The organism is Micromonospora arida (assembly GCF_003857035.1).
In the GTDB taxonomy this organism is placed as follows: Bacteria; Actinomycetota; Actinomycetes; order Mycobacteriales; family Micromonosporaceae; genus Micromonospora; species Micromonospora arida.
Genome location: NZ_QGSY01000129.1, coordinates 1 through 45833 on the forward strand (window position 1 = coordinate 1; position 45833 = coordinate 45833).

General features: G+C 69.6%; 37 protein-coding genes, 2 tRNA genes and 2 pseudogenes. 20 read left to right on the plus strand and 21 right to left on the minus strand.

Going from position 1 to position 45833, the window contains the following annotated elements; all coding sequences use genetic code 11:
• From DLJ58_RS07160 to DLJ58_RS07180, 5 genes and pseudogenes are all read left to right on the plus strand, one after another.
• A pseudogene (locus DLJ58_RS07160) lies at positions 1–259 on the plus strand (tryptophan--tRNA ligase); the annotation flags it as partial.
• A gap of 103 nt (positions 260–362) precedes the next feature.
• Positions 363–1574 (plus strand): low temperature requirement protein A, encoded by a 1212-nt coding sequence (locus tag DLJ58_RS07165; protein WP_124854417.1) that lies wholly within the window; start codon positions 363–365, stop codon positions 1572–1574.
• Positions 1575–1704: 130 nt separating this feature from the next.
• Entirely contained in the window at positions 1705–2052 is a 348-nt protein-coding gene (locus DLJ58_RS07170) for a YciI family protein (RefSeq protein WP_124854449.1), read from the plus strand.
• Positions 2053–2054: 2 nt separating this feature from the next.
• On the plus strand, positions 2055–3311 hold the full coding sequence (locus tag DLJ58_RS07175) for an RNA polymerase sigma factor (protein ID WP_124854418.1): 1257 nt from the start codon (positions 2055–2057) through the stop codon (positions 3309–3311).
• 16 nt (positions 3312–3327) lie between these two features.
• Entirely contained in the window at positions 3328–3918 is a 591-nt protein-coding gene (locus DLJ58_RS07180) for an HAD family hydrolase (protein ID WP_124854419.1), read from the plus strand.
• A 4-nt stretch (positions 3919–3922) separates the two neighbouring features.
• On the opposite strand, the gene DLJ58_RS07185 is transcribed toward DLJ58_RS07180, so the two are convergent.
• Positions 3923–4894 (minus strand): quinone oxidoreductase family protein, encoded by a 972-nt coding sequence (locus tag DLJ58_RS07185; protein ID WP_208740913.1) that lies wholly within the window; start codon positions 4892–4894, stop codon positions 3923–3925.
• Between the two features lie 255 nt (positions 4895–5149).
• Here DLJ58_RS07185 and DLJ58_RS07190 point away from each other — a divergent pair, with 255 nt between their 5' ends.
• Positions 5150–5848, plus strand: a complete 699-nt coding sequence (locus DLJ58_RS07190) for a YoaK family protein (RefSeq protein ID WP_124854420.1) — start codon at positions 5150–5152, stop codon at positions 5846–5848.
• A 12-nt stretch (positions 5849–5860) separates the two neighbouring features.
• Here the strand turns inward: DLJ58_RS07190 and DLJ58_RS07195 are convergent, their stop codons facing one another.
• From DLJ58_RS07195 to DLJ58_RS07205, 3 genes are all read right to left on the minus strand, one after another.
• A complete protein-coding gene (locus DLJ58_RS07195; protein WP_124854421.1) occupies positions 5861–6928 on the minus strand; it encodes a WxL protein peptidoglycan domain-containing protein in 1068 nt (355 codons plus the stop codon).
• A gap of 89 nt (positions 6929–7017) precedes the next feature.
• On the minus strand, positions 7018–8997 hold the full coding sequence (locus DLJ58_RS07200; protein WP_124854422.1) for a purple acid phosphatase family protein: 1980 nt from the start codon (positions 8995–8997) through the stop codon (positions 7018–7020).
• A gap of 144 nt (positions 8998–9141) precedes the next feature.
• A complete protein-coding gene (locus DLJ58_RS07205; RefSeq protein WP_244218825.1) occupies positions 9142–10200 on the minus strand; it encodes a HupE/UreJ family protein in 1059 nt (352 codons plus the stop codon).
• Positions 10201–10540: 340 nt separating this feature from the next.
• Here DLJ58_RS07205 and DLJ58_RS07210 point away from each other — a divergent pair, with 340 nt between their 5' ends.
• Positions 10541–11203: a type 1 periplasmic-binding domain-containing protein gene (locus DLJ58_RS07210; RefSeq protein WP_124854424.1), complete on the plus strand. Its 663-nt coding sequence runs from the start codon at positions 10541–10543 to the stop codon at positions 11201–11203.
• Positions 11204–11273: 70 nt separating this feature from the next.
• Here DLJ58_RS07210 and DLJ58_RS07215 read toward each other — a convergent pair whose 3' ends face one another.
• Positions 11274–12953, minus strand: coding sequence for a glucuronyl esterase domain-containing protein (locus DLJ58_RS07215; protein WP_244218826.1), 1680 nt, complete (start codon positions 12951–12953; stop codon positions 11274–11276).
• A gap of 439 nt (positions 12954–13392) precedes the next feature.
• On the opposite strand from DLJ58_RS07215, the gene DLJ58_RS07220 reads away from it, so the two are divergent.
• Positions 13393–15006, plus strand: coding sequence for a COG1361 family protein (locus tag DLJ58_RS07220; RefSeq protein ID WP_124854426.1), 1614 nt, complete (start codon positions 13393–13395; stop codon positions 15004–15006).
• A 72-nt stretch (positions 15007–15078) separates the two neighbouring features.
• On the opposite strand, the gene DLJ58_RS07225 is transcribed toward DLJ58_RS07220, so the two are convergent.
• A complete protein-coding gene (locus DLJ58_RS07225) occupies positions 15079–15768 on the minus strand; it encodes an RICIN domain-containing protein (RefSeq protein WP_124854427.1) in 690 nt (229 codons plus the stop codon).
• Positions 15761–16261: a sigma-70 family RNA polymerase sigma factor gene (locus DLJ58_RS07230; protein WP_091396991.1), complete on the minus strand. Its 501-nt coding sequence runs from the start codon at positions 16259–16261 to the stop codon at positions 15761–15763. Before DLJ58_RS07230 ends, DLJ58_RS07225 begins: the two co-directional genes overlap by 8 nt.
• A gap of 181 nt (positions 16262–16442) precedes the next feature.
• Between DLJ58_RS07230 and DLJ58_RS07235 the strand changes: the two genes are divergently transcribed.
• The gene (locus DLJ58_RS07235; RefSeq protein ID WP_158629554.1) at positions 16443–19673 is read left to right on the plus strand and encodes a S8 family peptidase; all 3231 of its coding nucleotides are present in this window, start codon (positions 16443–16445) and stop codon (positions 19671–19673) included.
• A gap of 107 nt (positions 19674–19780) precedes the next feature.
• Here the strand turns inward: DLJ58_RS07235 and DLJ58_RS07240 are convergent, their stop codons facing one another.
• A complete protein-coding gene (locus DLJ58_RS07240) occupies positions 19781–20503 on the minus strand; it encodes an SDR family NAD(P)-dependent oxidoreductase (protein WP_244218827.1) in 723 nt (240 codons plus the stop codon).
• A 331-nt stretch (positions 20504–20834) separates the two neighbouring features.
• On the opposite strand from DLJ58_RS07240, the gene DLJ58_RS07245 reads away from it, so the two are divergent.
• Entirely contained in the window at positions 20835–22322 is a 1488-nt protein-coding gene (locus DLJ58_RS07245) for an MFS transporter (RefSeq protein ID WP_124854430.1), read from the plus strand.
• Between the two features lie 226 nt (positions 22323–22548).
• Complete coding sequence (locus DLJ58_RS07250) at positions 22549–23031, plus strand: class I SAM-dependent methyltransferase (protein WP_124854431.1); 483 nt, start codon at positions 22549–22551, stop codon at positions 23029–23031.
• Between the two features lie 93 nt (positions 23032–23124).
• On the opposite strand, the gene DLJ58_RS07255 is transcribed toward DLJ58_RS07250, so the two are convergent.
• The 4 genes from DLJ58_RS07255 to DLJ58_RS07270 form a co-directional block, all read right to left on the minus strand.
• Positions 23125–24663, minus strand: coding sequence for a non-reducing end alpha-L-arabinofuranosidase family hydrolase (locus DLJ58_RS07255; protein WP_124854432.1), 1539 nt, complete (start codon positions 24661–24663; stop codon positions 23125–23127).
• Between the two features lie 481 nt (positions 24664–25144).
• Positions 25145–26761, minus strand: coding sequence for a serine/threonine protein kinase (locus DLJ58_RS07260; RefSeq protein ID WP_124854433.1), 1617 nt, complete (start codon positions 26759–26761; stop codon positions 25145–25147).
• 249 nt (positions 26762–27010) lie between these two features.
• Positions 27011–28123, minus strand: a complete 1113-nt coding sequence (locus DLJ58_RS07265) for a ricin-type beta-trefoil lectin domain protein (protein ID WP_124854434.1) — start codon at positions 28121–28123, stop codon at positions 27011–27013.
• A 615-nt stretch (positions 28124–28738) separates the two neighbouring features.
• Entirely contained in the window at positions 28739–29302 is a 564-nt protein-coding gene (locus DLJ58_RS07270; RefSeq protein ID WP_124854435.1) for a TetR/AcrR family transcriptional regulator, read from the minus strand.
• Between the two features lie 131 nt (positions 29303–29433).
• Here DLJ58_RS07270 and DLJ58_RS07275 point away from each other — a divergent pair, with 131 nt between their 5' ends.
• Positions 29434–30159: an SDR family oxidoreductase gene (locus DLJ58_RS07275; RefSeq protein WP_124854436.1), complete on the plus strand. Its 726-nt coding sequence runs from the start codon at positions 29434–29436 to the stop codon at positions 30157–30159.
• A 58-nt stretch (positions 30160–30217) separates the two neighbouring features.
• Positions 30218–31282 carry an aldo/keto reductase gene (locus tag DLJ58_RS07280; protein ID WP_124854437.1) on the plus strand — a complete coding sequence of 355 codons (1065 nt, stop codon included), beginning with the start codon at positions 30218–30220 and terminating at the stop codon, positions 31280–31282.
• 119 nt (positions 31283–31401) lie between these two features.
• Here DLJ58_RS07280 and DLJ58_RS07285 read toward each other — a convergent pair whose 3' ends face one another.
• Positions 31402–31611 carry a hypothetical protein gene (locus DLJ58_RS07285; protein ID WP_124854438.1) on the minus strand — a complete coding sequence of 70 codons (210 nt, stop codon included), beginning with the start codon at positions 31609–31611 and terminating at the stop codon, positions 31402–31404.
• Here DLJ58_RS07285 and DLJ58_RS07290 point away from each other — a divergent pair.
• Positions 31604–32617: an SAM-dependent methyltransferase gene (locus DLJ58_RS07290; protein WP_244218828.1), complete on the plus strand. Its 1014-nt coding sequence runs from the start codon at positions 31604–31606 to the stop codon at positions 32615–32617. The genes DLJ58_RS07285 and DLJ58_RS07290 overlap by 8 nt on opposite strands.
• 562 nt (positions 32618–33179) lie before the next feature.
• On the opposite strand, the gene DLJ58_RS33780 is transcribed toward DLJ58_RS07290, so the two are convergent.
• Positions 33180–33455, minus strand: coding sequence for a hypothetical protein (locus DLJ58_RS33780; protein WP_158629555.1), 276 nt, complete (start codon positions 33453–33455; stop codon positions 33180–33182).
• 80 nt (positions 33456–33535) lie between these two features.
• On the opposite strand from DLJ58_RS33780, the gene DLJ58_RS07300 reads away from it, so the two are divergent.
• Complete coding sequence (locus DLJ58_RS07300) at positions 33536–34495, plus strand: DUF1963 domain-containing protein (protein WP_124854439.1); 960 nt, start codon at positions 33536–33538, stop codon at positions 34493–34495.
• A gap of 96 nt (positions 34496–34591) precedes the next feature.
• On the opposite strand, the pseudogene DLJ58_RS35110 reads toward DLJ58_RS07300, so the two are convergent.
• Both DLJ58_RS35110 and DLJ58_RS07310 read right to left on the minus strand, forming a co-directional pair.
• Positions 34592–34885, minus strand: a pseudogene (locus DLJ58_RS35110) (hypothetical protein); the annotation flags it as partial.
• Between the two features lie 114 nt (positions 34886–34999).
• Entirely contained in the window at positions 35000–35380 is a 381-nt protein-coding gene (locus DLJ58_RS07310; protein ID WP_124854441.1) for a winged helix-turn-helix transcriptional regulator, read from the minus strand.
• A gap of 83 nt (positions 35381–35463) precedes the next feature.
• On the opposite strand from DLJ58_RS07310, the gene DLJ58_RS07315 reads away from it, so the two are divergent.
• Positions 35464–36381: an NAD(P)-dependent oxidoreductase gene (locus tag DLJ58_RS07315; protein ID WP_244218829.1), complete on the plus strand. Its 918-nt coding sequence runs from the start codon at positions 35464–35466 to the stop codon at positions 36379–36381.
• 237 nt (positions 36382–36618) lie between these two features.
• Here DLJ58_RS07315 and DLJ58_RS07325 read toward each other — a convergent pair.
• Both DLJ58_RS07325 and DLJ58_RS07330 read right to left on the minus strand, forming a co-directional pair.
• A tRNA-Arg gene (locus tag DLJ58_RS07325) sits at positions 36619–36691 on the minus strand.
• 35 nt (positions 36692–36726) lie between these two features.
• A tRNA-Ser gene (locus tag DLJ58_RS07330) sits at positions 36727–36817 on the minus strand.
• A gap of 554 nt (positions 36818–37371) precedes the next feature.
• Between DLJ58_RS07330 and DLJ58_RS07335 the strand changes: the two genes are divergently transcribed.
• Positions 37372–38367, plus strand: a complete 996-nt coding sequence (locus DLJ58_RS07335) for a hypothetical protein (RefSeq protein ID WP_124854443.1) — start codon at positions 37372–37374, stop codon at positions 38365–38367.
• Positions 38368–38371: 4 nt separating this feature from the next.
• On the opposite strand, the gene DLJ58_RS07340 is transcribed toward DLJ58_RS07335, so the two are convergent.
• Positions 38372–39142, minus strand: coding sequence for a CPBP family intramembrane glutamic endopeptidase (locus DLJ58_RS07340; protein ID WP_124854444.1), 771 nt, complete (start codon positions 39140–39142; stop codon positions 38372–38374).
• A 144-nt stretch (positions 39143–39286) separates the two neighbouring features.
• Between DLJ58_RS07340 and DLJ58_RS07345 the strand changes: the two genes are divergently transcribed.
• Positions 39287–40402: a globin domain-containing protein gene (locus DLJ58_RS07345; RefSeq protein WP_124854445.1), complete on the plus strand. Its 1116-nt coding sequence runs from the start codon at positions 39287–39289 to the stop codon at positions 40400–40402.
• A 68-nt stretch (positions 40403–40470) separates the two neighbouring features.
• On the opposite strand, the gene DLJ58_RS07350 is transcribed toward DLJ58_RS07345, so the two are convergent.
• Positions 40471–42000, minus strand: coding sequence for a peptide deformylase (locus tag DLJ58_RS07350; protein WP_124854446.1), 1530 nt, complete (start codon positions 41998–42000; stop codon positions 40471–40473).
• A 327-nt stretch (positions 42001–42327) separates the two neighbouring features.
• Here DLJ58_RS07350 and DLJ58_RS07355 point away from each other — a divergent pair, with 327 nt between their 5' ends.
• Complete coding sequence (locus DLJ58_RS07355; RefSeq protein WP_124854447.1) at positions 42328–43104, plus strand: IucA/IucC family C-terminal-domain containing protein; 777 nt, start codon at positions 42328–42330, stop codon at positions 43102–43104.
• Between the two features lie 17 nt (positions 43105–43121).
• Here DLJ58_RS07355 and DLJ58_RS07360 read toward each other — a convergent pair whose 3' ends face one another.
• Entirely contained in the window at positions 43122–44957 is a 1836-nt protein-coding gene (locus DLJ58_RS07360; RefSeq protein WP_124854448.1) for a DUF6311 domain-containing protein, read from the minus strand.
• 212 nt (positions 44958–45169) lie between these two features.
• Here DLJ58_RS07360 and DLJ58_RS07365 point away from each other — a divergent pair.
• On the plus strand, positions 45170–45833 hold a 664-nt coding region (locus DLJ58_RS07365; RefSeq protein ID WP_148097981.1), incomplete at its 3' end, for a class I SAM-dependent methyltransferase.

The window sequence follows — 45833 nt, forward strand, 5'->3', positions numbered from 1 at the left end:
GGTGGGTGACGTGGAGGTCAAGGAACGGCTGATCGTCGCGCTGGAGGGGTTCCTGGCGCCGATCCGGCAGCGCCGGGCCGAGATCGAAGCCGACCGGGGCCTGGTCGACCGACTGATCGTCGAGGGTACGGAGCGGACCCGCCAGGAGGTACGCCAGACGGTGCTCGAGGTACGCCGGGCGATGGGGCTGACCGGCGCGTACCAGCAGGTGCGGCGGCGGGCTGAGCGGAGCCGGCGCCGGACGGACGCCTCGACCTGAGGCCGGGGCGTCCGGTAGGCGACGTGGCGCCGGGTCCGCTGAGACACCGTCGGGGTCTCAGCGGATTCGGACGTCAGCCAGTTCCAGGGCGCAGAATGCGAGGGTGAGGAGGATTCTCGACATTCGTCCGGTGCCGGCGGGGCTGACGCACCGGACCACGATGTTCGAGATCTTCTTCGACCTGGTCTTCGTCTTCGCGCTCACCCGGGTCATCACGTTCATGGCGGGGTCCCCGAGCGCGCTCACCCTGGCCCAGGGGCTACTCCTCCTGCTCCTGCTGCTGTACTCCTGGTCGCCGTACATCTGGGTGGGAAACCTGGTCCGGCCGGACGTCGGCCTGGTCCGCGCGGTCACCCTGGTCGCGATGGCGGCGATCTTCGTGGCCGCGCTGGTGTTGCCGGACGCCTGGCAGCAGAGTCCGGAACTGTTCGACGCGCCGCTGACTCTCGCCCTGGCCTACGTGGTCGGCCGGGCCGTGCAGCTCGTGATCCTGTTCTGGGCGAGCGCGACGAACCCGCCACTGCGCTCGACGCTGCGGTTCTTCACAGTGCCGGTGGTGCTGGGCTGGGTGCCGCTGATCATCGGTGCCCTGCTCGGCGGTGCGGCCCAGACGGCACTCTGGACGGTCGCGTTTCTGCTGAACATCGGCGGCGCCCGGATCGCGTCCACCTTCCGGCCGTGGCAACTGCGCAGCGTGGACCACTTCAGCGAGCGGTTCGGCCTGGTGCTCATCATCGCGCTGGGTGAGTCCCTGATCTCTGCTGGCGCAGGCCCGAGGGCGATGGCGCCGGTCGGCTCCGCCCTACTGGCCGCCCTGCTCGGCCTCACCAGCACGGTCTGCCTGTGGTGGCTCTACTTCGATCGGCTGGCGTCCGCCGCCCGGGAGGCGGTCAGCGCCGTGCCGGGTGAGCGACGGGCCCGCGTCGCCGGTGACGCGTACGGCCTCGGGCACTCCACGCTGATCATCGGCGCCATCTACGTCGCGCTCGGCATCGAGGAGGTGATCGCCCAGCTCACCGAGGAGTCGGCGCACCCCGGCCGGCTGGGCTGGGAGGCCGCGGTCGCGCTCTACGGCGGTGCCGCCCTCTACCTGCTCAGCAGGTTGGTCTTCCGCCGGCTCACCGTTGGCGCGGTGTACCCGCCGCAGGTCGTCGCCGCGCTGCTGCCGCTGGCCATGCTGCCGATCGGCCGATCTCTGCCGCCACTGACGGCGCTCACCCTGCTGACCGCTCTCCTGATCGGGGTGACCTGGTTCGAGCGACGGTTGGACCGACGCGACGAACGACCCGAGGTGGCACAGCCGGACCCTTCCTGAGCACCGCCGCACCCCCGGTGCAGCCCGGCCACGAAAAACCTGACGCGCGGGTGTCGATAACAGCAGCCCGCGTTCGTCGTCATGCTGTACGGCGACACGCCGCACTGAGAGGAGCCGAAACGTGAAGTACATGCTGCTGTTCATGAGCCCCATGGTTGACGGGGAGGTCGTCGACAACGGGTGCAGCTTCGAGGACTGGATCCGCTACGACCGGGAGATGAAGGACGCCGGGGTCTGGGTCTCCGGGCACCCCTTGCAGGACCTGACCACCTGCACCACGGTGCAGGTCGGCCCGGACGACGAGCGCACGATCACCGACGGACCGTTCGCCGAGACCCGCGAGCTGCTCGGCGGGTACGACGTCATCGACGTGCCGGACCTCGACGCCGCGCTGGACTGGGCGGCCCGCAGCCCCGGGGCCATCGGCACCGGATCGGTTCAGGTCCGTCCGATCTTCGAGATCGACGCGCAGGTCTGAGCATGAAGGGCGAGGGGGCAGCCGTCGGGTCGTCGGTGGAGGCGGTGTTCCGAGAGGAACGCGGCCGACTGCTCGCCTCGCTCGTGCGCCGCTTCGGCGACCTCGACCTGGCCGAGGAGGTGACTTCCGAGGCCATCGAGGCGGCGCTGAGGCACTGGCCGACCGACGGCGTCCCGAGCCGGCCGGGCGCCTGGCTGCTCACCACGGCTCGGCGTCGGGCCGTGGACCGGCTGCGTCGGGACCGGGTGCTGGCGACCCGGCTCGCCGTCCTGCAAGCGGAGGCAGAGCGGGCCGATCACGCGCCGCCCGCCGACGCGGATCGCGACCTGCCCGACGACCGGTTGGCGCTCTTCTTCACCTGCGCGCATCCGGCGCTGGCCGCGCAGGATCGCGGCGCGCTCACCCTGCGGTTCCTGGCCGGCCTCACGACCACCGAGGTCGCGCGGGCCTTCCTGGTGCCGCCCGCCACCATGGCCCAACGACTCGTCCGCGCCAAACGCAAGATCCGCGACGCACGCATCCCGTTCCGGGTGCCCGGCCCCGACGAGTTGCCCGGTCGTCTGCCCACGGTGCTCCAGGCCGTCTACTCGGTCTTCACCGAGGGGTACGCCGCCAGCTCCGGCCCGGATCTGCAACGGATCGACCTGGCCGAGGAGGCCATCCGGCTGGGCCGGATCCTGCGTCGGCTGCTGCCGGCCGAGCGGGAGGTCGCCGGGCTGCTCGGCCTGATGCTGCTGGTCCACGCCCGACGGGACGCGCGTACCGGGCCGGACGGCGCCATGATCCTTCTCGACGACCAGGACCGTGGACGCTGGGACCGTCAGATGATCGAGGAGGGGCGCGGCCTGGTGGTGGTCGCGCTGACCGGCCCAGCGCCCGGCCCGTACGGCGTGCAGGCCGCCATCGCCGCGCTGCACGACGAGGCCGCGGACGTGGCCAGCACCGACTGGCCGCAGGTGGTGGCGCTCTACGACGTGCTGCTCGGTCTGGTGCCCTCACCGATCGTGGCGCTCAACCGGGCCGCCGCGGTCGCCATGCGGGACGGGCCGGCGGCGGGGCTCGCGCTGCTGGACGAGTTGGCCGACGATCCTCGGCTGCGCGGCCACCACCCCTACCCGGCGGCGCGGGCCGACCTGCTGCACCGGCTCGGCCGGTACGACGAGGCCGCGACCGCGTACCGCAGCGCGTTGACGCTGGTCGGCACCGAACCGGAGCGCGCGTACCTGCTCGGCCAGCTGAGAGCCGTCACGAACGAGTGAGCTGTACCCTTCCCGGGTGAGTCTGCCTCTGCCTCCCGGGCCGTTCGCCGCGTACCTGTTCGACTGCGACGGCACCATCGTCGACTCGATGCCGCTGCACTACCTGGCCTGGCAGCGGGCCCTCGAGGAGTGGGGCTGCGAGTTCCCCGAGCACCTCTTCTACGCCTGGGGTGGGCGGCCCACCGCCGACATCATCGTCGCGCTCAACGAGCAGCAGGGTCTGGCCATGCCGGTGGCGGCCGTCGTCGAGCGCCGGGAGAGCTACTACCAGGAGTTGCTGCCGCAGCTCGCCGCCGTGCCCGAGGTGCTGGCGCACATCCACGACGCGCACCGGCGGGTCCCGTTCGCCGTCGTCTCCGGCAGCACCCGCGCGTCGGTCACCGCCTCCCTGGAGGTGCTCGGCCTGCTGGACCGGTTCGACGTGCTGGTCTGCGCCGACGACTACACCCGGTCCAAGCCCGACCCGGAGGCGTTCCTGCTCGCGGCGGAGCAGCTCGGCGTACCCCCGGAGTCCTGCCTGGTGTTCGAGGACACCGACCTGGGCATCCAGGCCGCGACGGCGGCCGGCATGGCTTCGGTACGCGTGCCGCAGCAGCGCACGCCCTGACGTCTCAGGCGACCGTGAGCAGGAGCTTGCCGGCGTAGGACGTCTGTAGGCGCTGGTGCGCGTCCCGCACCTTGCCCAGCGGGAACTTCTCCGCGACGTGCACCACGAACGGCCCGGCCTCGATGAGTTCGTTGAGGCGCTGCAACTGTCGAGGGCTCGATTCGCCGTCGTACGGGCGGACCATGACACCCGGCCGCTCCTGCGGCTCCGGCCGCACCCCGTGGGCGAACGCGACAACCCCGCCGTCGGCCAGCGCCTCGGTGAGCCGGTCCAGCGTCGCGCCGCCGGCCATCGCCAGGATGGCGTTCACCCCACCCGGCGCCGCGTCTCGGATCCGGGCCAGCACGTCGGTCATGTCACCGTGGCCGTCGAGGGACACGTCGGCGCCGAGCCGGCTCACCAGCGCGACGCCGTCCACCCCGGATGCCACGGCGATCACGTTCAGCCCCTGCCGCTTCGCCAACTGCACGGCCAGGTGGCCCTGACCGCCGCTCGCACCGAAGATCAGCAACCAGGCACCGGCCGACAGGCTGACGGTGTCGAGCCCGGCCAGCGCGGTCAGCGCGTCGGTGGGCATGGCGCCGGCGTGCTCGGCGGGCACACCATCGGGCACCTTCGCCGCGTACTCCGCCTTGACCACCGCGTACTCGGCGTAGAGACCGCCCTTCGGCCGCGTGGTGGCGGAGACGTAGACCAGGTCACCCACAGCCAGGCCGGTCACCTTGCTGCCGGCCGCGACGATGGTTCCGGCGCCGTCGGAGCCGGGCACGATCGGGAGCGTCGATCCCTCCGGCACCAGCATCCCCTGCCGCTCGTACGCGTCCCACACCCCGACACCGGCGCTCAAGACCTTGATCAGCACCTCGTCGTCGGCGACCTTTGGGATCGGCAGCTTTCGCAGGGTGATCACCTCCGGCCCGCCGAACTCGTCGAAGGCCGCGGCCTGCATCCGCTCTGGCACATCCCCGTCAACCATGTGGATTCCCTCTCCGTGCCGGCGTCACCGTCGCAGCATGCCGGCTAGGGAACGGGCGTGGCCCGGAGCCGAGCGGCGTTCACCCACAAGGGCGAACACCCGCGCTCGGTGGGCCTGGCCGGGCGTAGCCGGGGCAGGCACGGGAATGTCCGCGTACCGCGCCGGGCGCGAGCGCGGGTGCGTTCGACGTGCGCGGGTGCGTTCGACGTGAAGGAGCGGGCGCGTCGCGCCGGCCGCAGGACCGATGGAGGGGGCATGGTGCACGCTCCGTCGACGCGGGCCACGGCCTGGCTCCTGGTGGCACTGACCACGGCCTCCGGTTGCCTCGACGTGATCTGTCTGACCAAGCTCGACGGCTACTTCGCCAGCGTGATCACCGGCAACCTGGTGCAATTCGGCCACGCGCTCGCCACGGCCGACACCCGCTCGCTCGCGGGGGCGGTGGTGGCGGTTGGCGGGTACGCGGTGGGCGTGGCCGCTGCCACGGTGCCGTTGCGCCACACCCCGCCGGGTTGGAACCGCGGTACCGCCCTGGTGACGTCAGCCGAGGCGGTGCTGCTGCTCGGCTTCACAGTGGGCTGGTCTGCCTGCTCGGCACGTCCCGGGTACGGCTTCGGGCTCGTGCTGCTGGCGATGGCGGCCGTGTCGAGCGGCATCCAGAGCGTGATCACCGTGGCGGCCGGCGTACGGGGTGCGTCGACCACCTACCTGACCGGCTCGCTGACCGAGTTGGTCCGGCGTCGCGTCGTCGACCCGCACCGGTTCGCCGACGTGGGTGGCGTCGGCCGGCTGGCGGGGCTGGTGGTCGGCGCGGCGCTCGGCACGGTGGTGCTGCGTACGGCCCCGACCTGGGCATCCGTGCCGGCGGCGGTGCTGGTGATCGCCGTGATCGCGTTCGCGATCGGTCTGACCCTGCGGGCGAGAACCGCCGCCGGCCGAAGCCAGCCGAGTTGACCGGAGCCGCGATCAGGAGGTCTGCGGCTCCGGGCCACGAAGCGCCTGCTCGACGGCGTCGCGGACGCGGGCGTCCTCACGCGCTTTGCTCTGCACCCGGCTGCGGCGTCGGTAGAGAAACGCCCCGACGAGCACGGCGATCAGCACGACGAGCGCCAGCACCAGCGTCCAGGGCAGGGCCCAGCCGTGCGCGGTGACCTGGACCGGCTTGAGCGAGGTGGTGGAACCCGAGGCGTCGGTGAGCAGGGGTGTCAGGGTCGCGGTCGCGGCCAGCGAGATGGCGGGAGCCACCCCGTGTACGGGCACCGTCACGTCCCAGCTCTCACCCGGAAGCAGCTCCGGCGGCGCGGCGACATCCTCGGCCCGCACCCGCAGCAGGCCGAACGGGCCCGAGACGGTCACCGCCTGCTTACCGGACAGGGCCGCGTTGCCGACGTTGTGGACCTTGTAGGTGATGGTGGCGTCACCCTTGCTGAACGGGTTGGTCGGTCCGGCGTACGTGACGTGGAGGTTCTCGATCGCGAGGTTCGGCTTCAGCTCGCCGCCCACCCGCAACTTGATCCGGATACCGAGGCGCCGGTCGACGTTGATCCCCTCAGCCTGGTCGGCCTGGGTCAGCGTGGTGAGGATGCCACCGACGTAGTCCCCGGGCGTGGCGTTCTCCGGAACGCTGACCTTGAAGGGGACCTGGGCGGTCTTTCCGGGCTGGATGACGACGCTGCCGGCGTTCGGCTTCACCCAGGCGCCGATCGCGATCGACTTCTTGTCCTTGGTGAGCAGGTCGAGCTGGCCGGCGTCGGTGGTGAAGCCGTCGGCCGCGTACACGGAGAGGGTCAGCGGCGCCGGGCCGCGGTTGGCCACGACCATGGCGTCCTCGACGGCACCGCCCGGATTGACGTTGTAGCTGTAGCTGGACCGGGCCTCGCCGTAGTCGTTGGAGGCCGTCCGGACCGTCCAGGCGACGTTACCGTCCGCCGCCAGGGCGGGACCGGCGCCGACACCGACGGCCGCGACGACGGCGAGCAGGGACAGTGCTGTCGTACGGAGGCGTGTCTTCCAGCGCGTTACGGGCGGGTACATGTCAGTTCCTTGAGGTGATCTTGGGAGGGGTGCAATGGGTGGCGGGGTAGGCCCCGAAGGTGCCTACCCCGCCGAATGGAACAGTTCGGTCAGCTGCTCAGTGCGGTGATCGTGAGGGTGGTGCGGTAGCTGCCCTTCGCGATGCTGTCCGGGATCTTCAGATCCAGGTCAGCGCCGAGCTTGGCGCCGCCACGCGGGTGACCCTGCGCGGCCGCGGCGAGCGCGCTGGAGACCGAGAGGCCCTTGCCCTGGTCGTCGAGCGACGACAGGACCGCGGCACCGGCCTCGGCACCCGCGCCGGCGTCGAGCACGTACGGGTTCCAGCCGAGGTAGGAGCCGGAGAACTTCTTGTCGGCGTCGGAGAAGTCGCCGACGTTGGCCGAGATCGACCACGGGGCGAGTGACCGGCGGCTGTCCGACACGAGGATCGGGTTGATCTTGCCGTTGGCCTGGAAGTAGGTGCCGTTGCGCTCCTGCGCGGTGCCCAGGTCGACCAGACCGTTGTAGCCGTCGATCGTCCAGCCGAACTCGCCCGGGGCCGGGTTCGGCACGTTGACCTGGATGGCCTGACCGTCACCGTGGAACGGGTGCACCGTCACGTTGTCGACGATCGAGCCGACCGGCTGGCCCTCCGGGGTGTTGACGCAGGAGAGGCCGGCCTCGACCGACGCGTTCGGTGCCGCGCAGGTACCGCTGCGCACATTCGCCAGGACCAGCTTGTCGCCGCGCACCTGCACCTTGACGTAGCTGCGGACGTGCTCCTGGTTCTGCACCGAGTTGTACCAGTACTTGTTCGGGTCCAGCGGGTCCGGGCCGTTGCCCTTGATGCCGGTGCCGGTGGCGTCCGGCTTCTTGATGTCGTAGTACTTCGAGCCGGAAGCCGAGTTGGCGGTCACGTAGATGACGCCCCCCGGGCCGGGGAAGACATCGGCGGCACCCGGCTTCTCGGCCGGGTTCTCCTTCTGGCCGTTCTTGATGGAGTAGCTGCGCGAGTAGCTGTGGTCGTGACCCTGGAGCACCATGTCGATGCCGAGGTTCGAGAAGGCCGTGGTGAAGTCTTCCCGGCGCTGCTTGTTGTCGGTGTCGGTCGCGTGGCTGGCCGGCGAGTAGATGGAGTGGTGGTAGACCAGCACCTTCCACTTGGCCTCGGAGCCGTGCTTGTTCACCACGTCGGTGATGTACGAGACGTGCGCGGCGTCGCCGGCGTTGCTGCCGTCGGTCGGCAGCTTGTAGCTGTTGCTGTTGATGTCGATGAACAGCACGTCCTTGTAGACGAACCAGTAGTCGCCACCGGACTTGGTGCCCGCCGGGTTCCCGTTGTCGTAGTACGGGGCCGTGCGGTCGGTGTTCGGGGTGAAGTGGTGCTGCTCGTAGGACTTGCCGCCGACGTCGTGGTTACCGATGGTGGCGACCACGGGGTACTGACGCAGCTGGTCGGGGGCCATGAACGAGGTCCACTGACCCTCGTCGTTGGCGGACTCGACGTGGTCGCCGCCGGAGACCAGCAGTTCCGCGTTCGGGTTGGCCGCGGTGGCGACCTTCAGGGTGTCCTCCCAGCCGGCCTGGTCCTTCAGCCGGTCGCCGGAGGAGCCGATCTGCGGGTCACCGAAGAACAGGAAGTCGTAGTCGCCCTCGAAGTCCTGCGTCTTGAAGGCGTACGTCGGGGACCAGCTGCCCTCGGTACCGACCCGGTACGAGTACGCCGTCTTCTCACGCAGGTTGCTGATCGTGGCGTGCCGGTTGAACCCGGTGGTGGAGGTGTTCGCCGCGCCGACGGCGTCGAAGCTGACCGCGCCGGCCGGGAACTCGCCGTTGACGATCTCGGCGGTCGGGGCGAGCTGGATCTTCTGCGCGGTGTCGGCGGAGGAGTACCAGGTCACGATGCGCTGGGTCTCGTTGGCGCCGACGCCGAGGATCACGCTGCTGATCGTGGTGGACTCGGCCGCGCTCGCGGTGGCCATCAGGCCACTGCCGAGGGCCGCGCCCAGACCGAGGAACCCGGCTGCGACCCCGGCGACCAGGCGCCGCCGCACGAGCGCGGAGGCCCGTGTCGAGGTGCTCAATGTCATCGACATTGTTCCCTTTTCAAATAGAGAAATGGATTGTGCCTTCACCCGACGCTGGGGAAGCAATTCCACGCTTTCGCCGCCCGATGAACCGGCCATGAACGTGATCTTGCGAAAGACTGCACTTCACGAACTACTTAGCCCTACTCATGATCCAGAAATGCGCTGCACAAACCAGATCAACCCCATAAGGGACACTGCTGCGGAAACAGCCCCGGTAGCCCAGAGGCCGGCTTTCGGCGCACGACGGCGCAGCACGAACAGCAGCGGGAAGACGACAGCGATAATCGTCAACTGAACGGCCTCGATGCCGACGTTGAACACCAGCAGTGACCACAGCAGGGTCCACGACCACGCCGCGTCGATGCCCAGCGCGCCCGCGAAGCCGAGGCCGTGCACGAGGCCGAAGCAGAACACCACGCCGAGGCGGGCCCAGCCGGCCCGATCCAGGCTGAAGTGGCCGCGCCCGGCCGTCTCCAGGTCGGCCGCGTGCTCACCACGCCGCCAGATCCCCCACAGGTGCCAACCGGCGACGACGGCGATCGACAACGCGATGATCGGCTCCACGATCACCCCCGGCACCTCGACCAGGCCGAGCGCGGCGAGCATGAACGTCACCGAGTGCGCCAGGGTGAAGCTGGTGGCCGCGAGCACGATCTCCCGGAGCCGCCGAGACCCGGCGATGAGCGCCAGCAGGAACAGGATGTGGTCGATCCCGGTCAGCAGATGCTCGGCGCCCAGGAGGAAGAACTCGCCGAACCGCTCGTACCAGGCCTGCGCGGTAGAGAAGGACGGGTTGGCGGCGTCGAGCGCCGCGCTGCCCGAACGGCCGTCGATCTCGTAGGTGACGATCGTCTTCGTGCCCTTGACGTAGCCCTCGCCATCCGGGAAGAGGCCGCTGCGCACCACGTGCTCGTCGACCCGCTCCGGGCAGGTCCAGTCGAGCAGCAGGTCCGCGTACGGCACGCCCTCGCGCTCGCCGATCATCGCGTCACCCACCGGGGTCGGCCGGCAGTCCGCACCCCCGGAACTCACCGAGAACCGGTCGGAGACGTACCCGAGAACCGCGGACGCGTGACCCTTCAGGGCGGCGGCCTGGGCGGCGGTGTCGCCCGCCTCGAACGCGGCGGTTCCCGCCCGGAAGAGCGGGTCGTCGTCGCCGGCATCCGCGGCGGACACGACGAGGAGGTCGTATTCGAGCTCCACCTCGGTTCGAATGTGACCCTCATCTCCCGCCGCAATTTTCGCGTACACAGTCGACGAGAAACCGTGCGCAGACGCCGGTTCGGCTCCCACAAACGGAATCACTGCTGCGGCGAACCCGACAGCGGCGACGATAACGGTACGGCGGATGCGGCCTGACATTCGACTCCCTCGGTTGGCCAGTGCACGTTGCATGCCGTGGGTGAACACCAACCCGCGCACCGACGAACCGCCGGAGAACAACTTCCCCGAACGACCGCCCACCGATTAACGGTGACCGGAACTGAGATAGGAATACGAAGAAGTACGCGCACTTTCCGCCACCACCCGGAGGACGATCACCTTGCGCCCCCCGCTTCGGGCCGTTGCCATGCTGGCCGCGACCGCCGCGCTGGTCACCGCCTGCAACTCCAGCAACGACTGGTCCGAGCCACGTCCCGCGCCCAGCGCCATCGGCACTCTCGGCCCCGGCTTCGTCGACCCCTCCACGAAGCCCGCGCCGGAGGCGACCATCACCCCGCAGCCCGGCTCGTGGGCCGACGTCCACCCGCCGAAGGACTACCGGGTCGTCCTGTTGACCAGCGGTACGGACAACCCGACCAGGGCCCTCGTGACGGCGGTGAAGGAGTGGGCCGACGACGAGCACGTCGACCTGAGGACGATCGTCGTCGGCAACGCGCACGACACCGTTCCCAGCATCGCCAAGGCGATGGAGATGGGCCCGGACCTCATCGTCAGCGCGGGCAACGACCTCATCGACGGGCTCGCGCTGGTCACCCCGAACCATCTGGACGAGAAGTTCCTCGTGGTCGGCGCGGAACTCGCCGAGCCCACCCACAACGTCACGGCGGTCGACTGGGACGGCGCGTCGTTCCGTGGCGAGGGGCTCGGGATGTCCTCGACGTACGACCCGAACTCGTTCACCGCGGACCGGTGCGCGGCGGCCGTCCGGGCGGGCGTGGCCGCCGTCCTCAACGACCTGACCGGGATCGTGGTCTGGCTCTGACGCTCGGGCTCCGCCGCGCGGCCGCGCGACCCGGCGCGGAGGCTGTGCACCTCCGCGCCGGGCCTGCGGGTCACCCGGCGGAACAGGTGGGGGTCATCCCCGCACCGGTGCCACTGCCCTGGTAACCGAACTCGGTCGACTGCCCGGCCGCGATGGCGCCGTTGTAGGCGACATTGGTGAACTGAACGGTCCCGGTGCTGCCGCTCCGGTTGGCGCTCCAGATGCTGGTGATGCTGGCACCCGACGGCAGGGTCATGGTGACCGTCCAACCGTTGACCGGCGCGGTGCCAGCGCTCACCCGCACCGTGGCGACGAAACCGCCCGTCCACTGGTTGACCGACACCGTCGCCACACAGCCACCACCGGTCGGGGGCGGGGTGGTCGGAGGCGGCGTGGTCGGCGGCGGCGTGGTCGGAGGCGGCGTGGTCGGAGGCGGCGTGGTCGGAGGCGGCGTGGTCGGAGGCGGCGTGGTCGGGCCGTCAGCCAGGACCGGGGTCGGCCAGTCCCGCCAGTCGGCCAACCGGCCGAGCGCCCTACTGGAAATCCGGATCACGCCCGGCTCGTTGCCCGTCTTCAGCAGGAACTTGCGGATGTTGTTCTGCAACGGGGTACGCCACTCGGGGCGGTTGGCGCAGTGGCTGCCGTCCTGCACGTCGGACCAGTAGGTGATGTTGTCGCCGGCGCCGAGCGCCTTGTAGACCTCGGCGCCGCCCAGGGCCGCGACACTCGCCGACCGGGGCCCGAGGTTGGCGATGTGCGGGTTGTCCATGATGAACAGTCCGCGCGGTGCCACCATGGCGACCATCTCGTGGGTGTCCACCGGGAGCCGGTTCGGGCTGCCGGTGAAGGACCCGAACGCGTCACCCAGCCAGGGTTGCTCTCCGTACGCGCTGCTCAGGCTCTGCGCGCCCTCACCCGGGATGCCCCGGAAGATGGGGACGCCCGCGCTGCCCGATTCGATCGGCATGGTCAGGGCGATGCGCTGGTCGAACACACCGACCGCGAAGGCGCCCTTGCCGTAACGGGAGCAGCCGGTGACGCCCATCGCGTCCGCCTTGAGGGTCCTGCCGTCGGACTGCTCGATGACGTCGATGATCCGACTGACGCCCCACCCCCAGGCGGCGAGCAGTCCGGTGCTGCTCGATGAGCCGTAGATGCTGTAGAACGCGCCCTGCTTGTTGTTCCGGGGAGTGCCCTCGCGGCCGACTGCCAGTGGGTCGTAACTGATCACGGCAGCGCCGGCGGCCTTGATGGTGGCCGTGTCAGCGCCGAACCCGCCGACGACCACGACGGCCGGGAACGGACCGGTGCCGCTCGGCAGCTCGACCCGCGCCGAGAAGCTGGTGCTCCTGCCGTTGTGTGTCACGTTGACGGTGACGGTGCTGCTGGACACCGTTCCGGTGACCGTCGCGGGCTTGGCGGGCTTGTCGCCGAAGACGAACTTCTCGGCAAGCTCCTTGATCTCCGCCCGCCGGCAGCGCCAGTCGGACTTCGCGGTGATGGTCGTCCCGTTCAGCTTCTTGAAGGGATCGGGAAGCTTGGCGTTGGTGGGCAGCGAGCCCAGGTCAGGCAGACCGGACACGGCGCAGTCGGCACCCTCGTCCTCCACTGCCGCGGCCAGCGTGCCCACGGCGGCTTGAGCGTTCGTCGTTCGTGTCACTGCCGATACCGATCCGGCGACCGTGAGCGCTGCCAGCGCCAGCACGACGACCAGGAACCGGGTTCTGGGACGGCCCGAGGGGATGGTCACCAGAGGTCTCCTTCCGAGGTGGTGGTTACAGGAAGGGACGAAGCGAGATCGATGATCACGATTGCCAGCCACGTCAAGCCTGAGGCGACTCATTGGAGGGTGTCAATGTTTTTCCGAAAGTTTCGGCCCCGAGGATATGGGCCCTCCCGCGCCTGCAGGACGAATCGCGGACAGCGAAAGCCAGGGGGTACCGTCGGCGGCCCAGCCAGGCTGGCCAAACCACCGATGCCGATGTTCAGCCCCAGCAGATGTCGTGTCGGAAACATTTCGACGTCCACCGATCTGGCACGGCGGCCAGCGGTCCGGCGCGCCGAGACCTGGGGCCTGACCAGGGCGATCCGACGCCCGTTACCGGGGGCGCCGGGCCACGTGGATCGGGACGGAATTTCTGATGATCAACAGTTAGAGTGCGGCCAACACCCCCCTCAACGGAGATGACGTGAACCGCACACCGTCGAAATTCTCGCGCCTCGCCGCGGCGACAGCGCTGCTGGCAACGGCCACCATCTTCAGCGCCCCACACGCGGCGGCTGCCGCCGAGGCGCTGCCCGAGCTGTTCGTCTCGTTCCACAATGAACCCGTTGCTGAGATCGACAACAACGGCAGCACCGTCGGCATGTACGTCTACAACTACGGCGAGGCCCCGGCGACGGCGGTGACGGTCACCCTGGACCTGAGCAAGGTCTCCGACGCGGTCACCGCGTCCGTGCCGGATCACAGCGACTGCAAGCTCGCCGACACCAAGGTCACCTGCAACGTCGGAGCGCTCAACGCCGGCCAGGTCGAGTCCGTCTACCCCCTGACGCTGACCAGCCGCCAAGGTGCCGCCCCCGGCGACGCCGGCTCGGTCACCGTCACCATCGACGGCGCCGAAGACGACATGGCACCGGGCAACGACACCACCTCGTTCCCGGTCACGGTGCTCCCGTCCGGCCCCGATCTGGTCGCCGCCGCACAGGACCTGAACGACAAGAAGACGCCGGTCGGCCCGGGTGACACCGTCCCGCTGTATGCGGGCGTCGGCAACGAGGGCGACACCGCCGCCGAGAACTTCACCGTACGGGTCGGTGTTCCCACCGGCGCCACGTTCGCCGAGCGGTACAGCGACTGCACCTACACCGACTACTACCCGGACGACATCGGCAAGCCTTACGTGTACGGGCCCAGCGAGGTCACCTGCGCGGTCCCGACGAGCCTCGCACCCGGCGACGGTCTGCTCTTCTACGACGACGAGACCGGGACGTCGCTCTTCAACATCAACTTTGGCCGCAACCTGGACGGCCCGAGTGAGAACTACGGTTTGGTGAATGTCGCCCTCGCCGGGCAGGAGCGCTCGGCCAAGGGCAGCACCCGCACCAAGGGCACCGGGCCGTCGTTCGCCGAGGCTGTTCGCAAGCTCGCCGCGAAGGGCGCGAAGGGTGACCTCGCGCGGCAGCGCGCGGCGCAGGGCGAGCTCGACGAGTCCGACAACTACGCGTTGTTCGGCTTCTGGACCAAGCCGAACACCCTCGACATCTCGGTGACCGCGCCAGCGGTCAAGGGTGCCGCCGGTCAGACGGTCGACGTCGTCTACGAGGTCGTCAACAACGGTCCCTCCGACGGTGGCGGCCCGTCAGTGATCATCACGGCGCCGACCGGAACGGTCCTGCTGCCCAACGTGTGGTGCTGGCCCGACGTCCCCGAGCAAGAATCGGCCAAGCTCCAGTGCAACTTCGAGAGCGAGTTCCCGTCCACGGCATCCGGTTGGGGCCGCATCAGGTCTTCCGTCCAGGTGAAGATCAAGTCCACTCCGGGCACCGATGGCACGATCGTGGCCCGCAGCGTCACCGCGGCGTCCGAGTCAAAGCCGGAGAACAACACCGCCCGGATCGTCATCACCAGCGGCACTGCCGGCGGCGGTGACGACGAGGGCGGATCGGGTGGCGGCCTGCCCATCACCGGCGCACCGGCCGCCATGCTCGCCAGCGGCGGTGCGGCAGTGCTCGTGCTCGGCGCCGCGCTGCTCGTGCTGTTCCGCCGTCGCCGCGTGGTGTTGCAGATCCCGCGCGACTGATTCAGCAACAGGTAACAGCGGGGGTGGGCCGACGCTGGCCCACCCCCGCTGTGTTTCCGGTGTCGAGGCCGCTCACCTCGGCCCGCGGTCCAGGAACTCGTACGTGGTGGTCAGGCCTTCGGGCAGGTCGGGGACCAGGGCGTTGGTGCCGTCGACCACCTGGACGTAACGCTTGCCCTGGAAGATCGAGTAGCTGCCGTCAGGCACCTGATCGATCCGGAAGAGCTGCGTCGAGGCGGCGGCATCACACGCCCGGCCGCGTACGCTGCCCGGCGCGGCGTCGTGCACGACGGCCATGCAGATCGCGTCGGCACTCGACGCCAGGACGATCCGGTACCTGCCGCCCTCGGGGCGCAGCACCCACAGCGCCCGATCGTCGATGCCCTGTTCGGTGGTGGCCCGCACCTGATCGCCGTCGCGGTCGATCGCCAAGGTGGCCCCGCGCATGCCGGGCAGCACGATCTGGACCTGCCGCCGGCCGCCGAGGATCTCCTGCGGTCCCGCCGAGGCGGTCGCGGACGGGACCACTGGCGGTGCGACCTGGGTGGCCGGTCCGACACCGGGCGTCTCGACGTCGTTCCGCACCTGCACCAGGGCTGTGCCAGCGGCGAGGGCCACCACGGCCAGCCCCGCTACGCCGACGGCCGTCCGACGCCGCCGACGCCGGTCGCTGCGGTGCCGCAACGTCTGCGCTCCGGGCAGTGTGGTGACTCGCCGGACCTCGTCCACGATCGCGGTGAGATCGTCGCGCGGATCAGCCATGGGAGGTCTCCTCCTGGTGCGCATCGGTCAGCAACCCGGCCATCGCTCGCCGACCACGGGCGAGGTACGTCTTCACGGTTCCGACGGGTGCCTGCATCTCGGCTGCCACCTCCGCGACGCTGAGGTCGTTGAGATGGTGCAGCACAACCGCCCGCCGCTCGTTGGCGCTCAAGCGTTGCAGCGCCTGCAACAGCGCGACGTGGTCCTCGTTCAGTCCGGGCACGCCCTGGTCGACCGCGGCCCGGCGGTGCGCGCGTACCCGGTTGAACGCCTTGCGCCAGCTGCTCACCGCGATCCGGGAGGCCACCCGGCGGACCCACGCCTCCGGACTGTCCGTCTCCCGCACCGTCGCCCATCGCTGCCAGGCCCGCATGAACGCCTCGGCGACGGCGTCCTCCGCCTCGGCGCGGTTGCCGGTGAGCGCGTACACGTGACCCACGACCCGACCCGCACAGGCCGCGTAGAGGGCATCGAACTCTTCGGCGTCACGCATCCGACCGGTGCCCTCCCATGCCTCGTCCCCTGGTCACCGCCGCATGGAACTCGCCCGGGTGGACCGGTCGCGTCGGCGCGGGGCGCGATTGTGGTCTCCGTCACACCGCAGTGATCAACCTGACGACCTGGTCAGGCGTCATCGTGCCGACCCGGGAGACGCCCGTGGCGGAGAGGACGATGTGCGACGACGGCAACGACGCGCCCTGACAGCCGGCGTACTCGCGACCGCGCTGGTTGCGGCGGGCCTGATCGCCCAACCGGCGAACGCGCAGGAGAAGCCGACGGCCACGGCCCCCGGCACCCACGGAACCTTCACCCTGATCACCGGGGACCGGGTTTCGCTGGACGCGGCGGGGCGCCCACAGATCCAGCGCGGGCCGGGTCGGGCCGGCATGCGGTTCGTGAGCAGCCGGGAGGACGGTCACCAGTACGTCATCCCGGTGGACGCGATGCCGCTGGTGCGGGACGGGCGGCTGGATCGCCGCCTGTTCGACCTCAGCACGCTCGGCGAGTTCGGCTACGACGACCGGGCGGCCGAGTTGCCGCTGCTGGTCGCGTACCCCGAGAGCATGGCGGCGCGGGCACGGACCGCGACCACCGGGGGTGCCGGGCGGGTGCGGGCCGACCTCCCGGCCGCGCACGCGCTCGCGGTCCGGACGGACCGGGACGACCGGGTGACCCTCTGGACGTCGCTCACCCGAGGTACGTCGTCCGCGCGCACCCTCACCGCGGGCGTCACCCACATCTGGCTGGACGGCAAGCGCACGGTCTCCCTCGATCGCAGCGTGCCGCAGATCGGTGCCCCGGCGGCCTGGCAGGCCGGTTTCGACGGCACCGGCGTCACCGTCGGCGTGCTGGACACCGGGATCGACGCCGGCCACCCCGACTTCGCCGGCCACCTCGCCGAGGTCCGGGACTTCACCGGCGGCAACGACCCCGGCGACTCGGTCGGCCACGGCACCCACGTGGCATCGACGATCGTCGGTAGCGGCGCCGCCTCCGGCGGCAGGTACCGCGGGGTGGCACCGGGGGCGAAGCTGCTCGTCGGCAAGGTCTGCGCCACCACCGAATGCCAGGACTCGGACATCATCACCGGCATGCAGTGGCTCGCGCCGCAGACCCGGGTGGTCAACCTGAGCGTGGGCGGCGACGACGCACCCGGCCTCGACCCGCTGGAGACCGCGGTCCAGGAGCTGAGCCACCGGTACGGCACCCTCTTCGTGGTCGCGGCCGGCAACGAGGGGAAACCGAAGTCGGTCTCCTCGCCGGCCTCCGCCGACGACGCTCTCGCCGTCGCCGCCGTGGACGCCGACGACCAGCGGGCCTACTTCTCCAGCCGGGGCCCGCGCATCGGCGACAACCACATCAAGCCCGAGATCAGCGCGCCGGGCGTCGACATCGTGGCCGCCGCCCCCGGCGGCGACTACGCCACCATGTCGGGTACGTCGATGGCGACCCCGCACGTGGCCGGCACCGCCGCGATTCTCGCTGGGCAACACCCGGACTGGACCGGCCCGCAGCTCAAGGCCGCCCTGATGGACTCGGCCAAGCCGACCGGCGAGGACACCATCTACGAGCAGGGCGCGGGCCGGGTGGACATCGCCCGCGCTGTCTCCCAGCCGGTCGCCACCGACATCGCCGCCATCGACTTTCCGGTGCAGCGCTGGCCGCACGCTGACGACAGCCCGATCACCCAGGTCGTCGGCTACCGCAACACGGGCACCGCGCCGGTCACCCTGACACTGGCCATCGCTCCGGCTCCGGCGGGCATGCTCACCGTCAGCCCGACCACGCTAGTGGTGCCGGCCGGTGGCCGCGCCGAGGCGACGATCACGGTGGATACCCGGGTGGACGCCCCGGACGGCGTCTACCAGGGCGCGCTGACCGCGACCGGCGCCGGCGACCTGCGGGTACGGACGCCCTTCGTGTTGAACCGTGAGATCGAGAGCTACGACGTACGGCTCGACCACACCGGACGCGACGGCAAGCCGGCCACCGAGTACACGACAGTGGCGGCGAACCTGACCACCGCCGAGTTCAGCACCCTGCCCGCGACACCGGGCGGCGGCGTCCTGCGGCTACCCAAGGGTCGGTACGCGCTGTACAGCACCATCCACGAGGGTGCCGTGTCAACCCTGCTCGCGCAGCCGGTCCTGGACGTACGCGGCCCGGTCACCGAGGCGGTCGACGCCCGCAACGCCAAGCCGGTCGCGTTGACAGTGCCGCAGCACGACGCCGCGCCGATCTCGATCAACGTGAGCGCCAACTGGGACGACGGCTTGCGCTACCCGGGCGTCCAACTCAGCGGAGTGTCAGTCACGGACGTCTTCTTCGGCCGGCTCGGGCCCGCCGTCGCGGCACCCGAGTTCACCGCGACGCTGGGCGTCGGGCTCGCCCGGCCAGGCAGGGACGGCACCTTCCGGAACAGCCCCTACACCTACGACCTGGCGTACGTCGGCAAGGGCGACATGTTCACCGGCCTGACCAGGAAGCTGTCGTCGAAGAACCTCGCCACGGTCAAGACGACCTACCGCAGCCAGTCCACGACGGCCACGGCCACCCGGTTCCACCGCGCGTCGGCGCCCGGAGGCGCGGGCCCGATCGGGTCGAACACGCCTGTCGACCTGCCGTTCAAGGGCACCGAGTACTACAACACCGACGGCGGCATCGTCTGGACGTCCACGTTCGTCGAGGGGGACAACCTCACGACGCAGGACTCGACCTTCAGGTCGGGGCGTACGTACACCCAGACCTGGAACGCGGCACCCTTCGGACCCACCGTGACCCAGGCACCGACCCTGTCACCCCTGGGGTACGCGGGCCGCGACGGCGACACCATCTCGATCGCGTCGGTGCCCCTGTTCGGCGACGCGACCGGTCGCCCCGCGAGCCGCGACGACCAGCCGGTGCGGTTCCGGCTGCTGCGCGACGGTAAGGAGATCGGCACCTCGGACAGCCCGTGGGCCGAGTTCGCGGTGCCCGCCGGGAAGGCCACCTACCGGCTGGAGGCGACCGCCACCCGAGGCGCACCGGACACCCTGTCGACGTCGGTCTCGGTGGCCTGGACCTTCACCTCGGCGCACACCACGTCGCCGGAGCGGTTGCCTCTGACCACGGCTCGCCCGACGCCAGTGCTCGACGACACCAACACCGCACGGACCGGCCGGAGCATGCCGATCCCGGTGGCGCTGGACCGGCAGGCCGGCTCGAAGGCCGCGCCCAACCGGACCCTCGCCGTGTCCGCGTCGTTCGACGACGGCCGGACCTGGGTCGCCCTGCCGGTGATCCGGAACGTCGCGCTGATCAGTCATCCACGACGGGCCGGATTCGTCTCGCTGCGGCTGACCGCCACCGACACCGCTGGCAACACGGTCACGCAGACGATCCAGCGGGCCTATCGGATCGCCTGACGTACTACCCGGTCCGGGGCGGCTGCTGGAGCCGCCGCCCCGGACCGGACCTCAGTGCCTCGGTGTAACAGTGCCTCGGCGTATCGGCGTATCGGTGCCTCAGTGCCTCAGGCGGTGAGGGCACCGTCGATGGCGATGGACGCGCCGCTGATGAATGTGGCCTCGTCGCTGAGCAGGAACGCGGTGAGCGCTGCGACCTCGTCGGAGGTGCCGGCTCGTCCGGTCGGCTGCGCCGACAGGTGTCGCTCCGCGACCTCCGGGGCCTGGCTGACCACGCCCTGCCAGAGCGGGGTGTCGATCAGGCCGGTGACCAGGGCATTGACCCGCACACCGGAGCGCGCCACGTCCAGTGCCGCCGAGCGCGTCAGACCGATGACCCCGTGCTTCGCCGCGTTGTAGGCGGCCTGGGTCCCGTCGCCCTTCACGCCGGAGACCGAGGCGTTGTTGACGATCGCGCCACCGCCGGAGGCGATGATCGCCGGGAGCTCGTACTTGAGGCCGTAGAAGACGCTCGTCAGGTTGAGGGCGAGCGACCGGTGCCAGTTGTCGCTGTCGGTCTCGCGCACGCTGGCCATCGGGCCACCGCCGGCGTTGTTGAACGCGCCATCCAGCCGCCCGTACTGCGTCACCGCGGCGTCGACGAGCCGCGCCATGTCCTCCTCGACCGTCACATCGGCGGGCACGAAGAGGGCGCTGCCGCCCGCGTTCCTGATCTGCGCGACGACCTCCTCGCCCCGGTCCTTGTCGCGGGCACCGATGACGACGCGGGCCCCTTCCGTGGCCGCCCGCTGGGCGAACGCCAGGCCCATGCCCCGCGTACCGCCGGTCACGACCAGCACCTTTGCTTCCAACCGTCCAGACATTTCGTCTCACATCCACTTCGACTGGCGAGCCGCCACGGGGCCCGCAGGCTCTTGGTGAGACGGAACGCTAGCCCTTTCTGGAACGTTCGACAAAGTAACGGGACTCACAGGCGAGGCCTTTAGCTCTGCACCCTGCGACCTCAATAAGTTCTTTCAGGTGTCAGAACGGTACAAATGATCCGGCTAACCACCCGCCGGAGCGCTGTAACCGCTGGCACATTCTTTGGTGGTCGTTCCATAAACAGTTAGCGTTCGACACGTCGCAAGAATCCGCGCAAGTCAATCCTAAGGAACAGTCATGCCCACAGGTCGCGCCGCCCCGGAGTCCCAGCGGTGGAAGGCCCTGTTGTTCATCTCCATCGCTCAACTGATGGTGGTGCTCGACGGGGCGGTCATGAACATCGCGCTCCCCTCGGCGCAACAGGCGCTGCACTTCACCGACGGGAGCAGGCAGTGGGTGGTCACCGCGTACGGTCTGGCCTTCGGCGGCCTGCTGCTGGTCGGCGGCCGGATCGGTGACATGGTCGGGCGCAAGCGCACCTTCCTGATCGCGCTGGCCGGCTTCGCGATCGCCTCGGCCATCGGCGGCCTGGCCGTCAACGCCGCGATGCTGCTGCTCGCCCGGGCACTCCAGGGTGTGTTCGCGGCCCTGCTCGCGCCGGCCGCGCTCTCGTTGCTCTCGCTGTCCTTCACCCAGCCGAGGGAACGCGCGAAGGCGTTCGGCGTGTTCAGCGCGGTCTCGATCGCCGGCGGCGCTGTCGGTCTGATCGTGGGAGGCCTGCTCACCCAGTACCTGAACTGGCGCTTCGCGATGTTCGTCCTCGTGCCGATCGCGGCCATCGGAATCCTGGGCGCCAGTCGCACCGTCCACGACGACGGCGAGCGGCACCGGGCCCGACTCGACCTGCCCGGCGTACTGCTGGCCAGTTCCGGACTCGTCGGCCTCGTCTACGGGTTCGGTGTCGCCGAGAGCCGCGGGTGGTCGGCGGGGGTGACCATCGGCTCGTTCACCGCCGGGGTGCTGCTGCTGGCGACCTTCGTCGTGGTGCAGGCGCGGGTCACGTCCCCGCTGTTGCCACTGCGCGTCCTGACCGAACGCAACCGGGCCGCCGCGTACCTCTCGGTGGGCCTTGCGATCGTCAGCATGTTCGGGATGTTCCTCCTGCTCAGTTACTACTTCCAGCAGGTCAAGGGATGGTCGCCGGTGCTGGCCGGGTTGGCGTTCATGCCGATGGCCGTGCCGCAGGCCATCGGTGCCACGCAGATCGGCGCTCGACTCGCGCACCGGATCGCACCCCGGCCGATCATGGTCGGCGGGTACCTCGTCACCGCTGTCGGTCTGGCGCTGTTGGCCTCGCTCGACGCGGACAGCGGCTTCCTGGAGATCGCGTTCGCCGAAGCGGTGATCGGGCTCGGCATCGGCACCGCGTTCATGCCCGCGATGAGCATCTCCACCCACGGCGTCGAGCCCAAGGACGCCGGTGTCGCCTCCGCGATGATCAGCTCGTCGCAGCAGGTCGGCGGGTCGATCGGCACCGCACTGCTCAACACCATCGCGACCAGCTCGGCCGCCACCTACCTGGTCTCGCACGGTGGCCCGGCGGCGCGAGTCCAGGAGCGGAACGAGGCGCTGATGCACGGCTACTCGGTCGCGTACTGGGTCGCCGTCGGCTTCGTGGTCGCGGCGGCCCTGGTCTCGGTGGCAATGGTGAACGCCGGCGCCCCGAAAGACGTCCCGACCCCGACGGACGCCCTCGGGGACGTCACCCCGGTGCCCGTGCACTGATCGCTGACGCGCCTGTCGATCCGGCGCGGTGACCGAGGACACGGTGCACCGAATCCGCTGAGAGGGTGGAATCAGGGTGTGAGCAGAGAAGGCACCGGCGAGTGACGTCGTGAGGTCCACTCTTTCGAGCCGCGATCCGGGTTCGTCCAGCGCTGGCACGACGCCTGCGGCGTACGAACCGAATCGGGCGACGTCCGCCCATCGGCAGCGCTGGGCGGTGCAGACCATGGCTGTCGCGCCCGACGACCAGGTGCTGGAGATCGGCTGCGGTCGGGGAGCTGCCGTCTCCCTGGTCGCCGGCCAACTCACCACCGGTCGGATCGTCGCCATCGACCGTGCCGCGACGATGGTGCGGCTCGCGACCGAACGAAACCTGAGCCACATCGACGCAGGTAGAGCCGAGATCCGGCGAGCAGGGTTCGAGTCGGCCGACCTTCCGACCGGCCACTTCACCAAGATCTTCGCGGTGAACGTCAGCCTCTTCTGGTTGGGCGACGCGGCGCAGCAGATCGCTCGGATGCGCAGCCTGCTGGCACCGGGCGGACGGCTCTACGTCTTCGGCGAGCGACCCACCGAAGCGCACGCCACCGCGAACCTCGCCGCGACCGAAGTACTGCTCGAAACCCACGGTTTCGCCACGACCACATCGAGCGCCACCCGTGGTCAGGGCCAGGTGCTGACCTGTGTCACCGGCACGCCGATCGCGTGAGCCTGGGCTGATCGCAGCGTGACATGAGCCGGGCGGGCTCGGCATGACGCCGAGCCCGCCCGTTGCGGGTCAGTCGAGCGTGATCAAACAGGGTCAGCGCTGCAGGGTCAGCAGACCCGGCCGGTACGGCAGCAGGCCGTAGTCGCCGCCGGAGCTGGGGGAACGACCCTGGTAGAGCAGTTGCAGGTTGCACGCGTTGACGGTCATGGTCTGGTCGGCGTTGGTGCGCAGCAGCTCACCGTGGCTGATGTCGTTGGTCCAGGTGGCACCGCTGTTGGCCTTGCCCGCGAACGGGTTGCTCTCACTGGTGGCCTGCGGCGTCCACGAACCGCCCAGGCTGGTCGCCGTGAACGAGCGGAAGTAGCGGCCCTGCGAACCGATCGCCTCGACGATCATGAGGTACTTGTTCAGGCCCTGGAGCTTGTAGACCTGGACGGCCTCGAACAGGTTGTTCGTCGAGTCGGTCATGATGGTCGTGTAGTTGGAGCCGAAGCTTCCGGGGAAGTTCCCGATCGGCATGCTGGCCCGGTAGATCTTGCCGTTGTCACCAGCGAAGAACAGGTACATGTTCGTGCCGTCACCGATGACCGCCTGATCGATCGGACCGGTACCGGAGCCGGTGATGCTGCCGGTGAACAGCGTCTGCGCCGCCGACCAACCGTTCGGGTTGGTCGGGTCGGTCGAGGTCCGGTACGAGAAGGCCGGCCCACCCCACTGGTAGGCGAGCACCCAGATGTTGCGCGGCGCGAAGTAGAACAGCGACGGCGCGACGGTCGCGTTGTTCATCGCGTTCTGGCTGGCCGAGCCCATCTGCGAGTAGTTCGAGAAGAGGCCGAAGTTCATCGAACCCCAGCTGCTCCCGTTGTCGTGGGTGGTCGCGTAGACCAGCTGCTGACCGTTGTACGGCGCGACGGTGAAGTCCTTCAGCGACACCCAACCCGACCTCGGCTGCGCCAGCGCACCGGTCGACGACCACCGGTACGTCGAGGGAAGATCGCAGGTGCCGCCCGGCGGCGGGGTCGTCGGCGGCGGCGTGGTGGGGTCGGTCCCACCGCCAACGCGGACGAACTGCCACTGCTGGTTGGTGCCGTTCCAGTCGTCGTACTGCACGATGTTTCCGCCGTCGGCGGTCGAGGCGCCCTGCACCTCCATCACCTTGTTGCTGTTGCGGTTGATCAACCGGACGTAGCCGCTGTCCGAGTCGGCCAGCCGGAACTGCTGGTTGGTGCCGTTGAGGTCACTCCACTGCACGATGCTGCCACCGTTGGCGGTCGAGAAGCCCGAGACGTCCAGCACCTTGCCGGACAGCCGCGACTTCACCCGGTAATAGCCACCACCGGAGTCGACGAACTGCCACTGCTGCTGGTTGCCGTTGTTGCGCGCCCACTGGGTGATCCGGGCACCGTCATTCGTGGCCAGGTTGTAGACATCCAGGGCCTTGCCGCTGTTGCGATTGACCAACACGTACCACGCGTTCGTGTCGACCGACGCCGCGGCGGCGGGTGACGACACCACCGCTACGGCAGCGCCACCGACCATCAACGCCGCCGCGCTGGCGGCGAGGATGCGGGGCAACCACCAACGCCGCCGCGACGGCATTGCGATCGATGGAGACCTATCGAGGGCAGACATGATCCTCCTCCAGTGACCAAGAGCCGAACGGCCTGCCCGAGGGTGGGCGTACCGCGACGCGTGGCCGAGCGCGCAGGCGTCAGAGAGTTAGCGTTAACAAGACGCCGGCGAGCTATGGCGCACGCCTGATTCGAGATCGACGAAGCAGGGCTTGCCCGGAAAGCCGAGGTGTCGTCGTCCTTAGGCATCGACTGTGAGCGATAACATGCCGTTCGTCAAGACGTAATGCGCTGGGAACATTGGCCACCGTCGAGCTGCCGATCTTGGCGCTGACGTCTTTCACTCGACTTCCCGCAGGCATCACCCCGGACGCGGACGCAGACCACGACCTGGGCCCTTGAGGAGGCACCGAGAGCGCGTTAACATCGACGTTTGCCCATCGTGCGCGGTGTCGACGAACCGAGCCCTGCCCGTCGACCGGTGGGGGCGCCGCAGGCGTCAATGGCCAGCCCTCGGACCGCACCCGTCGCCTACGTCCGAGTCAGACCGCGCCTCGATCGACCAGGCTGAACCTGGTGTCCAGCGGGGCGTCGCCGAGAAACTCGACGAAGATCTCCCTCTTGGTCGGGCTCCACTGCACCGGGCCGTACTCCTCGCTGATGATGGAGTAGGAAGCGCGCCCTTTGTCGTCCTTGCCCTCACGGAAGATCGTGAACAGGGTTGCTTTGGTGGGCCGACAGTCGGCTCCCACCAGCGACTTGTACCCCTCTGAATCGACCTTGACCCCGACGCAGGGTCGGTGGGCGATCTCCGGGTTCACCGATTTGATCATGAAGTCGACACCGACCGGTTCGAGCACGAAGAGCGCATCCTTGCCGGTCCCGTCGCCGACCTCGACTTCGCCGTGCGACGGCAGCGACAGGTCACGGTCGATCTCCACCAGGTGCAGCAGGAATCGCCGCTGACCGGCCAGCATGGCCTGGGTCGGGTCCGCGCTGACCGCCGGCGAGGCGGACGGCTTTCCCGACGCGGGCGTGGACGCCGTGACCGCCGGCCCGCTCGTCGCCGGGCTACCGCTCGGCGTCGAGCCGGCCTGGTCCGGTTCGGACCGCCCGCCCAACAGCTGCGGGCCGAACAGGAAAGCGGGCACCAGCACGGCGATCAACGCAGCGGTCGCCCCCAGCGCGGTGAGCCAGCGACGCCCGCGTGAACCCGCGCGACCGGCCGTGGCCAGACCCGATGGTGTCGACCGCGCGCTTTGATCATCACCACTGGCAGCGGGCGACACATTCGGCGGCGTCGCGCCCGAAAGTTGGGCCGGCCCGCCGGCACCCACCGGAGTCGCTGCGGTCAACAGCCCGTCGAGCAACTCCCGGGCGGTGGGCCGGGCAGCTGGGTCCTTCTCCAACGCCCGGGAGACCAACTCCCGCAACGGCCCACCGAGCCCGGTCAGGTCCGGCGGTTGAGTGAGGATCCGCATCGCGGTGGCGGTAGGGGAGTCGCCCCCGAACGGGCTGCGGCCGGTCGCGGCGTAGGCGACCAGGGCGCCCCAGGCGAAGATGTCCGCGGCCGGGCCCGCCGGACGGCCGGAAGCCGTGTCGAACCGCTCCGGAGCCATGTACGAGAGGGTCCCGACCATCTGGTTGGTACGGGTGTGCTGGCTCGTCGCCTCGAACGCTCGGGCGATGCCGAAGTCGATGACCTTGATCCCACCCGGTGCGACCAGGACGTTCGCCGGCTTCAGGTCGCGATGGATCACCCCGGCACCGTGGATGGCGGTGAGCGCGGTGGCGACCCCAACCGCGATGCTGTGCAGCCGCGCCGCCCCCAGCGGACCCTGTGTTCGGACCACCTCGGCCAGGCTGGGGCCCTCGACGTACTCCACCACCAGGTACGGCGGTTCATGGTCCGGGTCGGCGTCCAGGACCTCGGCGGTGCAGAACGGTGGAACCTGGCGGGCGCGGTTCACCTCACTACGGAACCGCCCCCGGAACTCCTCGTCGTGCGAGAGTTCCGCACGGACGACCTTGACCGCCACCAGCCGTCCCTGCGGAGAGCGGGCCAGGAAGACACTGCCCATCCCCCCGTCGCCGAGCCGGTCGAGCACCTCGTACCCACCGAGGCGTGCCGGGTCACCGGGACGCAACCCGACGCTCACGCCGGGTGCCCGCAGACCGCGACCACCGCGCGAGCCGTTCCGCCCATCACCCGTTCCCCTCAGGTCACTCCGACGCCGGCCGCAGCCTATCGTCCGCCCACCGAACCCGGTCGATGCCGTCCACGAGTCGGTCTCGTCCGGAGCGTCCGGCGGTGCCAACCCTGATTCGTCGCTTGCGAGGACCGACTGAGCAGGCGGCGGTGGTCGGATCATCAGCGATCCGACCACCACCCGGCGCGACCATACGAGCTATCGGCGGCTCCACTGCTGGTTGGCCTGGCCGGTGCAGGTCCAGAGAACGAGCTTCGTGCCGTTTCCCGTACCCACGTTGTACGGGTCAAGGCAGAGGCCGGACTGCACCCCGGTGATGGTGCCGTTGGCGTTGACGTTCCACTGCTGGTTCGTTCCGCCGTGGCAGTCGTAGATGGTGACCAGGGTGCCCGGGGAGGTGCCATAGCCGGCGGCGTCGAGGCACTTGTTGCCGTACACAGTCAGCGTCTTGGTGGTCGTGTAGGTCCACTGCTGGTTGGTGCGGCCGTGACAGTCCCACAACTGCACCTGCGTGCCGTTGGTGGTGGACGAGCCGGGCACGTCGACGCAGCGACCGGACAGGGCACCCACGATCGCCGTGGTCTGTCCGCCGCCGCTGCCCGGGTCGCCGATGCTGCCGGGCACCGACTGCAGCGCGCTGTACCAGCGGGCAGCCATCTTGTCGTAACCGCCGGACGTGGGGTGAACGCCGTCGATCAGGTCGGCGGTGGTGAGTGCGCTGTGCATGTCGACCAGGCGTACCCGCTTGCCGGCGTTCACCTTGCTCTGCACGATGCCGGGGATCGCCGCGTTGAAGGTACGTGCGGCCGCCTCCTGGTTGCTGTTGGAGAGCGGGATGATCTGCGCGACGAACACCTCCGCGGTGGGAGCCGTGGTGGTGATCCGATCGATCAGGGTGGAGAGCCGGTTCGGCGCGGTGCTGACGTTGTAGTTCTGCAGAATGTCGTTGGTGCCGATGTGCAGCAGAACGGTCTGCGGCCGTTGGGTGTTCAGCCAGCCGACGATGTTCGCGTCGATCTGGTCGATGCGCCAGCCGGGATGCCCCTGGTGGTCGTGGTCACCCAGGCTGGAAGGCCCGTTGAACTGTGACCCGACGAAGTCCACCGTGTACCGACCGTTGACGAGCCGCTGCCAGAGCCCGATGCGGTACCCGCCCGGCACCTGGGTGCCCTCGGTGATGGAGTCGCCGAGCGGCATCACCCGTACCCCGCCGTTGGATTCCGCGCTCGCCGGACCGGTCGAGGTCAGCACCCCGGCGAGGACGACCCCGAGCGCGGCGGTCGCCGCGAGCCATCTTGCCCTCGTTCGCATAGATTTCTCCTCTGCAGTGGTAGTGCTGACCGAGGAGTCAGGCCGTCGCGACCCGCGACATCGGCATGACGATGCCGTCGCAGCACTGGGACGGGTTTGTTAACGCTAACAACGATTCATGTAAATTCTTGTCGCTGATCTGGCCCACGTCAAGCGTGCCGGCAACCCGGATCGCGGCGGCAGAGCCAGCGCGCGGCCCGTGCGGATGATCGACTCGGCTTTCGAGAAGTCGGCCCGTCCTGGTGCCAGGGATGCCCCGACTTCATGAAAAACGAGTCGATCATGTCTGCTGCGTCGCCCCGACGGCCTGCGCGAGTGACGCCGAGGATCGGCGAGGCGCTGTGACCGGCGCGGGGTCGCCCGGTGCCGGTCGGGCGGATGAGCGCGTGTGGGGCGATCGGGACGCTGTGGCACCTACGCCGAATGTAGGTCTTTTTCGCATAAGCCCGGTTGATGTGAGCATCGCTCGACTACCTTCGCCCTTGGTGGCGATAACCGATTTGTCGCCGCTGCGCCGGCCTGGGGACAGGGCACGTTCGCTGGAGTGAGCTGGGCGTCAGTGATCATGGTGGCCCTTCGCCGCCTTTGGTCTGCAAACCGCCGGCGGTGGGCCGCTCACCGCGACCTGAGCCCGTCGACGACGACGGTGAGCATACGGTCGAGCCGGGCGCGCTGGTCCGGTCCGCCGGCCACGGAGAGCACGCCGGCGAGGATGCCGCCGACATCGACCGGGTCGATGTCGCTGCGCAGTTCCCCTGCCTCGGCGCCCGCCGCGAGCACCATTCCCAGAATCTGCTGGACCTCGTCGCAGACCGGGCCGGTGCCGAAACGTCCGGAAGCGCTCATGGCAACCAGGGCGTCGCAGATGCCGCGCCGTTCGCCTGCCCACTCGGCGAAGCGGCGCATCCAGGCATGTAGAGCCTGGGCGGGCTGCTCGGTGGCCAGGAAGGATTGCGCATCCTGGCGTAGGGGGCGGATCTGGTCCCGGTAGACCTCCTCCACCAGATCCTCCCTGGTGGGGAAGTGGCGATAGAGGGTGGCGTTGCCCACCCCCGCGCGTTTGGCGATCGCGTCCAGGGAGATCGCCTGCCCGGAGGCGAAGGCTTCGGCGGCAGTGGCGATCAGGTGTGCGCGGTTGCGCTGGGCATCGGCCCGCAGGGTGGTCCTTCGCGGAGTCATGGGCGCTCACAATCGCTGGTCCGGCTCGACGGGGGGAATGAATCGGGGAGATCCCCGCTTAGTGTACGGTGACATAAACGGGGAGGTCCCCGTTAGCTGGAGACAGCCGTACGCTCGACGAAAGGCAACCCATGCCCGCAGCGCTCATCACCGGGGGCACAACCGGAATCGGCAGAGCGACCGCCGAACTACTGCACGCCCGCGGCTACCGGGTCGCAGTCACCGGACAGAACCCCGAGTCACTCGCGCGAGCGAGACGAGAGCTCCCCGACGACGTCCTCGTCGTCCCCGCCGACTCCCGTGTCATGGCCGACACCGACGCGCTCATGACGACGGTGTCGGACCGTCTTGGGTCTCTTGACCTGCTGTTCCTCAACGCTGGGATCTTCCGCCCCGCACCGGTGGCCGACGTGACGGAGGCGTCCTTCGACGAACAGGCCGACGTCAACTTCAAAGGCCAGTACTTCACCCTCCAGAAGGCTCTGCCGCTCATGAACGACGGCGGATCGATCGTCCTCACCGTGGGCGTCGGAGCCCGCCGCGGCAGCCCAGGCGCCACGGTGGGAGCAGCGACCCGCGGAGCTCTCCTGGCGATGCTGCCCTCGCTCGCGCTTGAACTGGCTCCACGCAGGATCCGCGTCAACGCCGTGAGTCCCGGAGCGACTGAGACTCCGCTGTTCGACAAGCTGGCAGTGCCCCAGAGCCGCCGGGACGCCATGCGCGCACGCATCCCGTTCGAGCGGTTCGGGTCCAGCCAAGAGGTCGCGGAGGTCGTTGCCTTTCTGGCCTCGGCGGCGGCCGGCTATGTCACCGGCCAGGACATCGTCGTGGCCGGCGGCTACGGACTCGGCGCCTGACATTCGGGCACGTCGCCCATCTCCCGAACACCCGAAACCACCACCACAGGAGAAGCACATGCCACTCACCCTCGACACCTACCGGCAACTGGGGCGCTCCGGCCTGCGGATTTCGCCGCTCGCGCTAGGCGCGGCCACCTTCGGCAACGACTGGGGCTGGGGGGCCGAGCAGGATGAAGCCCGCAAGTTGTTCGACCTCTACGTCGAGCGCGGTGGGAACTTCATCGACACGGCGGTCACCTATACCAACGGCACGTCGGAACGCATGATCGGCGAGTTCGCCCAGGGACGGCGCGACGGGCTCGTGCTGGCCACGAAGTACACGACCCTGCGCCGGCCGAACGACCCCAACTCCGGCGGCGCCAGCCGCAAGAGCCTGTTCGGGGCCGTCGAAACCAGCCTGCGACAGTTGAACACCGACTACATCGACCTTCTCTACCTCCACGTGTGGGACCCCACCACACCCGTGGAAGAGATCCTGCGTGGACTGGACGACCTCGTCCGGCAGGGCAAGATCCTGTACGTGGCCGTTTCCAACACCCCGGCCTGGCAGGTCTCCCGCATGCAGACGATCGCCGATCTGAGGGGCTGGTCGCCGCTGGTGGCGCTGCAGCTGGAGTACAACCTGGTGGAGCGGACCGGGGAGCGTGACCTCATCCCGATGGCGCAGGAGATGGGGCTGGGCACCGTACTGTGGTCGCCACTGGCGGGAGGAGTGCTCACCGGCAAATACAGCCGTGAGGACCTGACCACCCCGCCGAACCACAACAGTGGAAGCGTCCGGAAGAGCTTCAACGTGGCCCTCGGGGGCGTGACCGAGCGCAACCTGGCCATCGTGGACGTGGTCAAGGACGTCGCCGAGGAACTGGGCCGTACGCCGGCTCAGGTCGCGCTCGCCTGGACCCTGCAGAACCCGGGGGTGACAGCGCCGGTCATCGGAGCCCGGACCACCGAACAACTACGGGAAAACCTGGGAGTCCTGGAGGTCGACCTCAGCCCGTCGCACCTGGCCCGTCTGGACGAGGTGAGCGCCATCGACCTCGGCTTCCCCCACGCGATGCTCGCCAGCGACCACATTCGCGTGCAGACCCGCGGCGACCTGAAGATCCAAGCCCGCCGCTGATTCGACGCGGCGACACTCCCGCCCATGGCCGGCCGGGTACTCAGCCGAGCATCTGCCGCAGAACTGGAGAACTCCCGCGATGGGGGCGAGGGCGAACTTCACCTCGCCCCATCGCGGTGTCACTCACCTGTGGCGGCCTGCTCTCCGTGCGTCGGGTGCCTGACGACGAAGCCCAGGGCCAGGTGGGTGGGTGACAGTCCGGCGTCGTCGGCGATCGGTACGAGTCGTTCGACGGTCGCGTGGTTGCGGGGGTCGGTCATGTGCCGGGGCACCCAGTGCATGCGCCCGGTGGAGGGCTGTTCGCCACCACGGAAACGGCCGGTGAGCAGGCCCGACGCGAGAGGGCTCCACGACCCGCCGCAGCGCCACCATCGTCACATCGACGCTTCCGCACCGCCGCGGGCGCGCAGCAACGACATCGCCTGCAACGGCATCAATGTGCAGGGATCCACGATGGAGCACGAAGGCGTTAGGCTTGCCCGGACACGCGATCACTCCTCCCGTACCGCGGTCCGCCTTGAAGGAGCCCCGGTGACGAACACGTCCTCGTCTGCGTACGACAAGCTCGACACCAGCGTTGCCCACTCCGCCCGCCTGTGGAACCACCTCCTAGGCGGTAAGGACAATTTCGCCGCCGACCGGGAGGCCGCCGCGCAGGTCCTCGCCTTCATGCCGGAGTTGGTGCAGTCGGCCCGGTTCAACCGGCAGTTCCTCGGTCGCGCGGTCCGGTACCTCGCTGACGAGGTGGGGATCCGGCAGTTCCTCGACATCGGCACCGGCCTTCCCACCGCGGACAACACTCATGAAGTCGCCCAGAGCGCCGCACCTGACTCGCGCATCGTCTACGTCGATAACGACCCGATGGTGTTGGCTCACGCCCGCGCGTTGCTGACCAGCAGCCCGCAGGGCGCCACCGATTACATCGACGCGGACATCAGGGACATCGAACGGATCATCACCGAAGCGCGCCGCACACTGAACTTCGACCAACCCATCGCGATCATGTTGCTCGGCATTCTCAACTTCGTCGTCGACGACGCGGAGGCGGCCCGCATCGTTCACCAGCTGCTTGACGCCGTCCCAGCCGGCAGCCACCTGGTGATCTCCCATCCGACCCGCGAGGTCAACCCGGAGGCCGTCGACCGGGCCGTGCGGATGTGGAACGCTGGCGGCTCAGCGCCAATGACGATCCGGTCCCCTGCGCAGATCACCGACCTGTTCGCCGGGCTGCAACTGATCGATCCCGGGCTCGTCACCTGCTCGCGCTGGCGCCCTAACGGCAACGACACGACGCCCGCCTCCGAGTACTGCGCCGTCGCCCGCAAGAACAACTAACGGCACGGTTGTCGCCGGGGCGTGCACCTTCACCGCCGTACACGATTGAGTGCAGGACCTCGACCGCCCGGCTTGGCGCAAGCTCGGCTTCACCGGCACGGCAGAACGACGGATACGCCCCCGCCACCTAAAGGTGGACGAGGGCGTATCCGTTCGTACCAGCCGGCGGGGACCCTGCGGCGAGGGCCGGGTCACAGCCATCCGCGCGGCGACCCCTCACCTGTCCAGCGCAACGACGTCGGCGCTCGTCGGCGGAGCGCCACCGGCGCCCTGGACAAACAGCCCGCTCGAGACCGTATCGACGTACGGGAGTGGCGGCCCGATCGGGGGGAACGTACGAGGTGGTGCGGGACCTGCGCTACATGACGAGCTGATCCGCGGCTCGCGGGCGTGGCAATGACCCCGAGCCCACCGCTGCCTCACTGCTGGGATGATCTCGGCTCGTCCCCGGCCGGGCGGCGGCCAGGATGGTCGAACGGGGCAGTTGAACCGGAGCGTCCGTGGGCGCCATGAGCGCGGCGGCGACGCCATGACCCAGGCAAGAGCCTGCTGCGCGGAACTCTCACGAGATGTCCGCACCCATCCGGCCGAATCCGAGCGAAGTACGGGTGGTGGATCGCGCAGCCACCACCCGTACCCGACCGGAAGAAAGCTCGAAAATGAGTTCACCCATCTCGGCAAGCAGGCCGCCGCCGTCATCACCACCCGCGCTCGTCGCTTCCGCCCTGAGCACCGCTCCCGCCCAGGCCACCGGTGTGAAGCCGCTGAAGACCAAGTCCCGGGCCACGGTGCTGACCGCGGACAGAGCGGCTTCGACCGCAAGGGCACGACTCGACATCCTGGCCGCCGCGGTGCGCGAGTAGCCGAAGATCGGATACGAGACGCCTGCCGGTCGCCGATTCAATCAAGCCTGTCAGTATGAAGTCCGTGGATCACTACGGGCTTTTGCGGCGAGCCGCGACCGACGCGGGTTTCACCGAGACCGAGACGGCGACGTTCGCCGAGCTGCTGCGCTTCTCCATCTGGGCAAATCAGCAGTACAACGGCGAGATCGTGGCGCATCCTCGGGGGCTGCCGGCCGGTCAGCCCGCCGACCTGCTCGTCGGTCGGGCCGGCGGCCTGCCGCAGCTGCCGGTCGGCACGCTGTGGCCCACCGACCCGGAGGGCTACCCGCTGCCGTTCATCGCGTCCTTCGACTGTGCCGCGCTGCCGCGGGTCGAGCGCCTGCCGCTACCGTCGGACGGCTCCCTGCTGGTGTTCCTTCATCACGAAGAGGACTACGACGTCTGTGAGCGCAGCGACAAGCAGCAGTACGGGCGGCTGCTTCATGTACGCGCCGGCGCGGAGACCACGGCGCAGCTGCCGGCTGACTACGCTGCCCATCCCTACTACAAGAACCGTAACTTCATCGCCCCCGAGCAGGACCTTTTCGCTGTCGTCCACGCCGACCTGCCCTCGTGGTTGACCGCCGAGGATGCGGACCTGTCCGACTTTCAGCAGCAGCTGGCGCGCGACATGCCGCACCGTCGGGAACTGTGTGCCCTGGTCGACCGGCTCTGGCCGGCCGCCAACTTCACCGCCTTCCAGTTCGGCGGCTACTCATGGAACACCGGCGGGGTGTCCTACGACAACCTGTACGACGATCCTGAGCTGGAGATGGCGGAGACGAAGCTTCGAGGCCGCCTGACCAGCGTCGACCGCGCCCAGGAGGCCTTCCTCGTGGAACAGGAGTTGCAGAGGGTACGCCGGGAGTGGCTCCCGTTGATGCAGTTCCGGACCCGTGACGACGTCTACTTCGGCCGCTTCATGATCCGCGTCGACGACCTCGCCGCCCAGCGGTTCGACCGCGCCGTCTCCTGGACCGAGTTCACCGAATGAGCGAGGACAGGGGTTGCTCTCCCGGTGGCGCCCCTCGGCGCTGAACATGACCCGGTCGAATTCATGTTCAAGGAGCACGTGGGCCATCTCGTGGGCGACGTTGAATCTGCGGCGGCGCGGCAGGTGCGAGGTGTTCTCCACGATGAACTGGCCCGTTCCCGCGGGCACCAGCGCCGCAGACCAGACATCCGGACGCTCGGAGGCGTAGAAGGTGACGGAGCCTTCAGGGCACCCGAACTCTGTCAGGCCGTCGAGCGGGTGCACTGCGATCCCGTGCTCGCGGGCGAGTTCGTAGGGGCACAGCTGGTCGAATTCGGTGAGATCGAGGTCGGTCTTGCGGATGTCGATCGCCCGGCGCTGGATCTCGGCCTTGGAGAGCCTCTTGGCCACGGGTCACCGGTTCCGAGCCGCGCGTTGGGTGGCGTGCAGCTTCATAGCCGCCAGCCGGCGCAGGTTGCCGTGGCCACGGCACTGCTGGGACGTCCCGGATAGGACCCCGCTTGATCAGCGCAGGGCCGCCCGGCCTTCGGAAGCCACGTCGATCACCTCGGCGGTCTCGCGACGGATCCGCTCGCTCCCCCAGGCGCCGAGCGGCCCGATCGCCTGGTTGAGCGTGCGCCCGTGCTCGGTCAAAGAGTATTCCACCCGGGGCGGCACCTCGGCGTGGACCTTCCGGCGCACCAGGCCGTCCTCCTCGAGCTCGCGCAAATGCTGAGTCAGCATCTTCTCGCTCACTCCGGGCAGACCCCGACGCAACTGCGCGAAACGGCGTACGCCATGGGCCTCGAGTTCCCAGAGGATCAGGCCTTTCCACTTGCCGCTCACCACGTCGAGCGCCGCGTCGATGCCGCAGATGTACGGCCCGCGTCGGGATGACTTGGCCACCGCTGGCCCCCTTACTGAAAGGTAAGTACCGCAGGATTTAGTGCGTACTTACGAGATAGTGACACGTCGCCGAGCATGGACAGGTGAACAACCGACAGCACAACAGCGCCGTCACCGTGATCGGGCTCGGCCCGATGGGCCAGGCGATCACCCGCACCCTCCTCGCCGCCGGGCACCCCGTCACGGTCTGGAACCGCACCACCGGCCGGGCCGAGGGCGTCGTCGCCGACGGCGCGACGCTCGCGGTGACACCCGCCGAGGCGGTCGAGGCGAGCAGCCTCGTCATCCTCAGCCTTACCGACTACCAAGCGATGTACGACATCCTCGGCCCGGCCACCGCGTCTCTCGCCGGCCGGACGTTGGTCAACCTCAGCTCCGACACTCCCGACCGCAGCCGCGAGGCGGCATCCTGGGCGGCGGGCCACGAAGCGGCCTTCCTCACCGGCGGCGTCATGGTCCCAGCGCCGATGGTCGGCACCGACGCGGCGTACGTCTACTACAGCGGCCCCAGCGAAGTGATGGACGGCAGCCGAGAGGCGCTGGCCCAGCTCGGCGCGCCGCACCACCTGGGCGAGGACCCGGGCCTCGCCCAGATGATGTATCAAGCCCAGCTCGCCGTATTCCTCGGCACTCTGTCCGCGTTGATGCACGCCACCGCGATGCTGGGTGCCACGGGAATGACGGCCACGGAGGCAATGCCGGAGCTGATCGCCTCGGCCGAGTCGATCGGCGCCATCCTCCGCGCCGGCGAGGAAACCCCCGGCGCCGCGCTGGACGCTGGAGAACACCCCGGCGATCTCAGCACGGTCACCATGATGGGCGCGACCGCCGACCACATCGTCGAGACCAGCACGACACTGGGCCTCGACCTCGGGCTTCCCCTGGCCGTGCGAGCACATTATCGGCATGCGATCGGGAATGGGCACGGCGGCGACAACTGGACCCGCATCATCGACAGCATCCGCGACCCACGCGACAAGCGGCCTCGTCTCATCAGCTGACTTGCGGGACCCATCCGACGAGCAAATATACGCCGGCAAGCCACGCCGTCCTCTGGCCAACGCCGCCGACTCCCTGCTGCCGGGTCGAAGCCCTGGCCGCGCCCGCAACCCTGCGGGGCTGGCCGACACTACGCGGCAGCATCTTGGCCATGCACGGAGAGTAAGAAGGTATTCACAGTCCTGGCTAGACAAGAAGAAGCCCTCTAGCTGCCTTACGGCCTGCTAGAGGGCTGTTTGTGCGCCCGAAGGGACTCGAACCCCTAACCTTCTGATCCGTAGTCAGATGCTCTATCCATTGAGCTACGGGCGCTTGTGCTCAGCCAGTGTACACACCCGGCTTTCGCGCGGAGACTCCGGGATTCGAACCCGGGAGGGGCTTTAAGACCCCAACCGCATTAGCAGTGCGGCGCCATAGACCAGACTAGGCGAAGTCTCCCTGGTGATCCTCAGACCACCGCGCCCGAGGATACAGGTCGCCACCCACCGGGAGCAAAACGACTTCCGGGGTACGCCCACCGGGGTCGGCCCGCCCCCGTGTTTCAACGCTGTGCGTTGGCGTGATCGGGACTACGCTCCATCGATATGCAGGAGCAGCCGCCCAGCGAGTCGACCCGTCGAGAGCCTGCTGAACGAGCGCGTCCGCGCTCCCCACGGGCCACCTTCCGGCCGCCGATCGCGGCCGAGGAGCCCACCGAGGTGGTGGAGCCTGAAGCGGCAGCACCGCCGGCAGCCGCCCCGGCGAGCCAACGCCCTCGACGGGCCAAGGCTGCCCCGGCGGTGCTCTTCCAGCCGCCGGAGCCGGACCGACCCCTGCCTCGACAGCCCCGACCCGCACCGACCGAAACTTCCGAGGCGGGCGCGGAGCAGCCCGTACAGCCGAACGGCGACCAACCGGGCCCAGCATCAGGCATCGCACCGATACCGCCGAAGGCCCGGACCACCCCTGTTCGCAAGACTGCCCCCCGGAAGGCAGCCGAGACGCCCGCCGAGGTGACCCCGACCACGCCGGCATCCCGCAAGCGCGCTGCAAACCTCACCAGAGCAGCAAGCACCAAGGCCGCGCGCACCACCCAGGCCGCGAGCACCACGGCAGCAGGGAGCGCCGCCACCACCGCCGCGAGCCCGATCGAAGAGGCGAGCACCACACCGGCGACGCCGGTCAGAGCCGCAAAGACGACCAAGCGCGCGGTCACCCCACGCAAGAGCACCGCGCCTACCGAGCCCGCCCCCGAACCCGTGGCCGCGCAGCGGACGGCACCGACCGAGCACGAGCAGCAGGCGGCATCCGCCGAGCAGCAGCTGTCACCGGCAGAACCCGCCGCGCGGCAGGCTGAGCCGGCTCTGGGGCGTACCCCGGAATCGGAGCTGCGCGCGGTCGCCGCGCGCGTGCTCGACCACCCTGGCTTCGCGCCGGAGCTGTTGGCTCTGGCTGCGGTGCGGACGTTCGGGCCCGGCGCGGCCGAGTGGGCCGCTGGGTTGCGCGACAGGTATGCGGACGCCTCGGCGGACGGCCTGGCCCGGTTGGCGACCCGGCGGTTCGTCCGCTCGGCGGGTGCGGGTGGGGCAACCGCCGCGCTGGCCGGGTTCTTCGCGCCGCTGGCCGAGTTGGCGGCGGTTCTGTGGACGCACTCTGAGCTGGTACTGCACCTGGCCGCCGCGTACGGCAAGGATCCGACGCATCCCGACCGGGCCGTTGACCTGCTGGTGCTGACCCAGGTGCACCCGGATCGGGCGAGCGCGGCGGCGGCTCTGGCCGCCGCCGAGACGGCGGGTGACCCGGTCGAGGGGGCATGGCCGCGGGTGGCGGAGGCGGCCTGGCGACTGGCCGCGCCGCTCACGGCGCAGGCCGGTGGTTGGGTGGCCTTGCGGCTGGTGGCCCGGTTGCTGCCGGGCGCGGCGGTGCTCGCGGCGGCGTTGGGTGACGCGGCGGCGGCCGACCGGCTCGCGGCCCGAACGGTGGCCGTCTACCGACCCGACCGGCGCTGACGGATCAGAGCCAGTCGAACCACTCCCGGGGCAGCAGTGCGTAGCCGACGAAGGCGAACACGTCGAGCACTGTGTGCGCGATGATCAGCGGCATCACCCGCCGGGTACGCAGGTAGAAGAGGCTGAACACGACGCCCATGATCGCGTTGCCGACGAACGCGCCGAAGCCCTGGTACAGGTGGTACGAGCCGCGCAGCAACGCGCTGGCCGCGATGATCGCGGCCAGCCGCCACTGGAGCTGGCGCAGCCGGGTGACCAGGTAACCGACCACGATCACCTCTTCCAGCACGGCGTTCTGCACGGCGGCGAGGATCAGCACCGGAACCGCCCACCAGACGTCCGGCAGCGCGGCCGGCACCAGCGTGGCGTTGAGGCCCAGGTGGGCCGCCACCCAGAACAACGCCAGCCCGGGTAGGCCGATGAGCGCCGCCAGGCCGGCGCCGCGGGCCACGTCCTGACCGGGCCGTCGGGCGTCCAGGCCGAGGGTCCGCGCCGGGTCGCCGGGGTCACGGGTGAGCAGGTGTACGGCGAGCAGCACCGGCAGCAGCGCGAACACGATGCCGAGCAGCTGGTACGTGAGGTCCAGCCAGGGGCGGGCCGACGCCGAGGTGTTCAGCGAGGCGGTCTGCTTGGAGAGCGGACCGTCGGCGGTCAACTTCGCGATGATCGACACCACCGCGTAGATCGCGGACTGGCCGAGGGAGAGGCCGAGGACCAGCAGCGTCTCGGTGCCCAACAGTCGGCGGGACACCGGGCGGGTCAGCTCAACGGTCACCGCACCACTCTGCCCGACGTACGGCACCCGTGACATGGCCGACCGGCCACCATGAGCCGATCGCACATTCTGTGCGACCAGTCGACACTCTCCGTGGAGATTCTATGGGCGCCCGATCCGTTGTCGTCTGGAGAAGGAGCGTCCGTGGACAACCTCGCGCGGTTGCTGAAGGAGAGCTGGACCCTGGTCGAGGACGACCGGGTCCGGTTGAGCGGTCACTTCTACGCTCGGCTGTTCCTGCTCGACCCCGCCCTGCGGCAACTCTTCCCGGTGCAGATGACCGGCCAGGGCGACCGTCTACTCGAAGCGATCATCACGGCGATCCACACGGTCGACGACCCGGAGAGCTTCGACGAGTTCCTCCGGGCGCTGGGCCGCGACCATCGCAAGTACCACGTCGACGAGCGGCACTACGCCACGATGGGCGTCGCGCTGCTGGACGCGCTGCGCAGCACCGCCGGTGACGGCTGGAACCTGGAGTACGACCAGGCGTGGCGGGAGGCGTACGCGGCGATCGCCGCCCTGATGGTGGCCGGCGCCGCCTCCGACGACGACCCGCCGTTCTGGCACGCCGAGGTGCTGACCCACGAGCGGTACGGCCCGGACACCGCCGTGCTGACCTGCCGGGCGTTGCAGCATCCGCTGCGCTGGCAGGCAGGGCAGTACGTGAGCCTGGAGGTGCCGCGCTACCACCCCCGGGTGTGGCGCAACTACTCGGTGGCGAACGCCCCGAACGACGACAACGTGCTGGAGTTCCACGTGCGGTCTCCGGGGGCCGGTTGGGTGTCCGGCGCCCTGGTGCGGCGGGTGCGGCCGGGTGACCTGATCCGCCTGGCGGCGCCGATGGGGTCGATGACCCTGGACCGCGCCTCGGAACGGGACATCCTCTGCGTGGCCGGCGGCGTCGGGCTGGCGCCGATCAAGGCGCTGGTGGAGGAGTTGGCCACTTTCAACCGGACCCGGTGGGTGCACGTCTTCTACGGCGCACGGCAGGCGGCCGACCTGTACGGCCTGGACGGGTTGCAGGAGTTGGTGGCCGTACACCCGTGGTTGTCGGTCACCGCGGCGTGCAGTGAGGATCCGGACTTCGACGGCGAGCAGGGCGAGATTCCGGAGGTGGTGGCCCGGTACGGCCCGTGGACCACGCACGACTGCTACGTCTCCGGTGCCGCCCGGATGGTCCGGTCCACCCTGCGGGTGCTCGCCGCGGACAACGTGCCGCCGCCGCACATCCGCTACGACACCTTCGGTGACCTTTAGACGTTCCTCCCCCCACACCGGGGCGCGTGCCCCTGCCCCCTGGGGCACGCGCCCCGGTCCCTTCCTGGTCAGTAGCGCCAGGGGCGCCCGGTCTCGCGGTACTCCTCCACCGGCACCAACGGCACGCCGGGTGCCATCCGGTCGACGTAGAGCCGGCCCTCCAGGTGGTCGATCTCGTGCGCGACCAGCCGGGCCATGCCGAATTCGAACGACGTGATGATCCGGCTGCCGTCCCACTGGGCGTGTTCCACGTCCAGGCGCAGCGGCCGGGGCACCAGACCCCGGTGGTCGAAGAAGGAGAGGCAGCCCTCGTACTGCTCGTCGGTCTCCGGGTCGGCGTCGACCACCCGGGGGTTGAGCAGCACGACGGGCTCCGCCGACCGGTCGGGGGGCCGCACCACGGCCGCCGCGCGGCCGATGCCGAACTGCGACGCGGCGACGCCCACTCCCTTGCTGAACGGGTGCAGCTCGTCGAGCCGGGCCAGGGCCATGGTGAGCCGGTCGACCACGTCCCGGGCGACGTCTTCCTCCCCGGGCAGGTCGAACGGGCGGGCCCGCTGGCGGAGCAGGTCGTCCCCGCGTTGCACGATGCCGAGGCCGCGCATCCGGTCGCTGGGTCGGACCCGGGCGCCGCCGGGGCCGATGTCCGGTTCGGTGTCGGGGCGGGCACGGAACCGCCACTGCATCCGGTAGCGGGCGTTCAACGGGGGGTCGTCAGTCTGCCAGTCGTAGATCACCCGGTCGCCCTCGTCGTGACGCTGCGGCGCCGTCCGCAGCGGGCCCTCCTCCGCGCTGAGCGAGGTCTCCACGCCCCAGACCTGCGGGTCGAGGGCCGCAGGCAGGTCCAGGCGTACGGCGAGCTGCCGGGTGGGCAGTCGGACGGCTCGCTGGAACCACGGGCCCCACTTTTCGGGCCCGACGCTGTACGCGTATTCGATGGTGGCCCGGTCGCCCGGGTAGAGGGGGAAGCGTCGCTCCCCGTTCTCGAAGAGCAGCCAGATTTCCTTGAACGCGTCCCGATCGTGCTTGGCTCGCCAGTGCATCGGCTCCGGATCTCCGCCGCCGTCGTCCCGACGGGCCTGTATCTGCAGCTCGGCGAAGGTGAGGGGGTGCTCCCGATGGTGCCGGTTGGAGCGGCCGGGGTCGTTCGGGTAGCGGTCGACGGCGACCCGGACGAGGTAGCGGGTGACCGGCTCGGTGCCGGCGTTGTACAGCTCACGGTGGATGACGCACCGGTAGCCGTCGTCGGCGTGGGTGAGGGTGGCCAGTTCCCGTTCCACGACCAGGCCGGTGCCGGGTGGCAGCCACTGTCCCGGCAGGTACGGCTCGCGGTGCGGCTGACCCGACCGGGCGTGCCGTAGGTCGTCGTACTCCCGGAAGCGCTGCCAGATCGCGCCGCTGGCCTCCAGGACGGCCTCCGCGCGACGGGCGAAGTCCTCGGTTGGGCGGTGCCGGCGCCCCTCGACGTGGCTCACGTAGGACGGGTCGAACCCCATCAGGACGGCCAGTTGCTTCTTGGACAGCCCGCGCCCGGTCCGTTGCCGGGCGAGTTCGGCCGCGAAGGAGTCGGCAGCCCGTTCGAGGGGGGAGGTCGTCATCGGCTTCCTCGTGGCCGGGGCTATAAGTTTTCACGTTCCGTGCGCGAGCACACACGCAAGTGGCATGTTTTCGACACACCGCTTGACAATGCACCGATGGCCATCGATTGTGCGGCGGCGTTTCCCAGCACTGACTCCGGGTAGTACGCGAAGCGCTACTCCCGTTGAACACGGGGCGACCTGGGCGTCTGGGATGTGACCAAGGTGAGGCTTCCCTTACGGGCAGGAGCTTGGTTAGGCTAGCCTTAGCTCAGGACGGCACTGGTTCGTCCGCCGGGGCGCACTCCTCGGTCACACAGACAGGGGACGACTCAGGTGACAGCGGTGATGCCACGGCGGGAGGCCACCACCACGCCGCTCGCCCCCGTCACCGCGGCGCTCCGGGCCATGTTCGGCACAGACGACCTCCCCGGCCTCGCCCGGGGCCTGCTGGTCGACGACGAGCTCGGCTGGGCGCCCGCCACCACCCTGATCGACGGCAGCCGACTGCCGGAGCTGCTGAACGGCGCCGCCGTCCGCTGGGGCGGCACCCCGCACGCCTGCGCGGCGCTGGCCTGGAAGTCCTACAGCTACTGGGCGGCGCTGCCGGTAGTGCTCGGCTGGGCCTCCGCCCGGCGGGTGCCCCTGCTCGATCCGGCCGACCTGCTGATCCACTTCGAGGACCATCGGCAGCTGCTCACCATGGGCCTGCGCCGAGGCACCACCGTCGCGGTGCTGCCGAACGATCCGCTGGCGCTGGCCGGCCTGCCGGAGGTGCGGGTCGTCGCCGACGAGGCGGAGCTGCTGGCCGCACTGCGCGCGTCCCTGCTCGACGCTCACCTGGCGCCCCTCATCACGGCGATCCAGTCCGAGGTCCGGGTGGGCACCCGGACGCTGCTCGGCTCGGTCGCCTCCGGCATCGCGCACGGCATCCTGCGGGCCGCGGACGCCCTGCCCGGCTCCACGGTGCAGAGCATCGACACCCTGCTCGGCGCACTCGACCTGGCCGACCTGATCGAGCTGGTGCCGGGGCCGACCGGTGAGCCGACAGTGCAGCGCCGCACCTGCTGCCTCGCCTTCACCCTGCCCCGGCCGAAGGTCTGCCAGGGCTGCTGCGTCCGCTAGGCCGGCCGCGCTACTGCTCAGTCGGTCAGTGACCGGACGTCCCACACCCACACCCCGCCGGTGAAGACCGGTTGGATCCCGGTCAGCTCGGTCATGCCCCGGCGCAGCGCGGCCTCGTGCTCGTGTGGCCCGAGGATCACCACCCCGGCCCGCCAGTAGCGCAGGTCGTCGACCGCTCGGACCCGGCTCTGCGGGGTGATCGGCGGCACCGCCCCGGTGCGCCGGATGGTGGCGAAGAAACTGCTGGTGGGGCGGGGAGTCGCACCGAACAACGCGACCTTCGGCGGATCGGCGTTCGGGCGGGTGTCCGGGCCGAGGAAGTAGCCACGGGCCAGCGGCATGTCCAGCCGGGTCGCCGCGGACCAGCGCAGCGGCTCGGCGTAGGTCGTGTCCGGCAACGGCAGGGTCACCACACTGCGCCCACCGGTCACGTACGGCCGCCAGGCCCCACTGGTCACGAAGCTGGGGACCGGGTCGAGGCGGGCCACGGGCAGCGGGGTGGGGACGATCGGCAACAGGGCCATGGTGAGCACGGTGGCGGTGACGAAACGGACCTGCCCCCGGGCGGCCGGATGCGCTTCGGCCAACTCGCGGGCACGTTCGGCCCCGTAGGCGAGCAGCAGCCCGATGATCGGTGTGATCGCCAACGCCCAGCGTGTCGGCACCACCGAGTGCAGGATGGGCAGGTTCTCCAGCGCCGCCCAGGGGCCCGGCACACCCGTACCCCGGTTGTCGAAGCGGACCTCCCGACCCAGCGAGAGCACCGCGAAGAGCAACCCGAGCGCGGCCAGCGCGAGCACCACGATCGAGCGGCGCAGCCACCAGACCAGGGCGATCACCAGCACCACCAGCGCCCAGCCGAAGAAGCTGTTCTCCTCGGTCGGGTTCTTGGCCAGGCCCGCGGCGGTGCGCGCGCTACCGGCAAGTGACTCCCGGGAGTACGCGACGAACGAGGCCACGTCGCTGGAGTAGCCACGGATCAGACGGGACAGCCCGGAGTACGCGCCCGGTCCGAAGAACTGGACGTACAGGGGGTACGCGAGCAGGAGCAGGGCGACCCCGGCGGCGACGGCCAGCCCGGCGAGGAAGGATCGGGCCCGCGACCGTAGATCCGGGCGGCCGACGGCGAGCACGCCGACGATCACGCCGAGCCCGATCGCGGTCATCAGCAGGATCTCCAGGTTGAGGAACGCCTGCCAGACGATGACCAGCCCGAGGAGGACCCCGTTGCGCAGCCAGCGGCCCGGTTCACCGAGTCGCAGCGTGCGCCAAATGATCAACGGGACGACGAACTGCGACACGATGTTCGGGTGCCCATTGGCGTGCGACACCATGGCCGGCGCGAACGCGCAGAAGCCGGCGCCCAGCCACGCCGGCCCCCGACTGCCGATCAGGACCCGGGAGAGCAGGAAATACCAGGCCGTGGCCGTGGCAATCATCCCGGCGGTGAGAAAGACCAGAAATGACGCTCGCGGCCCGAACAGCAGGGTGATCGGCGTCATTGGCAATGAAATGGATAATACGGACGTATTGGCCATCAGATTGACGCCGTCGGGGACGTTCATCTGATTGGAATGGAACGGATACGCAAAGTGCGTGACCACTCGCGCACCGTGGGCCATCATCCATTCGAACTGCGACTGATCGGACTGGTTGTCCCGCACATCGCTGCCCGGGTCCAGCCAGAGTCGACAGGTGATCCAGAAGCCGAGCGCCACGAAGCTCAGCACGGCGGCCAGATCGGCCCAAACCCCCTTGCGGGAAGGCCGAACCGCACCGGAGGCCCCCTCCGCCGACGGCGCGGCGGCCGGGCCGCCGCTGTCGCTGGGCACGTCCGATTCAGGAGTAGTCATGACAATTCATAGGGTAGTCAGCGCATGACGCCGCCGTGACATGTTTCGGGGTACTGCCGTACTATGTGCCGGGTTCGCCGACCGCCGATCACGAACCCACCCCCCGACCACAATTCGGCCACCCCGATGCCCCGATTCTTTCGCCGTCCCAGCGGATGATTCACTCTGTCGGTCCAGGCACGGGTCGAGTTCATATCGTGAGGAATCGACGCATGGCAGAAATCACTGGGGATCAGCGCGTGCAGTCCGAGGTGCTGGAAGGCCTGGCAACCGCTGTCAACCACCGTCGCTGGTTCATCGAACTGGCCGTGCCGTACCTCGGCGACGACCCGATCGAGATCGGCAGCGGTCTCGGTGACTACGCGCTGGAATGGTCCGAGCGGCTCCCGCGGTTCACCGCCACCGAGGCCGACCCGGCCCGGCTGGTGCAGCTCAAGGAGCGCCTGGCCAACCGTCCGAACGTCGACGTCCGCCAGATGCTGCTGCCGCACAACGACCGGGGCGACTACAGCGCCGCCGTCTCGTACAACGTCCTGGAGCACATCGAGGACCACGTGGGCGCGCTACAGAGCATGCGCGACCTGGTCCGACCCGGCGGCGCCGTGATCATCATCGTGCCCGCGTTCCAGTTCGCGATGGGCCCGGCCGACATCGCCACCGGGCACGTCCGCCGCTACACGAAGAAGACGCTCGGGGCGGCGATGACCGACGCCGGTCTGACCATCGAGAAGATGCACTACGCCAACGCGCTCGGGCTGATCGGCTACTTCATGGCCACCAAGGTCTTCCGGCTGATGCCGAAGGAGGGCCCGATGGTCAAGGTGTACGACACCCTCGTCCTGCCCGCCACCAAGGCCGCCGAGCAGCTCGTCCTCC

Excerpts from the sequence above, each read along its gene's own strand:
- DLJ58_RS07170 (WP_124854449.1), top strand. The coding sequence starts at position 1,705 with ATGCTGCTGTTCATGAGCCCCATGGTTGACGGGGAGGTCGTCGACAAC.
- DLJ58_RS07175 (WP_124854418.1), top strand. The coding sequence starts at position 2,055 with ATGAAGGGCGAGGGGGCAGCCGTCGGGTCGTCGGTGGAGGCGGTGTTC.
- DLJ58_RS07185 (WP_208740913.1), bottom strand. The coding sequence starts at position 4,894 with ATGGTTGACGGGGATGTGCCAGAGCGGATGCAGGCCGCGGCCTTCGAC.
- DLJ58_RS07190 (WP_124854420.1), top strand. The coding sequence starts at position 5,150 with ATGGTGCACGCTCCGTCGACGCGGGCCACGGCCTGGCTCCTGGTGGCA.
- DLJ58_RS07195 (WP_124854421.1), bottom strand. The coding sequence starts at position 6,928 with ATGTACCCGCCCGTAACGCGCTGGAAGACACGCCTCCGTACGACAGCA.
- DLJ58_RS07200 (WP_124854422.1), bottom strand. The coding sequence starts at position 8,997 with ATGACATTGAGCACCTCGACACGGGCCTCCGCGCTCGTGCGGCGGCGC.
- DLJ58_RS07225 (WP_124854427.1), bottom strand. The coding sequence starts at position 15,768 with ATGGCTGATCCGCGCGACGATCTCACCGCGATCGTGGACGAGGTCCGG.
- DLJ58_RS07230 (WP_091396991.1), bottom strand. The coding sequence starts at position 16,261 with ATGCGTGACGCCGAAGAGTTCGATGCCCTCTACGCGGCCTGTGCGGGT.
- DLJ58_RS07245 (WP_124854430.1), top strand. The coding sequence starts at position 20,835 with ATGCCCACAGGTCGCGCCGCCCCGGAGTCCCAGCGGTGGAAGGCCCTG.
- DLJ58_RS07250 (WP_124854431.1), top strand. The coding sequence starts at position 22,549 with ATGGCTGTCGCGCCCGACGACCAGGTGCTGGAGATCGGCTGCGGTCGG.
- DLJ58_RS07255 (WP_124854432.1), bottom strand. The coding sequence starts at position 24,663 with ATGTCTGCCCTCGATAGGTCTCCATCGATCGCAATGCCGTCGCGGCGG.
- DLJ58_RS07265 (WP_124854434.1), bottom strand. The coding sequence starts at position 28,123 with ATGCGAACGAGGGCAAGATGGCTCGCGGCGACCGCCGCGCTCGGGGTC.
- DLJ58_RS07270 (WP_124854435.1), bottom strand. The coding sequence starts at position 29,302 with ATGACTCCGCGAAGGACCACCCTGCGGGCCGATGCCCAGCGCAACCGC.
- DLJ58_RS07275 (WP_124854436.1), top strand. The coding sequence starts at position 29,434 with ATGCCCGCAGCGCTCATCACCGGGGGCACAACCGGAATCGGCAGAGCG.
- DLJ58_RS07280 (WP_124854437.1), top strand. The coding sequence starts at position 30,218 with ATGCCACTCACCCTCGACACCTACCGGCAACTGGGGCGCTCCGGCCTG.
- DLJ58_RS33780 (WP_158629555.1), bottom strand. The coding sequence starts at position 33,455 with ATGTCGAGTCGTGCCCTTGCGGTCGAAGCCGCTCTGTCCGCGGTCAGC.
- DLJ58_RS07300 (WP_124854439.1), top strand. The coding sequence starts at position 33,536 with ATGAAGTCCGTGGATCACTACGGGCTTTTGCGGCGAGCCGCGACCGAC.
- DLJ58_RS07350 (WP_124854446.1), bottom strand. The coding sequence starts at position 42,000 with ATGACGACCTCCCCCCTCGAACGGGCTGCCGACTCCTTCGCGGCCGAA.
- DLJ58_RS07355 (WP_124854447.1), top strand. The coding sequence starts at position 42,328 with ATGCCACGGCGGGAGGCCACCACCACGCCGCTCGCCCCCGTCACCGCG.
- DLJ58_RS07360 (WP_124854448.1), bottom strand. The coding sequence starts at position 44,957 with ATGACTACTCCTGAATCGGACGTGCCCAGCGACAGCGGCGGCCCGGCC.